Raw genomic sequence first — 51221 nt, 5'->3', positions numbered from 1 at the left:
CGGGGGAGAGGCGGGCGGGCCGCTCGGCCGCTCGGGAGACCGCGATGCCGTCGAGGACCGCGAGGAGAAGCGCGGCGTCGTCGGCGCCGAACGACGCCGCGGGATGCGCGGCGCGCAGCAGCTCCAGGACGACGTCCTCCGTGCGCGACCAGCCGGCGGTGTGGATCGCGCGGATCTCCGGATCGGTGCCGGCGCGGGCGGCGAAGGCGGTCCACACGATCGCGTCGGGGACGTCCTCGTCCGCGACGCACGCGATCTCGTCGCAGAAGACGCGCAGCCGCACCTCGGCCGAGGGTTCGGCCTCCAGGCGGCTCCGCATCCGCTCGCGGAAGCGCTCCTCGACCCGGGCCATCGCGCCGGCCAGCAGCGCCTGCTTCGTCGGGAAGTGGTGCTGGACGGCCCCCACTGAGACGCCGGCCTCGGCCGCGACGGTACGGATGCTGAGGTGCTCCGCCCCGCGGGTCGAGAGGACGGCGACGACCGCCGAGAGGATGTCGCTCCTGCTCTCGCGCCGATCCGGCATGGCGTCCCTCTCGTTCGACTGCTCGAGCAGGCTACGCTCTCGGACATGACCAATACGACCGTATTGCCGCCCCGTGCCGGAGCCGGCCGCCGCATCGCGACCTTGGACGTCGTCCGCGGTGTCGCGATCATCGGGACCCTCGGCACGAACATCTGGATCTTCTCCCACCCCTGGGGGATGCTCGGACTGCTCTCCGTCCCGGTGACGCCGGAGACCTCCTCCTCCGCCGGGACTGCGCAGCTCCTGCTGATGGCGCTGGCGCAGGGCAAGTTCCTCGCCCTCCTCTCCCTCGCCTTCGGGGTGGGCCTCGCGATCCAGCACGCGTCCGCGGTCCGGCGCGGGACGCGCTGGCCGGGCCGCTACCCCTGGCGCGCGACGCTCCTCCTCCTGGACGGCGCGGTCAACTACGTGCTGATCGCGGAGTTCGACGTCCTCATGGGATACGCCGTCACCGGAGCGGTCGTCGCCTGGCTGCTGCTCACCCGGCCGACGACGCAGCGCCGCGTGATCCTCGTCTGCGGCGCTCTGCACGTCGTCCTGATCTCGGCGCTCGTGGCGCTCGTGGCGGCGAGCCCGGACGGTGCCGGACAGGGGCCGACCGGCCGGAGCCCCTACGCGGACGCGTCGTTCCTCGGCCTCGCCCTCTTCCGGCTGCAGAACGCGGGCGTCTTCCGTGCGGAGCCGGTGCTCATCGGGCTCCTCAGCCTCGCGATGTTCCTCCTCGGCGCGCGCCTCCATCGGGCGGGGGTCCTCGCCGCCGAGGGCGCGTCACTCCGCCGTCGCCTGATGGTCCTCGGCGCCCTCGCCCTCCCCGTCGACCTCGCGCTGGGCATCGGGGGGAGCGCCGCCGGTCTGCTCGCCGAGCGCTACCTCGTCGCGCCCCTGGTCGGGCTCGGCCTGCTCGCGGCCCTCGCCGAGGCCTGCCTCCGTCGGGGCGCCGAGGGCTGGGCGGCACGCCGGGCGCAGGAGGTCGGCCGGGTCGCCCTGAGCGCCTACCTCCTGCAGAACCTGCTCGGCGGCGCCCTCTTCTACGGCTGGGGACTCGGGCTGGCGGTGACCGCCGCGCAGTGGCGCGTCCCGGTGACTGTCGGAGCGCTCCTGCTCATCGCGGCGGTCGTCGTGCTCGCGGCGCACCTGTGGCTGCGCCGGTTCGAGCTCGGTCCGGTGGAGTGGCTCTGGAAGCGAGGCGAGCGGATCGGTGTCCGCGCGCCCCGCTGACCGGAGGGGGACCTACGCGAGGAGCTCTGCGGCGCCGGTGCGCAGGGCGGCGAGGCGGGACGAGACGGCCGACCGGCGGGCGTCGGCGTCGGAGTCGTGCGACCAGGCGTCGAGGTAGAGCTTGACCTTCGGCTCCGTGCCGCTCGGGCGCGCGATGAGACGGGCACCGTCCAGGGAGAAGCGGAGCGCGTCGGTCGGGGGCAGCGCGCCGCCCTCGGCGAGCAGGTCCTCGCTCCGCTCGACGGCGAGCCCGCCGATCGCGGTCGGAGGCGTCGCGCGCAGTCCGGCCATGATCCGGCCGATCTCGGAGAGGTCGGTGACGCGGAGCGAGATCTGCTCCGATCCGAAGAGCCCGAACCGCTCGGCGAACGACTCCAGCTCGTCGTCGATCGTGCGCTCCTCGGCGGCGAGCGCGCTCGCGAGGGAGAGGAAGGCGAGCGCGGCCGAGACGCCGTCCTTGTCACGGACCGTCCCGGGGTTCACCAGGTAGCCGAGCGCCTCCTCGTAGCCGAAGACGAGGTCGGGGACGCGCGAGATCCACTTGAAGCCCGTGAGCGTCTCGGCGAAGTCGAGGCCGTAGTCGGCCGCCACGGCACCGAGGGCGGGGGAGGACACGATCGAGCAGGCGAGCGCTCCTCCGGTGCGGCCCTCGCGGCGGGCCTGCTCGGCGGCGCGCCAGCCGAGCAGCGCTCCGACCTCGTTGCCGGTGAGGCGCCGGAAGCCCTCCGGGGCGGAGGCGTCGGGCACGGCGGCGGCGAAGCGGTCGGCGTCCGGGTCGTTGGCCACGATCAGCTGCGCGCGACCGGAGCGCGCGGTCGAGAAAGCGAGGTCGAGGGCGCCCGCCTCCTCCGGGTTGGGGAACGCGACCGTGGGGAACGCCGCGTCGGGCTCGATCTGCTCGACCACGACGGCCGGCTCGTCGAATCCCGCCGCGGAGAGCACCCGGTGCGCCGTCTCCCAGCCGACCCCGTGCATCGCCGTGTAGACGATGCGCAGCGGAGCGGACTGGCGGCCGACGGCGGCCGTCGCCTCGATGTAGGCGGCGACCACGGACTCGTCCGCGAGCCGGTACTCGCCGCGCGGCAGCTCCGGAACGCGCCGGTCCCGCGCGACCGCGAGGATCCGCTCGGCGATGTCGGAGTCGACCGGCGGCACGATCTGCGAGCCCTCGTCGGCGCCGCCGAGGTACACCTTGTAGCCGTTGTCCTGCGGCGGGTTGTGGCTCGCCGTGACCATCACTCCGGCGTCGGCGCCGAGGTGGCGCACGGCGAAGGCCAGTACGGGGGTGGGCAGGAGCCGGGGGAGCAGCACCGCGTCCACGCCGGCGCCCGCCATCAGCGCGGCGGAGTCCTCGGCGAAGACGCGCGAGTTCTTCCGGCCGTCGTAGCCGATCACGACCACGGGCCGCTGGACGCCCTGCGCCAGCAGGAAGTCGGCGAGGCCGACGGCGGCCTGCGAGACCAGCACGCGGTTCATCCGGTTGGATCCCGCCGCGATGGCGCCGCGCAGGCCCGCGGTGCCGAACGCCAGGCGGGCGCCGAAGCGGTCCTCGAGCTCGGCGCGGGCGGAGGCGTCGCCCGAGTCGGAGGCGGTCAGCAGGCCGACCAGCTCCTCCCGCGTCTCCGGGTCGGGGTCCTGGGCGAGCCAGGCCTCGGCGAGCTCCCGGACGTCGGCGCTCACAGGGCGCCCGTGATCCCGGCGAGCAGGCGGGCGAGGTCGTCCTCGGCGTCGCGGCCGGCCTCGAGCACCTCCTCGTGGCTGAGGGGGGTCTTCTGGATGCCGGCGGCGAGGTTCGTGATGAGCGACATGCCCAGCACCTCCATGCCCGCCTCGCGCGCGGCGATGGCCTCGAGGGCGGTCGACATGCCGACGATGTGGCCGCCGATGATCCTCGCCATCTGCACCTCGGCCGGGCTCTCGTAGTGCGGCCCGCGGAACTGCACGTACACGCCCTCGTCCAGCTCAGGACGCGTCCCCCGGGCGAGGTCGCGCAGGCGCGAGGAGTAGAGGTCGGTGAGGTCGACGAAGGTCGCGCCCTCGAGCGGCGAGTCGGCGGTGAGGTTGATGTGGTCGCTGATCAGCACGGGGGTCCCGGGCGTCCAGTGCTCCTTGATGCCGCCCGCGCCGTTGGTGAGGATCATCACCGTCGCGCCCGTCGCGGCGGCGGTGCGGACGCTGTGCGCGACTCGGCGCACGCCGTAGCCCTCGTAGTAGTGGGTGCGGGCGCCGATGATCAGCGCGCGCCTGCCGGTGGGGAGCAGGACGGAGCGCAGGGTGCCGCCGTGCCCGTGCACGGCCGGCTTGGAGAAGCCGAGGATCTCGGTGGCCTCCACCGTCGCGGTCGTCTCGCCGATCGCGTCGGCGGCCTTGCCCCAGCCGCTGCCGAGGGTGAGGGCGATGTCGTGCTTCTCGACCCCTGTCGCCTCGGCGATCTGAGCGGCCGCGCGGGCCGCGATCTCGAAGGGATCGGCGTCGGGGGCGTCGAGCGGGTGCAGGGTCTGGTCGGACATCCTCCCACCCTACCGACGGGCTGCGCGGCGGCGGAGGGCGACTCCCGCGGCTGATCCGACACCCCGCGATTGGGCGAACACTCAGTGAGAGAGGACAATGGGAAGCATGGCTTACGAGTTCGAGCGCGCGCAGAGGATCGCTGTACTCGGAGGGGGGCCGGGCGGCTACGAAGCCGCCATCGCGGGAGCGCAGCTCGGCGCTGAGGTCACCCTGGTCGAGCGGGTCGGAGTGGGCGGCTCGGCCGTCATCACCGACGTCGTCCCGTCGAAGTCGCTCATCGCGACGGCGGAGGCCACCAACGCCATCGGCGAGGCCGCCGACCTGGGCGTGCAGTTCTTCACCCGCTCGGAGCAGAACAAGCCGGTGCGCCCGGACGTGGCGGTCAACCTGGCGACGGTGAACAAGCGCCTGCTCGGGCTCGCGCGCCAGCAGTCCGAGGACATGCGCGCGAACCTGGTGCACCACGGCGTGCGCATCGTCCAGGGGGACGGGCGCCTGGACGGCTCGAACGCCTTGATCGTCGCCACGGCGGCCGGCGGCGAGGGCATGGACTTCGACCGCATCGAGGCGGACACGATCGTGGTCTCGGTGGGCGCCAGCCCGCGCGTGCTCCCGACCGCGGCTCCCGACGGCGAGCGCATCCTCAGCTGGACCCAGCTCTACAACCTCAAGTCCGTCCCCGAGCACCTGATCGTGGTGGGCTCCGGCGTGACCGGCGCGGAGTTCGCCTCCGCCTACCGTGCGCTCGGCGCCCGCGTGACCCTCATCTCCTCCCGCGACCAGGTGCTGCCCGGCGAGGACGCCGACGCGGCCGCCGTGATCGAGAACGTCTTCAAGCGCAACGGCATGGTCGTGCTCTCGAAGTCGCGCGCCGACCGCGTCGAGCGGACCGAGAAGGGCGTGCAGGCCGTGCTCTCGGACGGACGTGTCGTCGAGGGCTCGCACTGCCTGATGGCCGTCGGCTCCGTGCCGAACACGGCGGGCATCGGCCTCGAGGACGCGGGGGTGCAGCTGACGGAGTCGGGGCACATCCGCGTCAACCGCGTCGCCCGCACCAGCGTCCCCTCGATCTACGCGGCCGGGGACTGCACCACGTTCCTCCCGCTCGCCTCCGTCGCCGCCATGCAGGGCCGCACCGGCGTGTTCCACGCCATGGGCGACGCCGTGAACCCGACCGAGGTGCGCAACGTCGCGGCGAACATCTTCACGCAGCCCGAGATCGCGACCGTCGGGTGGAGCCAGCGCGAGATCGAGGAGGGCATCGCGCAGGGCGAGATCTACAAGCTCCCGCTCGCCGCGAACCCGCGGGCGAAGATGATGGGCATCCGCGACGGCTTCGTCAAGCTGTTCGCGCGCACCGGCTCCGGCACCGTCATCGGAGGCGTCATCGTCGCTCCGAAGGCGAGCGAGCTGATCTTCCCGCTCGCCCTCGCCGTGGAGCACCGCCTGACCGTCGACCAGGTCGCGCGGGCCTTCACCGTCTACCCGAGCCTCACCGGCTCGATCTCGGACGCCGCGCGCGCCATGCACATCGTCACCTGACGCGCCACTCCGCCGGGCCGCGCGGGGTGCGGCCCTTCATCGGCAGAGCGCACGACCGGGAATCGCGTGCGAAGCGATTGACGGCAGCGCGACACGACCCGCTCGGCGGTACCCCTCACGTCGAGGAGCCGACCGCGCCGGGCCGCGCGGGGAGCGGCCCGGAACGGGCTCAGACGATCTGGAGGAGCACGTGTCCCGCGGGGACGGTCGCTCCGGCCGTCGCGTCGAGGCCCTTCACGACGCCGTCCTTGTGGGCGGTGAGCGGCTGCTCCATCTTCATCGCCTCGAGGACGACGACCAGGTCGCCGGTGACGACCGTGTCGCCCTCGGCGACGGCGACCTTGACGATGGTGGCCTGCATGGGCGAGGCGACGGAGTCGCCCGTGACGGTGCTGACGGAGGAGGAGCCGCGGCGCTTCGGGGAGGCGGCAGCGGCCCCGCGGGCGGGTCCCGAGCCGACCAGGTCGCCGGGGAGAGTGACCTCGACGCGGCGCCCGTCGACCTCGACGACCACGTTCCGGCGGGCCGCCGGCTCGTCGGTCGCTCCGGGCTCGCCGCTCCAGGCCGGGATCGTGTTCTCGAACTCGGTCTCGATCCAGCGGGTGTAGATCGTGAAGGGCGCGCCGCCCTCGGGGGCGAAGGCCGGGTCCTCGACGATCGCGCGGTGGAAGGGGAGGACGGTCGGCAGTCCGGTGACCTCGAACTCGGCGAGGGCGCGGCGCGAGCGCTCCAGCGCCTGCTCGCGGCTGTCGCCGGTGACGATCAGCTTCGCGAGGAGCGAGTCGAAGGAGCCGGAGATCACGTCGCCGGCGACGACGCCGGAGTCGACGCGGACGCCGGGTCCGCCGGGGGCCTTGAAGACGTGCACCGGGCCCGGAGCGGGGAGGAAGCCGCGGCCCGCGTCCTCGCCGTTGATGCGGAACTCGAAGGAGTGGCCGCGGGGCGCCGGGTCGTCGTAGTCGAGCACGCCGCCCTCGGCGAGGCGGAACTGCTCGCGCACGAGGTCGATGCCGGTGATCTCCTCCGACACGGGGTGCTCGACCTGGAGGCGGGTGTTCACCTCGAGGAAGGACACCGTGCCGTCCTTGCCGATCAGGAACTCGCAGGTCCCGGCGCCGAGGTAGCCGACCTCCTGCAGGATCGCCTTCGAGGCGCGGTAGAGCTCGGTGTTCTGCGCATCCGTCAGGAACGGCGCGGGCGCCTCCTCGACGAGCTTCTGGTGGCGGCGCTGGAGGGAGCAGTCGCGGGTGGAGACCACGACGACGTTGCCGTGCGCGTCGGCCAGGCACTGGGTCTCGACGTGGCGCGGCTGGTCGAGGTACTTCTCGACGAAGCACTCGCCGCGGCCGAAGGCGGCGACGGCCTCGCGCGTGGCCGAGGCGAACAGCTCCTCGACCTCGTCGCGCTCGCGGGCGACCTTGAGGCCGCGACCGCCGCCGCCGAAGGCCGCCTTGATCGCGACGGGGAGGCCGTACTGGTCCACGAACTCGAGCACCTCGGCGGCGCCGGAGACGGGGTTGAGGGTTCCCGGGGCGAGCGGCGCGCCGACCTTCTCGGCGACGTGGCGGGCCGAGACCTTGTCGCCGAGGCGCTCGATGGCCTCGGGGCCGGGGCCGATCCAGATCAGGCCGGCGTCGATGACGGCGCGGGCGAAGTCGGCGTTCTCGGCGAGGAAGCCGTAGCCGGGGTGCACGGCGTCGGCACCGGAGCGGCGCGCCACCGAGAGCAGCTTGTCGATGACGAGGTAGGTCTCGGCGCTGGTCGTCCCGCCGAGGGCGTAGGCCTCGTCGGCGAGGCGGCTGTGCACGGCGTCGCGGTCCTGGTCGGCGTAGACGGCCACGGAGGCGATCCCGCTGTCGCGGGCGGCGCGGATGACTCGGACGGCGATCTCGCCCCGGTTGGCGACGAGCACCTTCGTAATCTTCGGCATGGTCCCCAACCCTAGGGGGCGGCTCCGCCCGGCCCGGCGCGGCTCACCACAAAGAAGCGGAGGGCCTTCGTCGGTTCCTCACAAGGGCGGGACGGGCCTCAGCGGTTCCAGAGCGCGGTCCAGTCGACGCCGAGGCTCCGCACCAGAGTGCGGAGGGTCGGCACCGACATCCCGATCACCGTCGAGGGGTCGCCCTCGATCGCGGTGATGAAGCCGGCGCCGCGGCCGTCGATGGTGAAGGCGCCGGCCACCTCGAGGGGCTCGCCGGTGGCGACGTAGGCGTCGATCTCGGCGTCGTCGATGTCGTCGGCGAACGTGACGGCGGCGGAGGTGACCGCTCCGGCCTCGGCGACGATCCTCCCGCCGCGGTGGTCGACGAGCCAGTGGCCGGAGTGGAGGCGGCCGGTGCGACCGCGCTGGGCGCGCCAGCGCTCCCGGGCCCGCTCCGGCTCGTGCGGCTTGCCGTGGACGACCCCGTCGAGGACGAACGCGGAGTCGCCGCCGAGCACCAGACCGTCGATGTCCGGGCGCAGGACGGCGTGCGCCTTGGCGCGGGCGAGCAGCGAGACGGTGGCGTCCGCGTCCAGCGCCGCGCCCCGCTCCTGCTCGGCCCGGGCGACGGCCGCGGGCTCGTCCACCTCGGAGGGGACGACGACGGGCTCGATCCCGGAGGCCCGCAGCAGCGCGAGGCGCGCGGGGGAGGTGGAGGCGAGGTAGAGGCGCACGAGGGCTCCCTGCGGCCGGGCCCACGCTGTGGGATGCTCGACGGATGGCACAGACCCCGTCCCGAGCATCCGCCCGCCCCGACGGGGCCGACGACGCACTCGGGACCGAGATCGAGCTCGACATTAGCAACGTCGCCCACGGCGGCGTGTTCGTCGCCCGGCACGAGGGCCGCGTCGTCTTCGTCCCGGACGTCCTCCCCGGCGAGCGCGTGCGGGCGCGGATCAGCGAGGTCCGGCACGACAGCTTCTGGCGTGCCGAGGCGCTCGAGGTGCTCGAGGCGTCCGAGCACCGGGTGGAGCACGTCTGGCCCGAGGCCGCCCTCGACCGCCGCCCGGGGGAGCGCGTCGGCGGCGCCGAGCTCGGCCACGCCGACCTGGCCTACCAGCGCGAGCTGAAGCGCCTCGTGCTCGTCGACTCCTTCTCCCGCTTCGCCCGTCGCGAGGTCGAGGTGGAGGTCTCGCCGATCGGCGGGGACGACGCGTCCGGCGGCCTCGGCTGGCGCACGCGGAACCGCCTCCACGTCGACGACGACGGACGGGTCGGCCCCTACGCGGCACGCAGCCACCACGTCGTCACCGTGGAGTCGCTGCCCCTCGCGACCGCCGACTCCTCCCTGGCCGCACCGCTCGGCGAGCGCCTCGCTCCCGGCTCGGTGGTCGACCTCGTCGACGCGGCCGGGTCCGAGGGGGCCGCGGTGCTCGTGCACGACCCCTCCGACAAGCGCGCCCGCCGCGACCGCACGGTGGTGAGCGAGTTCGTCGCCGACCGCACCTTCCGGGTCGACCGCACCGGCTTCTGGCAGGTGCACCGCGGAGCCGCCGCCGCGCTCTTCGAGGCCGTGCAGGCCGCCGTCGACGCGGATGCGGCGGACCCGTCGGCCGCCAACCACGACCTCTACGGCGGGGTGGGCCTGCTCGCCGCGGCGCTGGCCGACCGCCTCGGCGCCGGAGTGCGCGTGACAAGCGTCGAGAGCGACTCCCGCGCCACCGAGCACGCGCTCGAGAACCTGGCCGACCAGGTCGGCGCCCGCGCGGTGACCGCCCGCGTCGACCGCTACCTCCGCGACGTCGTCGCCCAGGCCGATGCGCGCGAGCGGGCGCGGTGGCGCGCGGCGACCGTGGTCCTCGACCCGCCGCGCTCGGGCGCCGGCCGAGCGGTCACCGACGCTCTGGCGGAGCTGCGGCCGGCGCAGCTCGTCTACGTCGCCTGCGACCCGGTCGCGCTCGCCCGCGACGTGGGCGCCCTGACCGGGGCGGGCTACGAGCTGGAGCGCCTCGAGGGCTTCGACCTCTTCCCGCACACCTCCCACGTGGAGGCCGTTGCGCGACTGGTCCGCCGAGAGGACTGACCGCGGGCCCGCGTCTGCGTACCATGGGCGGGATGAAGCCCCACGTCGACGCAGCCGAGGCCCCGCGCGTGCGCGTGGCGATCGTGGACGACCACGAGTCGGTGCGCCTGGGCGTGGCCGCCGCCGTCGAGAGCGCGGGAATGCAGGTGGTCGCCGCCGCCGAGACCGTCCAGGCCCTCGAGAGCACGATCGGCGGCGCCGAGATCGAGGTGCTCGTCCTCGACCTGTCCCTGAACGACGGCTCGAGCATCACCAGCAACGTCAAGTGGGGGCAGGTGCGCGGCTCCGCCGTCCTCGTCCACAGCATCGCGGACCGCGTCGTGGCCGTGCGGGAGGCGCTCGCCGCGGGAGCGGCCGGCGTCATCCCGAAGTCCTCGCCCATGTCGACGGTCGTCGCCGCCATCCGCACGGTCGCCCGCGGCGAGGTGCTCAACAATCTGGAGTGGGCCTCGGCCATCGACGCCGACGACGACTTCGCGCGGGCCGTGCTCGGCCGTCGCGAGCGCGACGTCCTGCACCTCTACGCCTCGGGGCTGCCGCTGAAGCTGGTGGCCGATCGGCTGCAGATCTCGGTGTCGACGGCGAAGGAGTACCTCGACCGGATCCGCGACAAGTACGTCGAGATCGGCCGTCCCGCCCCGACGAAGGTCGATCTGCTGAGGCGCGCGGTGGAGGACGGCATCCTGCCGGGCATCGACCCGGACGACGGCGATGGCGGGCGCTGAGGCGCCGATCGCCCGCCGCAACGCCGGGCGCGAGCGGATCGACCGGATCATCAGCACGGTCGTGTCGTTCTTCGGCTTCGGCTTCGGTGTGCAGACCGTCCCGCCGATCCTCGCCCAGCTGCCCCTGCTGCGCCCCGAGGTGGCCTGGCCGGTGCTGGTGCTGGTCTTCGGATCGCTCACCGCCGCCGTGGTCACCGCCGTGCTGCGGCGGGGCACGCGGATCACGGCCTTCCTGGTCGCGGTCGGCGTCCTCGTCGCCCTCCTGACCTGGCCGGCCGCCGTCGCCACCGGGGGCGCGGACCGCGAGACCCCGTGGATCTGGTATCTGCTGACCATCGGCACCGCCTTCTGCACGATCGCGGCTCCCCTCCGGATCGCGATCGCGTACGTGTCGGTGACGACCGTGCTGTTCGGGCTGCTGCGCGTCCTCCCCTCCGGCGGCGGGGCGGAGCCGACCCGCGCGATCCTCGACGCCGCCTACGTGGGCATCGTCGGCTTCGTGATGCTGGTGCTGATCACCGTGCTCCGGCAGTCGGCCGACCAGATCGATCGCGCGCAGACGACGGCCATGGAGCAGTACGAGGCGGCGATGCGCCAGCACGCCGGCGAGGTGGAGCGGGTCGAGGTCGACGCCCTGGTGCACGACAACGTGCTCGCGACGCTGCTCTCCGCCGCCTCCGCCGAGTCGCCGGCCGAGCGTGCGCTGGTCTCCTCGATGGCGCAGCGCACCCTCGCCGTGCTGCTGCCCGACCACGAGCCGGAGCCGCCCGAGGGGCTGGTCCCGCTCGAGCTCCTGCAACGCCAGCTCGCCCACGCGGCGTCCACCTTCGGGACCGAGATCGCAGTCGCGACGGCCGACGGAGTGGATCCGCGCGCGACGACGCTGCCGCGCCCGGTGGCCGAGGCGCTGCTCGGCGCGGTCTGGCAGGCGCTCGCCAACAGCGTTCAGCACGCGGGTCCGAGCGGCAGCGTCCACCGCGCCGTGCACGGGCTGCTGGGCGACGGCGCGGTGGAGGTCGTGGTGGAGGACGACGGCCGCGGCTTCCGGCTCGCCGACGTCCCGCGCGAGCGGCTGGGCATCCGGCTCTCCATCCTCGAGCGGGTGCACAACGCGCGGGGATCGGCGCGGGTCGACTCGACTCCGGGCGAGGGCACCCGTGTCGTCCTCTCCTGGCGGGCGGACGCGGGAGGAGGGCCGTGATCGCCTACCCGCGCCCCCTGCTCCAGGCGCTCGGCGCCGGCTTCTCGCTGTACCACGTGGTGCTCGCCTTCTTCTCCTTCCGCATCTCCCCGGCCACGCCGGCCGACCTCGTCGCGGTCGCGCTGTACGTCGCGGCGACCGTCGTCGCCCTCTGGCCGGGAGCGACGACCCGGCTCGCCCTGCCCGTCGCGGTCGGGATGACCGCGGTCGCCGTCGCTCTGCCGCTGCTGGTCGCGCCCTCGCTCGATCCGGGTGCCTCCAACGGCTACTCCACCTGGTACATCGCCGCGGTCGGCACCCTCATGACGATCGTGTGCGCCCGCCGGCGCGCGGCCTGCGCCTGGGTCGGCGTCGGCTTCCTGATCGTGCACACCGTGTTCTGGGCCGGCCCGGCCGCGCTGGCCACTCTCGGCGTCGTCGGGGGGATCGCCTGGGTCGCGATCGCGCAGCTGCTCATCGTCGAGCTCGGGCGCGCGGGCTCCGAGGCGCGCGTGCTCGAGGCGGCCGAGCGCGCGGCCGCGTCGTGGCGGGCCGCGGAGGAGGCGCACCTCACGGAGCGCGAGGTCCGGCTGGAGCAGACCCGCGCCCTCGCCGCCGACATGCTGCTGCGCATCGCCGAGCCGGGACCGGGCCTCACCGACGAGGAGCGGCGCGAGTGCCGGCTGCTCGAGGCGGCCGTGCGCGACGAGATCCGCGGCCGGCGGCTGCTGGACGACGAGGTGCGGCGTCTCGTGCTCGACGCGCGGCGGCGGGGGGTGACCGTCTCGGTGCTCGACGACGGCGGCCTCGACCGCACCTCCGAGGGCGAGAGCCGACGGGTGCTGGGGGAGCTCGCCCAGGCTCTGAGCGGGATCCGCGAGGAGGTCGACCGCGTGGTGGTGCGCACCGCGTCGGCCGACTCGGCGTCAGCCGTCACGGTCGTGGGCCTGCGGACGGCCGGCGACGGCAGCGCGGGCGCCCTCGGCTCCGACGACGCGGGGGACGAGGTCGACGCCTGGGTCGAGATCCGGCGCGACGGCGTCGGCGGACGGGACGTCTGAGCGGCGGAGCGCGCTCGGGACGGCGCGGCCGTCCCCATGCGCAGTGACCGGTGGCGACCCGGCCCGGAGGGCGTGCGGATGTCGGATCGGTGCCGCGGGCGGGACGCTCCGGCTCTCAGCACGGCTCAGGTCTCGGCGCGCCCGAACTCTCGGAGCGGACCGATCGTCGGCGCGGCACGAGCGTGAGCAGAGCCGTCGTGAGCAGTGCCCGTCGAGCGCACGGCACGGGATGAGAAGAGCCCGTTAACGGAGTGCGGCGGGCCGTCCACTCCTCCGAAGAGGGGGCCCGGCCCGCCGTTAAACCCCGAGTGAGGGTAACAACCCGAATATTACCCTCACTCGCCCCCAACACACCCGCCTGCTTACCCTGGTCGGCGAGTGATTGGCGGTGCCCCTTCCGAAGGAGGAGCACCGTACGTCCACTAGTGTGCTCGCTCCGCCAGGAGGCGCATAGTCAGCACTTTAGGGGACTAATCGGGGGACAAATTTCACGTTCCGCGTCGCGGATCGCTCGTTCCCCGACGGGCTGCGTCTGCGAGTCCGCTCAGCCGGAGAAGGAGCGCCACGCTCCCGGTGCCGGCCGCAGCGGCCCGCGGACCGCCGCGGCGCGGTCGTTCCAGCCCCCGCTGAGCTCCTGCGGGGTCTCCGGCTCGGCCTCGGTGCGAGAGGTCAGTGCGGTGACGACGGCCGTGACGGCGGCGATCTCGGCGGCGTCGAGGCCGGGGGTGGAGATGACGACGGCGGGTGCGGAGTCGGAGGCGGTCATCCCGTGACGCTATCGCATGCCGTTCACGGCGCCGGTCGGCGGGGCATGGCTATGCTGACGCCGGATGCCGCCGGAGCGTCGTCCGTCCGTTGCGAACAGGAGCGTCCCCGCATGCCGACGTGGTTCCCGAGGAGCGGTGCCGCGGCGCTGCGCCCCCTGCGTCTGCTGGTCCGGAGGTCGCCTGCGGCCGTCTCGGTCGTCCTGGTCCTCCTGGCCGCGAGCGCGATCACGGGGACGCTCGTCGCCCCCGCGGGAGCCGAGACGACGGCCTGGTGGGCGGCGGGCCCGATGACGACCTTCGACGGCCGTCCGTGGACGGCGGTGACCGCCCTCCTGATCGCGGCGGACCCGCTGCAGCTGCTCCTGGACGTCGTGCTGGTGCTCCCGATGCTCCTCGCCGCGGAGCGCCGCCTCGGCTCGGCCCGCACCCTCCTCGCCTTCCTCGTGACCGGCGCCGTCGGGATCGTCGTCGGGTCCTCCGTGCAGTCGATCGGCGCTCTCGTCGGGGAGTGGTGGGCGGGCGACACCGTCAGCGACCACACCTTCGACCCGCTGATCGGCGCGGTCGGCGCCCTCATCGCCTCGACCGCCTTCATGGGCGCTCTGTGGCGTCGCCGGCTCCGGGTGACCGTCTTCGCCGTCGTGCTGATGTTCGTTCTCTACGCGGGCGACTCCGCCGACGCGTACCGGCTCCTCGCGGGCGGCGCGGGGCTCGTGCTCGGCGCGGTGCTCGCGCGGGGAGCGGCGGGGCTGCGTCCGCAGCGTCCGGCGCCGAGCTCGCACCGCGAGTCCCGGGGGCTGCTGGCGGCGGTCGTCGTCGTCACCGCGATCGGTCCGCTCGTCGCCGTCCTCTCGGACTCGGGTTACGGTCCGTTCTCGTTCCTCGGCCGACTGCTGCAGAGCGCCTTCACGGGGACGACGGACCTCGAGGACCCGTGCAGCCGCGCCCTCCGGCACTGCGCGCACCACGTGAAGCTGAGCCTGGTCGCCCCCGGGCCGATCCTGCTGACGTTCGTCCCGCTCCTCCTCCTGCTCGTCGCCGCCTACGGCCTGCGCTCCGGGCGCCGCCTGGGCCTGCTGCTGGCGGTCGGGGTGAACATCGCGATCGCGATCCTGGAGGTCTTCTCCCTCCAGCGCGCCGCCCGTCACCCCGAGTTCCTGTACTACGCCGAGTACCTGCTCTGGGTGGCGACGACGGTGCTGGTGCCGCTGGCCGTCGTGGCGATGCTCGTGATCGGGAGGAGGCACTTCCGCATCCGCGCGCCCCGTGCCGCTGCGAGGCTCTGGACGCGGGTCGTCGCCATCGCCTTCGTCGTGTCCCTCGGCGGCTATCTGGCGCTCTCGGCCGGCGTGCGCACGAGCTTCGAGCCGCTCCTGGGCCTCGGGAGGCTCCTCCTGGACGGGCTGCTGCGCTTCGTCCCGGTGAGCTTCCTCGGCGGCGCCGGACTGCTCGCCGTGCCGCGGGAGCCCGTTGCGCGGATCGTCTTCGAGTGGGTCGGCCCGGTGTTCTGGCTCGTGGTCGTCGTGGCGGTGGTCGCTCTGCTCCGGGCCACCGACGTGCAGCGGAACCGCGGCGACGAGGCGCGGTACCGCGTGCTCCTGTCCCTGCACGGCGCCGGCAGCCTCGGCCACCAGGGGACCTGGGAGGGCAACGCGCACTGGATCTCGGCCGACGGGACCGGCGGAGTCGCCTACCGGGTGATCGGCGGCGTGGCGATCACTCTCTCCGACCCCGCCTGCGCTCCCGAGCGGCGGAAGGATGTCGTGGCCGAGTTCGTGCGGTTCTGCGACGAGCGCAGCTGGACGCCCGTGTTCTACAGCATCCACGACGAGCTGCTCCCCGTCTTCGACCGGCTCGGCTGGTCGCGCCTCTCGGTCGGCGAGGAGACGATCATCGAGCTCTCCTCCTTCGAGCTCACCGGCAAGCGGTGGCAGAAGGTGCGCTACCCGCTCACGCGCGGCATCAAGCTGGGCATCGAGGCGCAGTGGACCAGCTGGCCCGAGCTCTCCCTCGGCATGGCCAACCAGATCGTCGACCTGTCGGAGCGCTGGGTCGCCGAGAAGGCGCTGCCCGAGATGGGCTTCACCCTCGGTGGGATCGACGAGGTCCGCGATCCCGACGTCGCCCTCCTGCTCGCGGTCGGACCGGACGGCGTGCTGCAGGGGGTGACGAGCTGGCTGCCCGTGCACCGGGAGGGGCGCGTGGTCGGCTGGACCCTCGACTTCATGCGCCGCTCCGACGACTCGATGCCCGGCATCATGGAGTTCCTCATCGCCTCCGCGGCGCTGCGCGTCAAGGAGGAGGGCGCCGAGTTCCTCTCGCTCTCGGGCGCACCGCTCGCCACCGCACCGGTCGAGGAGGGGGAGGAGCCTCCGGAGCCGACGGTCCTCTCGCGCCTGCTCGAGTTCCTCTCGCGGACGCTCGAGCCGGCCTACGGCTTCACGTCGCTGTTCCGCTTCAAGGCCAAGTTCCACCCGCGCTACGCGGGCCTCTGGATGACCTACCCCGACGCGCTGCAGCTGCCCCGGATCGGAGCCGCGCTGGGTCGCGCCTATCTGCCCGACCTCTCCGCCGCGCAGGCGCTGGCGTTCGCGCGGGTGGTCGGGGCGAAGCCGGAGGAGAAGCCGTCCGAGGCGTCCGCGGCGAAGCCGGATGCTCCGGCCGCCAGGGCAGGCGCTCCTGCGGCGAAGGCGGGTGCTCCGACTGCCGAGCCGGACGGTCCTGGGGTGAAGGCGGGTGGTCCTGCGGTGAAGGCGGGTGCTCCGGCTGCGAGGGCGGATGCCCGGGAAGCGGAGCCCGATTCCGCGACAGGGGAGCCGGGTGCTCCGGCCGCGGAGCCGGCCGCTCCCGTCGTGCGGCCCGATGCTCCCGCGGAGTCCGCTGCCCGACGGACCGGCCCCGGCTCCTCCGACTGATCGTTCCGCCCCTCCGCCCCGTGAGGAGGTGGGCGCAGCGGAACGCCGCGGCACGGACGGTCTCCCGTCTCCTGCCGCGGCGTCCGAGCGAGCCGGGTCAGAGCGGGATGTTGCCGTGCTTCTTCGCGGGCAGGTTGGCGCGCTTGGTGCGCAGCGCACGCAGCGCCTTGATGACGGAGACACGCGTCGCCGAGGGCTCGATCACGCCGTCGAGCTCGCCGCGCTCGGCCGCGAGGAACGGGCTCGCGACGTTGTAGGTGTACTCGTTCGCCAGGCGCGTCCGGACAGCTGCGACGTCCTCGCCGGCCTCCTCCGCCTTGCGGATCTCGTTGCGGTAGAGGATGTTCACCGCGCCCTGGCCGCCCATGACGGCGATCTCGGCGGTCGGCCACGCGAGGTTGATGTCGGCTCCCAGCTGCTTGGACCCCATCACGATGTACGCGCCGCCGTACGCCTTGCGCAGGATGACCGTGACCAGCGGCACGGTCGCCTCGGCGTAGGCGTAGAGCAGCTTCGCGCCGCGGCGGATGACGCCGGTCCACTCCTGGTCGGTGCCGGGCAGGTAGCCCGGGACGTCGACCAGGGTCAGGATCGGCAGCGAGAACGCGTCGCAGAAGCGGACGAAGCGGGACGCCTTCTCGCCCGCCTCGATGTTCAGCGTGCCCGCCATGGCGCTCGGCTGGTTCGCGATGATGCCGACGGAGCGGCCCTCGACGCGGCCGAAGCCGATCACGATGTTCGGCGCGAACAGCGGCTGCACCTCGAGGAAGTCGCCCTCGTCGACGATGTGCTCGATGACGGCGCGCATGTCGTACGGCTGGTTCGGGCTGTCCGGGATGACCGTGTCGAGGAAGCGGTCCGCGTCGGTCGTCTCGAGGTCGACCTCGGTCTCGAAGACGGGGACAGGCGACAGGTTGTTGTCCGGGAGGAAGGAGAGGAGCGTCCGCGCGTAGTCGAGCGCGTCGTTCTCGTCGCTCGCGAGGTAGTGCGAGACGCCCGAGATCTTGTTGTGGGTCAGCGCGCCGCCGAGCTCCTCCATGCCGACGTCCTCGCCGGTGACGGTCTTGATCACGTCGGGCCCGGTGACGAACATCTGGCTGGTCTTGTCGACCATGATCACGAAGTCGGTCAGGGCGGGGGAGTAGACCGCGCCTCCCGCGGCAGGGCCGCAGATGATCGAGATCTGGGGGATCACGCCGCTCGCCGCGGTGTTGCGGCGGAAGATCTCGCCGTACTTGCCGAGGGCGACCACGCCCTCCTGGATCCGTGCTCCGCCGGAGTCGAGGATGCCGATGATCGGGACGCCGGTCTTCAGGGCGAGGTCCATCACCTTGATGATCTTCTCGCCGGCCACCTCGCCGAGCGAGCCGCCGAAGATCGTGAAGTCCTGCGAGTACACGGCGACCTGGCGGCCGTGGATGGTGCCGGTCCCGGTGACGACGGCGTCGCCGTAGGGGCGCTTCTTCTCCATGCCGAAGGCGTGGGTGCGGTGGCGCACGAACTCGTCCAGCTCGACGAACGAGCCCGGGTCGAGGAGGGTGTCGATCCGCTCCCGTGCGGTCATCTTGCCCTTGGCGTGCTGCTTCTCGATCGCCGCCTCGCCACTGGCCGTGACGGCCTCGTGGTAGCGGTTCCTGAGGTCCGCGATCTTCCCCGCGGTCGTGTACAGATCGGGCGCGGGACGTTCGGTGTTCGCGGTCACCCGCTCACCCTACCGGCGGGGCGGACGCCTCCTCTTGTCGCACTCGCACAGGGAGGGCCGCTCCCGACGGGAGGATCCGGACAAGGGCGGGCCGTCGCGCGCGGCGCTCGGAGCGGCCTCGCGGGAGCCGCCGCTACCGTGGCGGCATGCTCCTCCCGCTCTCCTCCGCCGTCTCCCCCCGCGTCCTCGCGCTCGAGTCGGCGGGGTCGACGAACGACGAGCTCCGCGAGCGGGCGGCCGCCGACCCCGCCGCGTGGCCGCACCTCTCCGTCGTCGCCACCGGCGACCAGCGAGCCGGGCGCGGCCGGCTGGGGCGCGTCTGGCAGGCGCCCGCGGGCCGCACGCTCGCGGCCTCGACTCTGGTCGACGCCTCCGCCCTCGGCGCCGAGGCCTCCGGCTGGCTGCCGCTCGTGGCCGGCGCCGCTCTCGCCCGGGCCCTCGCACCCCTCGTCGACGGGGACGTCGCCGTCAAGTGGCCCAACGACGTCCTGATCGACGGCCGGAAGGTCGCGGGGATCCTCGCCGAGCGACTGCCGGACGGACGGGTCGTCGTCGGCACCGGCGTGAACCTGCTGCTGACGGAGGCGGAGCTGCCGGTCCCGACCGCCACCTCGCTCGCCCTCGCCGGAGCGCGGACGACGAGCGCCGACGAGGTGCTCGCCGCGTTCCTGACCGGGTTCCAGGGCCTGCTGGCTCCGCTGCTCGCCCAGGGCGACCCCGAGGCCTCCGGAGCGGCCGCCGCCGTCCGCGCCTCCTGCGGCACCCTCGGAACGCGCGTCCGGCTCGAGCTGCCCGACGGCACGCAGGAGGAGGGGACCGCCGCCGCACTCGCCCCGGACGGCTCGCTCCTGCTCGAGCAGGGCGGTGCGCTGCGCTCGTTCCCGGCCGGCGACGTCACGCACCTGCGCTCCTGATGGCCAGGACCGACCCCGCCGACCGCGAGCTGGCGCGGCTGACCCCGCGCGCCCGCCGGGCGGTCGCACCGGTCGTCGGCCTCCTCCTGCTCACCTGGACGGGCTTCTACTTCGCCGCGCAGTTCGAGCTCGCCCTGCAGCGCTGGATCATCGGGCTCGGCACCGCACTTCTGGTGCTTCTCCTCTGCGCTCCCGGGATCGCGGGCTGGGCGAGCGTGCGTTACCGCGTCACCGCCTCCGGCCTCAGCGCGCGCCGGGGCGTGGCGTCGATCCGGCGGGCCGAGGTGGTCTTCGATCGGAGGATGGAGGTCGCGGTCGAGCGCTCCCTCGGCCAGCGCCTCGCCCGGTGCGGCGACGTCCGGATCCTGCAGGCGGGAGCCGAGGTGTTCGTGCTGCGGGACCTGCCGGATCCGGAGCTCACGGCCGACCTGCTGCGGGAGGCGATCGGCGCGGCTCCCGCTCTCGAGCAGGAGTGGCCGCCGCCCGCGTGAGCGCGCCGGGCCTCGGTAGCATGGAGCCGCCCCGCGCCAGCGGGCGGAGACGGAGGAGCGCCATGCGCGTCGGCGTGATCGGGGGCGGCCAGCTCGCTCGGATGATGATCCCCGCGGCGGTGGAGCTCGGCATCGAGATCGCCGTGCTCGCCGAGAGCGAGGGCGCCCCGGCGGGGCTCGCCGCGACACGGGTCGGCGACCACCGCGACGAGGCCACCGTGCTCGCCTTCGCCGAGACCGTGGACGTGGTGACGTTCGACCACGAGCACGTTCCCCAGCCGATCCTCCGCGAGCTCGTCGCCCGCGGCGTCGCCGTGCACCCCGGCCCCGACGCCCTGCTGTTCGCCCAGGACAAGCTGATGATGCGGCGCCGCCTGACCGAGCTCGGCGTGCCCGTGCCCGAGTGGGCCGAGGTCTCCTCCGCCGAGGAGCTGGGGGCGTTCCTGGCCGAGCACGGCGGCAGCGCCGTGGTGAAGACCGCGCGCGGCGGCTACGACGGCAAGGGCGTTCGCGTGGTGCGCGGCGCCCACGAGGCGGACGACTGGTTCACCGCCCTCGCCGAGGACGGCCGGGGCGGCTCGCTCCTGGTCGAGGAGCTGGTGGGCTTCCGCCGCGAGCTCGCGCAGCTCGTCGCCCGGCGTCCCTCCGGCGAGAGCATCCTCTGGCCGGTGGTGGAGTCGGTGCAGCGCGACGGCGTCTGCGCCGAGGTGATCGCTCCGGCCCCCGCGTCCGCCGGCCGGCTCGCATCAGCCGCGGCCGAGATCGCGCAGACGATCGCCGACAGCCTCGGGGTCACCGGCGTCCTGGCCGTCGAGCTGTTCGAGACGACGGACGACCGGATCCTGGTCAACGAGCTGGCCATGCGCCCGCACAACAGCGGCCACTGGACGATGGACGGATCGACCACGTCGCAGTTCGAGCAGCACCTGCGCGCGGTCCTCGACCTGCCGCTCGGCGCGACGGGCTGCCGCGATCCGTGGACCGTGATGGTCAACGTGCTCGGCGGCCCGGTGGGGGAGTCGCTGACCGACCGCTATCCGCGGGTGCTCGCCGATCACCCGGGTGTGAAGGTGCACAACTACGGCAAGGAGCCGCGACCGGGCCGCAAGGTCGGGCACGTGAACGCCACCGGCGACGACCTCGACCTCGTGGTCTACGAGGCTCGCGCGGCGGCGGCCGTTCTCACGGACTGACCCGTACGATGGTCGCCGTGACGAGCCTGCCGACCTCCCCGACCCCTGCCGGAGCCCTCTCGTGAGCGCGGACGCGCTCGTGAACGGGCCCGCGCCGCTCGTCGGCGTCGTGATGGGGTCGGACTCGGACTGGTCCGTCATGCAGGCGGCGTCCACCGTCCTCGCCGAGTTCGGCGTGGCGCACGAGGTCCGGGTCGTCTCCGCGCACCGCACCCCGGAGGCGATGATCGCGTACGGCCGCGAGGCCCGCGGCCGCGGCCTGAAGGTCGTCATCGCCGGGGCGGGCGGAGCCGCCCACCTCCCCGGCATGCTCGCCGCCGTGACCTCGCTCCCCGTCGTCGGAGTGCCGGTCCCGCTCGCCCGACTCGACGGGCTCGACTCCCTCCTCTCGATCGTGCAGATGCCCGCGGGCGTCCCCGTCGCCACCGTCTCCATCGGCGGAGCGCGGAACGCCGGACTGCTCGCGGTGAAGATCCTCGCGACCGCGGACGACGCCCTCTCCGCAGCGCTCGACGCCTTCGCCGCCGACCTCGAGGTGCAGGTCGCCGCGAAGAACGACGCCCTGGTGGCGGGTCTGTGACGGCCGTCGCCCTGCCGCTGCGGCACCCGGACGTCGCCTCCCGCGCCTTCATGACGCGGCGGGCGTGGTGGCTGCTGATCGTCAACCTCCTGGTGCCCGGGTCCGCTCAGGTCCTGGCGGGCAACCGCCGGCTCGGGCGCCTGGGGCTCGGCTTCACCCTCGGGCTCTGGGTCGCCCTCCTGGTCGCGGTGCTCCTCTACTTCGTCTTCCCGACCGGCCTCTACACGCTCGCGACCTTCGACCTCTCGATGCTCGCGCTCCAGGCCGCGCTCGTCGTCTACGGGGTGGTCTGGGCCGTGCTGACGCTCGACACCCTCCGCCTGATCCGCGTCGTCCGGGTGCGCCCGCGGATGCGCGGCGTGCTCGCTTTCGCGACGATCGCGCTGATGGCGGTCTCGGTCGGCACCACCGCCTACGGCACCTACCTGCTCGGCGTGACCCGGGGGACGCTGTCGTCGATCTTCGGCGGCGGAGCGATCGAGCAGCCGATCGACGGCCGCTACAACGTGATGCTCCTCGGCGGCGACGCGGGGGAGGACCGCGACGGTCTGCGCCCCGACAGCATCTCGGTGGTCAGCATCGACGCGTCGAGCGGCAAGGCCTCGATCATCGGCGTCTCGCGCGAGTTCGTCGACTTCCCGTTCCCCGAGACCAGCCCGATGCACGAGCTCTACCCCGACGGCTACGACACCGACAACTGCGCCGTCGACGTCTGCAAGCTCAACTCGGTCTACACCGAGGTCGAGCTGAAGCACCCGGAGCTCTACCCCGACGCCGTCGACCACGGCAGCGAGCCCGGCATCGAGGCGATGCGCGACGCGGTCGAGGGCATCCTCGACCTGAGGATCCAGTACTACGCGCTGATCGACATGGAGGGCTTCGCCCAGCTGATCGACGCGCTCGGCGGCATCGACATCGACTACGTGGCCGACGAGCCGCTGCCCCTGGGCGGGCTGCCCGACTCCGACGGCGTGATGCAGGGCGTGAACCAGTGGATCGATCCCGGGCACTGGCACTTCAACGGCGAGCAGGCGCTCGCCTACGCCCGCTCGCGCTACACCACGAGCGACTACGACCGGATGGCGCGCCAGCGGCAGGTGCAGGAGGCGCTGCTCGCCCAGTTCGAGCCGGGCAACATCCTCGCCAAGTTCCAGGACGTCGCGTCCGCCGGGTCCCAGGTCATCAAGACGGACGTCCCGCAGGGGATGCTCGGCTACTTCGTGCAGCTGGGGCTCAAGACGAAGTCGCAGCCAGTGGATCCGATCGAGCTGGTCCCGCCGGCCGTCGACCCGGAGGACCCGGACTACGACGTCGTGCACTCGCTGGTGAGTGCCGGACTGTCGGGCGACTCCGCGCCGTAGACGGCCGGGTGCCGCACGCCTCAGAGGTCGGAGTGCAGCGCCCAGACGCGCTCCGCGGAGTCGCGCCAGCTGAAGGCGCGGGAGCGGTCGCGGCCGGCCACCGACATCCGCTCGCGCAGACCGGTGTCGGCGAGCACGCTGCTCATGGCGAGGGCGAGGCGGTCCGGGTAGTCCTTCGCGTCGACGCGCTCGACGGCGACGCCGGCGTCCGCGGCGACCTCCATCAGCGCGGGGTCGTCGGAGTGCACCACCGGCACTCCGAAGTGCATCGCCTCGAGCACGGGCAGGCCGAAGCCCTCGGCGATGCTCGGGTAGACGAAGAGGGTGGCCCGGGAGAGGACGACGGCGAGGTCGGCGTCGCTGAGGACTCCCAGGGCGCGCACGCGCGTCTCGTCGAGGCCCTGCTCGTCGGCGACGGAGGCCACGTCCAGGTCGCCCCAGCCGGTCGGGCCGACCAGGAGCAGCGGGATCGCCGGCGCGGACGCTCCTCCGAAGGCCGCGATCAGCGAGACCAGGCCCTTGCGCGGCTCCAGCGTGCCGACGCTCAGCACGTACTCCGGGGGGAGGCCCAGCGCCGTGGCGCGCTCGTCGGCGTCCTCCGGGACGACCAGGCCGGAGCCGACGGCTCCGCCGATCACGCGCAGTCGATCGCCGAAGTCCATCAGCTGGGAGAGCTGGTGGGCGACGGCGTGGGTGGGGACGACGACGGCGTCCGCGTGCTTGCGGGCGCGCTTCGCCATCGCCCGGTGCCACTTCGCGCCGTGCGGGGTGAGGGTCTCGGGATGCGTCCACGGCACCGTGTCGTGGATCGTGACGGCGATCTGCTCGCCCTCGCTCCCGTCGTGGCTGCGCAGCGGGGCGAAGAGGCTCGGGGCGTGGATCATGCCGCCGCCGGCCGGGATGGCGATCCCGTACTGCCAGGCGCGCGAGAGCTCGCGGCGCCCGAGCGGCAGCCGGTGGATGCGCGCGAGGCCGGGCAGGCGCAGGCGCAGCTCCTCCTCCTTCTCGGGCGGGTGGGCGGAGACGACGGCCTCCACCTCGCAGTCGCGGGGAGCCGTCGCGATCAGCTCGCGGGTGAGCTCCTCGGTGTAGCGGCCGATGCCGCCGGGCACGCGGGCGAGCATCTGGTCGACGACGACGCGGAGAGTGGTGGTCACGGGGTCACCGCCTCGAGGGGTGCGGCGGCGAGCGCGTCCTGCCAGGAGCGCAGCGGCGGCAGGCCCGCCCGGCTCCAGCCGTCGTGTCCGAGGACCGAGTAGGCCGGACGCGGAGCGGGGCGGACGAACGAGCCGCTGTCGGTCGGGCGCAGGCGCTCGGGATCCAGGCCCGCCTTGGCGAAGACGGCACGGGCGAAGCCGAGCCAGGTCGTCTCGCCGGAGCTGGTGCCGTGGTAGACGCCGGCCGGGGCCTCCGCGTCGACCAGCTCGATCAGGCGCGCGGCGAGGTCGGCGGTCCAGGTGGGCTGGCCGTGCTGGTCGTCGACCACGGTCAGCGTCTCGTGCGCGCCCGCCAGTCGCACCATCGTCTTAGCGAAGTTGCCGCCGTGCTCGCCGTAGAGCCAGGCCGTGCGGACGACGTACCCGCGCTCCGGGTTGGCCTCGAGCACCAGGCGCTCGCCCTCGGCCTTCGTGCGGCCGTAGGCCGAGATCGGATTCCGGGGGTGGTCCTCCGAGTACGGGGTCGTCGCGGAGCCGTCGAAGACGTAGTCGGTGGAGACCTGCACGAGTGCGGCTCCCGTCTCTGCGGTGGCGAGGGCGAGGTTGCGCGCTCCGACGGCGTTGACGCGGGACGCCTCCTCCTCGTCGGTCTCGGCGTCGTCGACGCGGGTGTACGCGGCGCAGTTCACCACGGCGTCGTGTCCCGCGACGGCGGCGCGCACGGCGTCGAGGTCGGTCACGTCGAGGTCGGAGCGGCCGAGGGCGGTGCTGGGGCGGGAGCCGAGGGCCGCGCGCAGGTCGGTGCCGAGCATGCCGGAGGCGCCCGTGAGGAGGAAGGTCACCTCCTCATCATGCCCGAGCGGTCCGTCGGCCGACGGTCGGCGCTCCGGTACGCCGCCGGGTGGCGCAGAGAGGCGTCGCGGGCCCGTGACACGCCGTCGTTACACTGGCGACCGTGCAGATCCGAGAGCTCGACATCCCCGACGTCTACGAAGTGACTCCGCGCCAGTTCCCCGACGATCGCGGGGTCTTCTACGAGTTCTACCGCTTCGACCGCCTGGCCGAGAAGGTCGGGCACCCGCTCTCGCTCCGGCAGGGCAACACCTCCGTCTCACGGCGCGGCACCGTCCGCGGCATCCACTTCGCGCAGATCCCGCCGTCGCAGGCCAAGTACGTCTCGTGCTTCTCCGGCGCGGTCCTCGACTACGTGATCGACGTGCGCGTCGGGTCGCCGACCTTCGGGCGCTGGGAGTCGATCCTGCTCGACGACGTCGACCGCCGCTCCGTCTACATCGCCGAGGGGGTCGCGCACGCCTTCGTGGCGCTGACCGAGGGCGCCGTGGTCTCGTACCTCGTGAACGCCACCTTCGACCCGGTGCGGGAGAAGGGGATCGACCCGCTCGACGAGCAGATCGGCCTGCGCTTCCCGGAGGAGGCCGGCGAGCTGCTCCTCTCGCCGAAGGACACCGACGCACCGACGCTGGCCGAGGCCGAGGCGCAGGGCCTGCTGCCGACCTGGGACGAGGCGCGGGCCTTCTACACGGAGCTCGACTCCGCGTCCTGACCGCCGATCCGGTGGGCGGGCCGCCCGGCGCCGGCCAGGCGGCCCGCCCGATCGGAGCGGATCAGCTCTTCGAGCGCAGGCGCATCAGCGCGACCCGGGCGCCCAGCCCGGCGCGGACCGCCGCGCGGATCGGCGCCTGATACCAGGCCCCGTACTTCTGCGCGAGGTAGAGGTAGGCGCTGCGGTGGTGGACCGCGAGCATCCGCGCCGAGGCCAGGCGGGTGGAGTGCCCGCCGAGGTGGGAGACGACCGCGTCGGCGAGGTAGACGTTGGTCCAGCCGCGCTGTCCGAGCGAGTCGCCCAGCTGGACGTCCTCGAAGTACATGAAGTAGCGGTCGTCGAACCCGCCGATCTCCTCGAAGGCCGTGCGGCGCACCATCACGCAGGCGCCGGAGAGCCAGCCCGCCTCCATCCGGCCGTGGCGGAGGGTCTCGACCGCGCGCGAGCGCCGGTAGGTCGCCGACCACGGGTTGCCGGGCCAGACGTGGGCGAAGACGGCGTGCCCGACGCCCGTGCCGAGCGAGGGCAGAGCGCGGGCGGAGGGGTAGATCGTGCCGTCGGAGTCGAGGATCCGCGGCCCGATCGAGCCGATCCGGTCGTCCGCCGTCGCGGCGGCGTAGAGGGCGTCGATCGAGCCGGGGAGGAAGACCGTGTCCGGGTTGGTCACCAGGATCCACTCGACCTCGGGCCCGAGGCGGTCGACCGCGTAGTTGACGGCCCGGCCGTAGCCGAGGTTCTGCCCGGTCTCGTGGAACTCGACCTGCGGCAGGCGCTCGACGACGCTGCGGACGGAGTCGTCCGTGGTCAGGTTGTCGACCACCAGGATGCGCACGTCGTGCTCCGTCGCCTCCGGCACGGACTCGAGGCACGCGCGGAGGACCTCACCCGAGAAGTGGGTGACGACGACGACCGCGATGGGCAACGTCGAGCGGGCGATGGGAGCCTCCGGGTGGTGCGGCGTCGACGGGAGGAGTGCCCCGTCGGAAGAACTCGACGAGGCTAGCACGCGGCTCGAGCGGGGCCCGGGAGCCTGCGGCCCTCAGCGGACGATGTCGACGGGCTCGGTGCTGACGGCCACGGCGGCGGGGGAGACCGTCTCGATCGCGGGCAGCGCATCGTGCGCCGGACGGCGGAAGACGACGAACTTGTACATGCAGAAGTTCCACACCAGTCCCACGAGGACGGCGACGGCCTTGGCGATGTTGATCGCGAGGAAGGCGTTCTCGCCGGAGCTGGGGAGGAAGAGCAGCGAGTTGCCGAAGCGGGTGTCGAAGAAGACCTCGAAGCCGTAGATGATCGCCGACTGCAGGACCAGCGAGCTGAACCCGGTGACGAGGAAGAACTTCGCGAACGTGGCGACCGAGACCCTGCCCGGGTGGCGGAAGACGAAGAAGTGGTTCAGCGCGTACGAGATCGTGATGCCGACCAGGACGGAGAAGACGTTGGCGACGAGGGTCGGCAGACCGAGCAGGAGCACGAGCGTGTTGAGGATGAGGAAGTCGATCGCCGTGTTGGTGCAGCCCGCGATGAGGAAGCGGACCTTCTGCGATTCGAGGAGTCTCTTCATCTGCGGCGCTCTTTCCCGTCCCCCTCTGGCGTCGATGCCCGACCGTCGGGCTCCGACGGGCGTCCATCGGGGCAGGCGAACAAGGGGTGAACCGCCGTGCACTGTCGTCCATCGTAACCGCGGACCCCTGCCGGGCGGTCGAACAGCCGGTGCCATGTTCCTGAGAGAGTGCGCGGACGGGGCGGCGGGCCGCGGGCGCGCTCGGAGGCTCGCGAGCACCGCCTCGTTATACTCGCAGGGCTCTCACCGGTCAGCCGGTGCACCGGAAGAACGGATCCTCCCCGCCTCATGCGCTCCCTCGCCGTCGTCGTCCCCACCTACAACGAAGTCGCGAACATCGCGACGGCGCTGCCGCGGGTCGCGCTCGCGGCGTCCCGCAACCCCGACTTCCACGTGACCGTCGCCGTCATCGACGACAGCTCCCCCGACGGCACCGCGGACCGCGCGCGCGAGCTCGCGGCCGAGCTCGGGTCCGACACCTTCGAGGTCCTCGTGCTCTCGCGCGAGAAGAAGGAGGGGCTCGGCGCGGCGTACATCTGGGCCTTCCAGCACCTCCTCGCGGCCGAGCGCCGCTACGACTACCTGCTGCAGATGGACGCCGACCTCTCGCACGACCCGGACTACATCGACGCCTTCCTCCGCGAGGTTCGCGCGGGCGCCGACTTCGTGGTCGCCTCCCGCTACATCGCGGGCGGGGGCACTCCCGACTGGACGCTCGATCGCAAGCTGCTGAGCGGTGGCGGCAACCTCTACACGCGCCTCTTCCTCGGCTCGAAGATCACCGACTGGACCGGCGGCTTCAACCTCTTCAGCGCGGACCTCCTGCGCACCCTCCACCTCGAGACGATCCGCGCAGCCGGCTACGGCTTCCAGATCGTGCTCAAGTACCGGGCGCTGCGCCGGGCCCGCGGAGTGAAGGAGATCCCGATCGTCTTCCTCGACCGCACGGTCGGCAACTCCAAGATCCCGAGCGACACCCTCCTGAAGAACCTCCTGCTCGTCCTGGCCATCCGGTTCGGCGGGAAGCACCGGTGACGGCGGGTCCGACGGGATCCCCTCGGACCCGGAGGGCCCTCCTCGAGCTCGCCGCCCTCGCCGTCGTCGTCAGCGGGACCCTGCTCGTGCTCGGATTCATGGTCGGCACGCCGTGGCGGCCGCTGCTCTTCCGCGACGGCGACTCGCTGGCGCTGCCGCTGATCCTGCAGTCCTTCGCCGAGGGCCGCCCGGCGGCGTGGGTGATGACGAGCCAGCTCTTCCTCTTCCCCGAGCTCCCCGTCTTCGGCGTCGCGTGGCTGCTGACCGGTGGCGATCCCGCGGCGGCGCTCGCGGTCAACGCCGTGCTCAACGTCGTCCTCCTCTACGGCGTGCTCCGGATACTCGCGCGACGGCTCGTCGCGGACCGGCACCGCCGGCTGCGGCCCGCGGCCGCGCTCGCCGGCATCGCCGTGCTGCTGGTGCTCTGCCTGACGGAGGGCCGCGCGCTCAACAACGAGGGGGCCCTGGCGACCACCTTCCTCCTCACGACCTACTACTACGGCGCGGTGCTCACAGGCCTCGCCGGGCTCGCCGTCGCTCTGGGCGCACTGCGCGAGCGCCGTCCGGCCGCGCGTCCGCTGCTCCTGGTCGGGGCGGCCGTCGCCGCGACGACCCTCTCCGATCCGCTCCTCCTGGTGCAGTTCGTCGGCCCCCTGCTGGTGGTCCTCGTCGTGCTGCTGGTGCTCGCTCTCGCTGCTCCCCGAGCGGTGCTGATCGTCGCGGGCACGGTCCTCGGGGCCGCCGCGCTCGGAGCCGCGCTGCGGGTCCCGCTCGGCTTCCTGATCGGGACCGACGCCGGCGGGTACCTCCGGCTGCCGCTCGCCGGGACGGCCCTGGACGACCTGATCGTGCAGTTCCTGGTGCTGAAGGCGCCGCTGATCGGCAAGCTCGAGGTGGCGCTGCTGGGTCTGCTGCTGCTGGCGGCCCTCGCCGTCGTCGTGGCCGGTGCCGCCCGACTGGCGCGGGGAGCCGCCCTCGACGAGGCGGCCCGTGCGCGCTTCGCGGTGTGCGCGTTCCTGCCGGCGCAGACGGCGGTGCTCCTGGTGGTGCAGGTCTTCACCGGCAGCTCGGTCAGCCGCTACCTGATGCCGATCCCGGTGACCGCGACCGTGGTCGTGATCGCCCTGATCGGCGCCGCGGCGGCGCACCGGCGTGCTGCGGGCGCGCGGCTGGCGCCGGTCGTCCGCGTCGTCGCTCCGCTGGCCGCCGCAGGCCTCGTCGTGGCCGCCGTGCCGGCCACAACGGCGGTCGCCTCGGCGGCGGCCGAGGCGCGATCGGACCCGGACGCCGACTGCCTGGAGCGCTGGATCGACGGCCGCGAGCTCGCGGGCGTCGGCTCGTTCTGGTCCACGCGGCCGCTGGACCTCTACGGGCCGGCCTCGCTGCACGTCCAGCAGGTCAACTTCGACTTCACGGTGCAGCTGTGGATGAACAACCTGAGCGACTACCGCGACCGGCAGTACAGCTTCGTCCTGGCCGACCGCTCGCCCGACTGGGCGGGGCTCGCGCGCGGGACGCTCGGCGCTCCCTCCGATATCGTCGCCTGCGGGGGGTTCGACATCTACGACTACGCGGGCACCGACGGCGAGACCGAGCTGAACCGGATCGTCCAGACCAGCGTGGAGGAGCAGCGCCGTGAGCGCGGCTACTGACGTGCGCGGCCCGCGGACGGCGAGTCGGCGGCGCCGGACGCTCGTCGAGCTCGGATGGGCCCTCGTCGCCGCCCTCGTCTCGGTCGTTGCCGCCGTGCTCGCGCTCGGGATCGGGCCGCAGGACCTGACAGCCCGCTGGACCGTGGGCGGCGACGACCAGATCCTGCACTACACGCTCTTCACCAGCGCCACGCAGGCGTTCCCGTTCGACGGCAACGCGGCGCTCGGCTTCCCCGACGGGTTCAACGCCTTCTTCAGCGCGCAGTTCGACGTCGCCTCCGCCCTCGCCGTGTCGGTCCTGGCCCTCTTGGTGCGCGACGGGACGACGCTCCTGAACGTCTTCTACCTGGGCACGTTCGCGACGGTCGCCGTCACCGGCTACGTGTTCTTCCGCGCTCTCCGCACGCGGCCCTGGGTCGCGGCGTTCTCCGCGGTCCTGCTGTCGCTGCTGCCGTACCACTTCCTCCGGATCGGATTCGGCCACGCGTTCCTCGCCAACTACTGGGCGATCCCGCTCCTGGGCGTGATGGTGCTGATGGTCGCCGGACCGCGCACCGATCCTCTCCGAGCCTGGTCCGAGCGGGGCGCGACGCGGAGGAGCCGCGTACTGCGCTCCGTCGTCCCGGGAGTCGTGCTCGGGCTCCTGGTGGCGAGCACGGGCGGCTACTACTACGTCTTCGCGGTCCTGGTCCTCGGAGCGACCTGGGCGGTGAGCACGGCCGCCGGGCTCCTCTCCCGCGAGCGGCTGCGCGTGCTCGCGGTCTCGTCGGTGCCGATCCTCGCGCTCGGCGTGTTCGTCGGGCTCTCGCTGCTGCTGCTCTCGCTCGACTTCGGGGAGCGCTACAGCCCGTACTTCACGTCGCGGACCGTGGGGGAGTCGGAGGCCTACGCCGGCAAGCTGGTGCTGCTGGGCCTGCCCTGGTCGGGGACCGGGCTGCCGCAGGGGTACGGCCTGCTGAACACCTACGCGGGCCAGTCCGGCGTGGCGCCGACGACGGAGCCGCCCGGGTTCTCGATCCTCGCCAGCGTCGCGCTCCTGATCACGCTCGTTGCGCTCCCGATCACCGCGCTCGGCGGCGGACGGGCGCTCCGTGCGACCGCGGTCGGCCGGTTCTTCTCGGACGCCCGCGTGCGCGTCCTCGCCGTGGCGACGCTGGCCGCGCTCCTCTTCTACACGGTGACGGGCCTGGGCGTCGTGGTCTCGCTGGTGGCGGGGCCGACGATCCGCGCGTGGGCGCGGATGTCGATCGTCATCGCGGTCCTCGTCCTCGGCGTGCTCGCGCTTCTGCTCGATCGGGTCACGGCCCGTGGCGGTGTCCGGATCCTCGTGGCGGCGCTCCTCGCCGCCGTCGCCGTGGTCGATCAGCTGGCCGGAGTATCGGCCGCGGTGCCGATCGCTCCCACCGACGACTCCGAGATGCGCTCGTTCGTGTCGGAGGCCGACGCGCAGCTGGACGACGGCTGCGGTGTGGTGGAGCTCCCCCTGAAGAGCTTCCCCGACAGCGGGCGGATCGGAGCGCTCTCCGACTACGACGAGGCGCTGCCCTACCTCGCGACCGAGGAGGGACGCCTCCGCTGGAGCTACGGGGCGGTGGAGGGCACCTACGGCTGGGACGTCTGGGGCGACGTCGACGACTCCGCGGAGTTCGCCGACGCCGTGGCGGGCAGCGGCGCCTGCGCCGTCTACGTGGACACCGCCGGCTACACCGACGACCCCGACGGCTGGCGGGCCTACGTCGAGGCGGCGACGGGGGACGTCGAGCCCGAGGTCGCCTCCGCCTCCGGGCGCTGGCTGCTGTTCACGACCCGGCGCTGATCAGCGGTCGTCGAAGGCCAGCTCGAGCAGGCGCCGGGCGGTGCGGTCCCACCCCGGGATGGGCTCCGGTGCGAGTCGCCGGGGACGGCGCAGCGCCTCTCCGATCGCGGCCGACCACCCGGTGCGGTCCGCCGGGTCGATGAAGACGGCGGCGGACTCCCGCCCGGCGAGCGCGTCGCGGAGGCCGGGGATGTCTGCCGCGAGCACCGGAGTGCCGCAGGCGACGGCCTCGAGGGCGGGCAGGCCGAAGCCCTCGTGCCAGGAGGGCATGGCGACGGCGTCGGCGCCCGTGAGCAGGGCCGGCAGATCCTCGTCGGCGACGTAGGAGGAGGCGAAGCGCACGTCGGCTCCTGCGGCGACCGCGCGGGCGACGGCGGAGTGGACGTCCTCGTTGTCCCAGCCGTCCCCGCCGACCAGGAGCAGGGTGTGGTTCTCCGGCCGCTCGGCCTGCCGGTACGCGTTCACCAGGGTGACGAGGTTCTTGCGGCGCTCGATCGATCCGACGAAGAGCAGGTAGGACCCGAGCCCGTGCTCCGCGCGGACCCGCGCCACCTCCTCCTCGCCGCGGGCATGGAAGAGGTCGGCGTCGATCGTGGTCGGCAGCACGCGGACGCGCGCCGGATCGACGCCCAGAGCGCTCTCGACCTCGGCCGCGGAGGACGGGGTGCCGGTCAGGACCAGGTCGCTGCGCCGGATCCACCGGGGCACGGACCGCGACAGCAGCTCTCGGCGCTCGCGCGGAACGAGCTCGGGCATCACAGCGAAGCAGACGTCGTGCACGAAGGTGATCGAGCGGGAGCGGGCGAGCGGCCAGCTCCGGAAGTTCGGGAAGAAGTAGGCGCCGCGGCCGAGCAGGAGGTCGATCCCCGGCGCGGGCACTCGGGTCAGTGCGCTCCACACCGGCCGGGGCAGCGGCACCGGTCGGACGCGCAGCGTACGGAAGCCGAAGCGCCCGAGCGAGCCCGCCTCACTCGCCGGGACGACGAGGAGCACCTCGACCTCTGCGGCGGTCGCGTCGGTGTCCAGCGCGTGCAGCAGGCCGAGCAGGACGCGGCCGACCCCGGTCAGGCGCGGCGCCGCGAGGGCGGTCGCGTCGACCAGGAGGCGGCGGCGCCGCGCGGTCACGGCCTGCTGAGGCGGACGGTGGAGTCGATGTCGACGACGCCGTCGTGCACGGAGGCCCGCTCGACCGTGAAGGTCGCGGCGACCGGGATCCGCATGGTCTCGCCCTGCGAGAAGGTGGCCGAGGAGGCGTGCACGGCGTAGTTGCCGGCGCCGAGGTGCAGGTCGGGGAGGGTGAACGTGACCGTCATCTCTCCGTCGACCGCGCTCAGCGGCGTGCCGATGCGCTCGGTGTTCGTCCCGAAGACGCGCTGGCCGAGGGGGGTGTCGATGCCCATGCCGATGTTCCAGTCGTCGACCGGGCGGCTGGTGCGCACCGTGACGTCGAACTCGAGGGTCTCGCCGCTGCGGACGACCGTGCCGCCGTGCTCGATCGATCCGCCGCGCAGTCGGCAGCCCAGGATCTCGATGAGCTGGGGGGCGGGCTCGTCCGCGGCCTCGGCGGCCTCGGCCTCGCGCTCCTGGCGGGCGGCCCGACGGTCCTCGAAGCTCTCGCGGAGGACCTGGAGTCCCTCGGAGGTCTCGCCGTCGAAGACGACGGTGCCCTTCTCGAGGACGATGGTGCGGTCGCAGAGCTCGCCGACCTGCTCGAGCGAGTGGGTGACCAGCACGATGGTCTTCCCCGCGCGCTGGAAGGCGCGGATGCGGTCCATGCACTTGCGCTGGAACGGCTCGTCGCCGACGGCGAGCACCTCGTCGACCAGCAGCAGGTCGGGATCGGTGTGGATCGCGATAGCGAAGGCGAGCCGCACGTACATGCCCGACGAGTAGAACTTGACCTGGGTGTCGATGAACTCGGCGATCTCGGAGAAGTCGACGATCGAGTCGAACTTGCTGTCCAGCTCGCTGCGCGAGAGTCCGAGGATCGCGCCGTTGAGGTAGACGTTCTCGCGCCCGGTGAGGTCGGGGTGGAAGCCCGCTCCGAGCTCGAGGAGCGCGGCGAGGCGTCCGCGGCGCTCCACGGTGCCGGTCGTCGGCTGGACAATGCCGCCGATGAGCTTGAGGAGCGTGCTCTTGCCCGATCCGTTCGCGCCGATGAGGCCGACGGTCGAGCCCAGTGGGATCTCGAGGTCGACGTCGCGGAGTGCCCAGAACTCGTCGCGGTGCTTGCGCCCGCGGCCGAAGTTGACGATCCGCTCCTTGAACGACTTGTCCTTGCGGATGACGAAGCGCTTGGAGGCGTTGCGCACCCGGACGACGGTCGGGGTGCCGGAGGAGGCGGGCACGGACTCCTGCTTGCTGGTGAGGGTCACGATCAGATCTCCTGGGCGAAGTTGCCCTCGAGGCGGCGGAAGATCCGGTGGCCGATCCACACGAACACCAGCCCGACGACGAGGACGATGAGAAGGCGCAGCTCCATGTCCGGCGGCCACACCTGGGGGGCGATCTCGTTGCCGTCGATGATGCTGACGCGCGAGCCGTCTCCCCAGATCGCGCGCTGGAAGGCGAGGATCGCGTTCGAGATCGGGTTGATCAGGTAGAGCTGCTCGGCCCAGCCGTGGCCCGCTCCGGTGGAGGCGGCGACGACGAAGTTCCACGCGTAGACGATGGGGGAGAGCCAGAAGAAGATCTGCAGCCCGACCTCGACGAGGAACTGGACGTCGCGGAGGTAGACGTTGAGGGCCGAGAGGGCCAGGGCCAGCGCGAGGCCGTACACGAGCACGATCGCCAGCGCGGGCACGATGTAGAGGAGCTGGACGCCGAAGATCAGCGAGCCCGTGAGGACGGCTCCCGCGATCAGGACGACGAACTGCACACCGAAGTTGAAGAGGGCCGAGCCGATGGCCGCCACCGGGAAGATCTCCCGCGGCAGGTACACCTTCTTGATCAGTCCGCCGTTGCCGAGGATCGACGTGGTGCCCGCGGTCACGATCTCGCTGAACAGGCCCCAGAGGGTGAGCCCCGAGAAGACGAAGATCGCGAAGTTCGGGACGCCGCGAGAGGCCCCGAGGATCTGGCCGATCGCCACGTAGTAGATGAGGAGCATGATCAGCGGCCGGACGAGGCTCCAGACGAAGCCCAGGCTGCTGTCCTTGTAGCGCGACTTCAGCTCGCGCCCCACGAGCAGGCGGAGCAGCTCGCGGTGCCGCAGGATCTCGGCGAGGGAGGCGACGAAGCCGCCCGAGCCGCCGCCGACGGCCGACGTGGTGCCGGCGATCTGGAACGGCTCGTCGGCGATCGCGCGCGCGCGATCCACAGCTTTGCTGGGCATGGAACTCCAAGCTCTCGGCCTCCGCCGGGCGACGGACCGCATCATTATACGTGCGGCCCACCCTGGAGCCCCCTGGCTGGCGTGCCGGTGCGCGGCGCATGGCGGGTAGTCTTGCTCCCGCTCGCCGACTGAACGACACGAACGAGGTGTTCGCCATGCCCACGCAGCCTTCCGACGTCCCCCTGGACCCGGCGCCGCAGAGCGCTGGGGACCCCGCCCCCGTCCTCGGCGGCACGGGCGAGGACGCTCCTCCCGCTCCCGACCCGAGCCTCGAATCGGCCGTCGGCGACGCCGCTCCCGCCGCCGTCCCGGCCGAGCCCGCCCGCACGTTCGGGGCTCCCATCGAGCCCCGTCTCGCCGAGCCCGAGTCCCCGGACGAGGAGCTCGCCCGCCTGCGCGCGCAGGTCGACTCCCTCCTCAACGACCCCTTCGACGAGTGGGTCGAGCGGATCCAGGTGGGCGGAGTGACCGCCTCCGGCTTCGAACGCACCCTCTCCTGGCGGGTGACGAAGCCGCTCCGCCTGGTGCGCACCTTCCAGATCCGCGTCGAGCAGCTCGGGCTGTCGGGCGCCGTCGGCCACAGCGCGCGCTTCGTGAAGCGCCGCCTGTCCGGTCGGGCGCGATGAGCGACCGGTCGCAGGTCTCGGCCGCCGGCGCGGCCGCCGCGCGCGCCCACCGCACGGAGGCGATGCTGCAACGCCTGGAGCAGATCGGCGCGCTCCTCTTCGACGAGGAGCGCCGCGCCTCGCTGCGCACCCGCGGGCCCGGCCCGTACCTCGACGAGGTGGCCCGCGAGATCCGCTCGCGCCAGGACGACGAGCTGACCTGGGTCGCGCTGGTGTCGTTCACGGCCGCGTACCCGACGAGCGAGCTGTTCGACTGGTTCCGCCGCGCCCTCGAGCTCGCCCCCGAGGAGGCGGCGCTGCGCATCTTCCTCGAGGCGGGCTCCCGCACCGCGACCGGGTTCGCCGATCTGGACGCCCGTGTCGAGGTCGTCACCGGGGCCGTCCTGATCGACGTCGACTTCCCCGCCCGCCACGGTCACAACACCGGCGTCCAGCGGGTCGTGCGCCAGACCGTGTCCCGCTGGGATGCCGAGCACGAGATCGTCCCGGTCGCCTGGGTCCACGGATCGATGTCCTTCCGGCGCCTGAGCGCGATCGAGCACGAGCGCGTCGTCGACTGGTCCTCCGCCGGGCGGCGCGACTGGGAGCATGGCGATCCGGAGCGCATCGAGTTCGTCGTGCCCTACCGCAGCGTCGTCGTCATCCCCTCGGTGCCCGACTACAACCAGTGCGGGCCGCTCGCGGCCCTCGCCGAGTACTCCGGCAACGAGGTCGTCGTCCTCGGCCACGACGCCATCCCCGTCGTCAGCGCCGACACGGTGCCGCCGGAGGAGACGGTGCGCTTCGTCAACTTCCTCTCCGTGGTCAAGCACGCCGAGCGCGTCGCCACGGTGAGCGCCGCGGCCGCGCTGGAGTTCGAGGGCTTCGTGCGAGCGCTCCCCGCTCAGGGCCTCACCGGCCCGACCGTCGTCCCGGTCCCGCTGCCCGTGGAGCTCCCGGACGGCCTGCGCTCCGAGGGCCGGAGCGCGTCCGGCCTGCCGCTCGTGCTCTGCGTCGGCAGCCAGGAGCCCCGCAAGAACCATCTCGCGGTGCTGCACGCCGCCGAGGTCCTCTGGCGCGAGGGCCTGCGGTTCCGCGTCCGCTTCATCGGCGGGGCCAACCCGTGGGCGCACCAGGTCTTCGATCCCCGCGTGCGCGAGCTGGTCGCCGCCGGGCGCCCGGTCGAGGTGCTCCGCGGAGCCGACGACGACGTCCTGATCGCGAGCTACCGGGAGGCGCTGTTCCTGGCGTTCCCGTCGCTGCACGAGGGGTACGGCCTGCCGGTCGCCGAGGCGCTGTCGATCGGGCTGCCCGTGCTGACCTCGCGCTACGGCAGCACGGCGCAGATCGCCGAGCACGGCGGATGCGTCCTGATCGACCCGGAGTCCGACGAGGAGATCACCGACGGCATGCGCCGCCTGCTGACGTCGCCGGAGCTCGTCGACGAGCTCCGCCTCGAGGCGGCAGAGCGGCCCGAGCGCACCTGGGACGACTACGCCCGGGAGCTGTGGGCCGCCCTGATCGGCCCCTCGGCCCTCATCGAGCACGAGGAGGCGCCCCGTGCGCTCTAAGCAGTACCTGGTCGACCGTCTCGCCACCCTGGTGCGCACCCTGGCCCCCACTGTGGAGCCGCTGGGCAGCGTCGACGCCCTTACCGGACAGCTGAGCGTTCTGCTGCCCGCCCCCACCGACCGCGAGGTCTGGCTGGTGCTCGCCGTCCTCCGCGGCACGCTCCCGCGCCGGGAGGACGTCGTCGACGGCCGCCGCCGGGCCCGGCTGGACGGCACCGCCGGTCTGCTCACCCACGCCGCGTCCACTATCGCCTCGAACCGGGTCTTCGCCCGCTTCCACCACCCCGAGGTCGAGGTGGTCGTCGGCGCGGTCGTCGTCGACGTGCACCACACCGCGCGCACGGGGCTGGCCACGGGCATCCAGCGCGTGGTGCGCCAGAGCCTCGTCCGTTGGACGCGCGACCACGAGATCCTGCTCGCCGGCTGGGACTCGACCCACGAGTCGCTCGTCATGCTCACCCCGGAGCAGAGCCGGAACGCCGTCTCGGGCGACGTGCCCGACGCCGCCGAGGACCGCTCCCGCGTGATCGTCCCGTGGCAGGGCACCTACCTCCTGCCCGAGCTCGCCGTGGAGGACGAGCGGACGTCGCGCGTCTCCGCCCTCGCCGAGTTCAGCGGCAACCGCACGGGCACCATCGGCTTCGACTGCGTGCCGGTCACCACCGCCGAGACGGCGAGCACGGGCATCAGCGCCGCGTTCTCGCGCACGCTCGTCGCTGTGTCGCACATGGACCGCATCGCGACCATCTCCGAGGCGGCCGCGACCGAGTACTCCGGCTGGCGCCACATGCTCGGCAGCGTCGGGATGCAGGGGCCGGACATCCGCCCGATCCTGCTGCCCTCGCAGCCGGAGAGCGTCTCGGACGAGGAGCTGGCCACCGCCGCGCGCTCGCTGGTGACCGGTGACCTCCCGCTCGTCGTCTGCGTCGGCAGCCACGAGCCGCGGAAGAACCACCTGGCGGTGCTCCAGGCCGCCGAGCTGCTCTGGCGCCGGGGCGTTCGCTTCAGCCTGGTCTTCATCGGCGGCAACGCCTGGAGCAGCGCCGAGTTCGAGTACCGACTCGAGGTCCTCGAGGGCCAGGGCCGTCCGGTCCGCTCGCTCTCCAAGATCACCGACGCGCTGCTCTGGAGCGCCTACCGCCTGGCCCGGTGCACCGTGTTCCCCTCGATCAACGAGGGCTACGGTCTCCCGATCGTGGAGTCGATCTCGGTCGGCACCCCGGTCGTGACCTCCGGATTCGGCAGCATGCACGAGGTCTCCGCCTCGGGCGGCGCGCTGTTCGTCGATCCGCACGACGACCACGACATCGCCGCGGCCCTCGAGCGGCTGCTGACCGACGACGAGCTGCACGCGCGGCTCTCGGCGGAGGCGCTCGCGATCGACGGCGGCACCTGGGACGAGTACGCCGCCCGCGTCTGGTCTTACCTCGTCGAGGGAGACGGCGTCGACGAGCGGGCCCGGGCCGAGCAGTCGGACGCGACCGCCTAGGCGTCCTCGACCCACCGCGTGCAGAAGGCCCCCGCTCCAGGAGCGGGGGCCTTCTGCACGCGGTGGGCGCGGCTCAGTCGGAGCGGCGCGCCAGCTCGAGGTCGTTCTCGACCATGCGGGCGACGATCTCCTCGAAGCCGACGGTCGGCGCCCAGCCGAGCACTTCGCGGGCCCGGGAGGCGTCCCCGCGCATCTCGGGGGCGTCCACGGGGCGCGCGAACCGCGGGTCGATCGTGACCCGCTGCTCCCAGTCGTCGATGCCGGCCGCGGTGAAGGCGGCACGGACGAAGTCGCGGACCGAGTGCGCGACTCCGGTCGCCACGACGTAGTCGCTCGCCTCCTCGGCGCGCGAGGCGCGCACGAGGGCGTCCACGTAGTCGGGAGCCCAGCCCCAGTCGCGGCGCGCGTCGAGATTGCCGAGCGAGAGCTCCGACTCGGCGCCCGTCGCGATCGCCGCGACTCCGGCGGTGATCTTGCGGGTGACGAAGCCGAGCGGCCGACGCGGCGACTCGTGGTTGTAGAGGATGCCGGACGAGGCGTGGAGCCCTCGGCCGCGGTAGACCGCGACGAGGTGGTGCGCGAACGCCTTCGCGGCTCCGTAAGGCGAGACCGGGCGGATCGGGGTCCGCTCGGTCTGCGGGTTCTCGGTCGCGGCCCCGAAGATCTCGGAGGAGGAGGCCTGGACGAAGCGGACCTCCCGGCCCGCCGACTCCTGGAGCGCCAGCGAGGCCTCCAGGAGCGCGGCGACCGCGGTGCCGGTCACCTCGGCCGTGAGCACGGGCTCCTTCCACGAGAGCGCGACGGAGGAGAGGCCGGCGAGGTGGAAGACCGTGTCCGGCTGCGCCTCCGCGACGATACGGCCGAGGCCGGAGGCGTCGCGGAGATCGCCCTCGAAGGCGCGGACGGCGGCGGGAAGAGCGGCGTCGTCGGTCCCGCGCACGAGCGCGGAGACCTCCCAGCCGTCGGCGAGCAGGCGCTCGACGAGGTAGCCCCCGTCCTGACCGCTCGCTCCGGTGACGAGAGCGGCAGGCATGACTACTTGATCAGCGCGGACTGCTCGGCGAGGTCGTTCTCGACCATCATCGCCACGAGCTCGGGGAACGAGACCTTCGGCTCCCAGCCGAGGACGTCGCGCGCCTTCGCCGGGTCGCCGATCAGCAGGTCCACCTCGGCGGGACGCATGAACGCGGGGTTCTGGGTCACGTACGGGGTCCAGTCCTCGATGCCGACGTGGTTGAAGGCGATGTCGAGGTACTCGCGGATCTCGTGGGTCTCGCCGGTCGCGACCACGTAGTCGTCGCCCTCGGGCTGCTGCAGCATGCGCCACATCGCGTCGACGTAGTCGCCGGCGAAGCCCCAGTCGCGCTTCGCGTCGAGGTTGCCGAGCTCCAGCGTCTCCTGGAGGCCGAGCTTGATGCGGGCGACCGCGAGGCTGATCTTGCGGGTGACGAACTCCGGGCCGCGGCGGGGCGACTCGTGGTTGAAGAGGATGCCGGAGGAGGCGTGCATGCCGTACGACTCGCGGTAGTTGATGGTCATGTAGTGGCCGAAGACCTTGGCCACTCCGTAGGGCGAGCGCGGCCAGAGCAGCGTCTCCTCGCTCTGCGGGACCTGCTGGACCTTGCCGAACATCTCGGAGGAGGAGGCCTGGTAGAACTTCACGCGCGACATGTCGGAGCCGGCGTAGAGGCGGGTCGCCTCGAGGATGTTGAGCACGCCCTTGCCGGTCACATCGGTGGTGAGCGACGCGTTCTCCCACGAGTAGGCGACGAACGAGATCGCACCGAGGTTGTAGACCTCGTCGGGCTGGGCGGCGGCGAGCACGCGCACCAGGCTCGACACGTCGGTCAGGTCGCCGGTGAGCAGGGTCACCTCGGGCACGGTGCGGCGGACCAGCTCGTACTTGGGGTTGTTCTGCCCGCGGACGAGCCCGAAGACCTCGTAGCCCTTCGAGAGGAGGAGCTCGGCGAGGTAGAGGCCGTCCTGGCCGGTGATTCCGGTGATCAAAGCGCGGGGCACGTGGTGGTCCAATTCGTCGGGGTCGATGACAGCGGGACACATACTACCCACGGGCACGGCCGGGCGCCGGGAGCGGTGCGGCCCGCCGGTATCCTGGCCGGGCTTCGGACCGATTGGACGCCATGCCGGAACTCCGCCCCGTCACGCTCGCCGTGCTCACCGTCGACCCGGGCGGGATGGGCGGCGGCGAGACCTACGCGCGCGCGCTCACGCGCCTCCTTGCGCCGCGGCCGGGGGAGGAGGGGCCCGCCGTGCAGGTGCTCGTCCCCGAGAACGCGCGCGGCTTCAGCGAGGGCGTGCCCGAGGTCGTGGCCGAGGGGGTCGTCAGCGGGGCGGGCCACCGCCGCCGGGCCGTGGGGATGCTCCAGGCGCTCCTGCGCACGCCGCAGCTGCGTCGGCGCCTCGGCCGGGACGCAGTGCTCTACTTCCCGTTCACGGTCCCGCTCCCGTGGCCGTCGCGGCGGCAGGGGCACGTGCAGATGCTGTTCGATCTGCAGCACCGCGACCTCCCGCACCTCTTCCCCCGCGTCGAGCGCGTCTTCCGCCGGCTCGCCTACGAGGCGACCGCTCGCCGCGCCGACGCGGTCATCACCATCAGCGCCTTCACCAAGGGGCGGATCGTCGAGCTGCTGGGCATCCCGGAGGAGCGGATCCACGTGTCGCATCTCGGCGTGGACACCCGGCGCTTCGTCGCGAATCTGAGCACACGCGAGGACTTCGTCTTCTACCCGGCGCGCGCCTGGCCGCACAAGAACCACGCCCGCCTGTTCGAGGCGGTGCGCCTGCTGCGGGAGGAGGGGCACGCCCTCCGCCTCGTGCTGACGGGAGGGGATCTGGACCGCCTCGGCCCGCTGCCGGACTTCGTCGAGTGGCGCGGCCACGTCACTCCGGAGGAGCTCGCCGACCTCTACCGCCGAGCCGCGGTGCTGGCGTTCCCGAGCCTCTACGAGGGCTTCGGCCTCCCTCCCATCGAGGCGATGGCGTCGGGATGCCCGGTCGCCGCGTCCGACGCGGGCTCGCTCCCGGAGATCTGCGGGGACGCCGCGGTCTACGTCGATCCGCTCGAGCCGCGCTCGATCGCGGACGGGATCCTCGAGGCGATCGAGCGGACAGGCGAGCTCGGCCCGCTCGGCGTCGAGCGCGCCCGGTCCTTCAGCTGGGAGCGCTGCCGGGAGGAGCACCTCGCCGTGCTCCGCCAGGTGGCGCGGCGGCGCGGGCGCTGAGGAGTCCGGTCAGTCCCGCGGGTGCAGGAGCCGGCGCCAGCTCAGTCCCTGGGCCGCGCGCATCGCGCAGAGCACCACGAGCAGCCAGCCGGCGTCGAGCAGGATCGAGCTCTCGGCCAGCGCGGTGACCATCAGCACGGCCAGCACCAGCACCGGCCAGACGTGCACGACCGCCTTGCGCTCGGAGGCGATCAGCCAGGAGCGCCAGAGCGCGAGGCCGATCAGCACGACGAAGAGGACCACCCCGACCGCGCCGACCTGCAGGGCCACGTCGAAGAGCGCGTTGAGGCTCGACGAGTGCGGGCGGCCCGAGAGGTAGTCGATGGCGGTGAAGGGGTAGAGGTCGGGCCGCCAGTAGCCCACCCAGCCCCAGCCGACGATCGGAGCGAGGTCCGTGAAGCGCCAGACCTGCTGCCAGAGCCGCAGCCGGAACTCGAACTCGCTGCCCGCGTTCAGCAGCTCGATCACCCGGTAGCGCAGGAGCCACACGGTGAGGGAGGCCGCGGCGGCGACGCCGAGCACCGCGAACTGCCGCCGACGGCGGTGGGTGCCGTCGCCGTGGCGCACCCAGCGCAGAGCGAGGGCGACGACGACGGCCACGGCGAGCACGCCCGCGCTCACGGCGGAGCGCGTGAAGAGGAGGGTGACCGCCGCGAGGGCGATCGAGGCGACGGCCGGCCCGCGGGCGACGGAGCGGGTCATCAGCTCCACCGAGAACGTCACGATCGCCAGCAGGCAGACCAGCCCGAGCTGGTTGCGCGTGCCGACGAGTCCCTGGATCGGCCCGCCGACCGCGAGCAGGCCCTCCACGCCGAGGAAGCGCAGCGGCTGGTCGATCAGCACCCCCGAGAGCACCTCCACGGCCAGCGAGGCGATCAGCACGACCCGCAGCACGTCGCCGACTGAGCGGATGATCTGGATGATGTCGCGCGTGAGGCCGATCGCGATCGCCAGGAACGCCAGGGCGAACTGGTAGACGACGCTCGAGACCGTGGCCCAGGTGTAGTCGCTCCACAGCACGCTGAGCGCGATCCAGCCGAGGAACACCAGGATGCTCGTGGGCAGCAGGCCCTCCCAGTCGAGCCGCCCGCGCCGCAGGACGAGCATGACCGCGGCGAGGGCGGTGAGCGTGGCGACGGCGGCGATGTAGCCGGGCCAGCCGATGAGCCCGCGGACCGCCGGGGCGCAGAGGACGGTGACGAGAGTGGTCTGCGCGAGGGCCGCCGCGAACTGCGGGGACGCCGTCGCGTCGGCGACGGAGGCGGGGAGCGAGGGGCGGCGGCGCCTCATCGCCTCGGGGAGGCGTCGGCGAGGGGGAGCGGGGTCGCGGCGAGGACCTCGGGCGTCTCGGTCGCCGGTCGCTTGGTCTGCACCGCGAAGAGGACGAGGAGCAGCCAGCCTCCCTCGATCAGGATCCGGCTCTCGAACAGCGACTGCGCCAGGAGGGCGACCACGATCAGCAGCGGAGCGAGGCTGACGGCCGTGTAGGGGAGGGTCGAGGTCGCGTCGCGCCGCGGGCGGTCGACCGCGCGGAACCAGGAGCGCCACAGCGTCGAGACGGCGAGCGCCGCGAAGAGGACGAGGCCGACCGCTCCCAGCTGGAGGGCGACGTCGAGCCAGGCGTCGTGGGCCTGCAGGTAGAGCACGCCCTTGCGCTCGGCGAGGGTGTCGAACGGGGCGGCCCAGGGAGCCCAGTAGCTGACCCAGCCCCAGCCGAGGACCGGACGCTGCAGCGTGAGCGCGATCACCGAGTCCCAGATGTCGAGGCGGCCCGTGGCGTCCTCGCTCTTGCCGAGCAGGCCGAGGAGGGCGCCCCAGCCCGCGGCGCCTCCGGCGACGGCCGCCACCGCCAGCCCCGCGGCGGTCAGGTAGACGGGACGCCGGCGGGACTCGCCCCTCCGGCGAGCCCAGAGCGCGAACGCGGCCGCGAGGACGACGGCGACGAGGCAGAGGAGAACGGTCGCCGAGCGGGTGAGCAGGAGGGTCGCGACGAACAGGGCGACCCAGACCGCTCCCCACCGGCGCCGGATCGAGTGGGCCGCCAGCTCGATCGCGATCACGATCAGGCCGAGTAGGGCGAGGAAGCCGAGGAGGTTGCGGTTGCCGACGATCCCCTGGACGGGCTCGCCGGTGAAGAGGGCTGCCTGCGACCAGTAGAAGGCGTCGGGCGTCGGTCCGTCGGCGGGAGGCTCGACGCCGAACGGCAGGACGGGCTGCCGCACGACGACCGCGATCACGAGCTCGAAGAGGAGCGACAGGCCGACGGAGAGGCGCAGGGCCCGTCCGAGAGCCGTGAGCAGCTCCCGGCTGCTCAGCGTGACGGCGAGGACGACGCCGCCGAGCGTCGTCGCGAGCTGCGCCGTGACTCCGATCGCGCTCGCTCCCGGATAGGCGGACCACAGCAGCGAGAGCACCGCGAGCCCGAGGAAGAGGACCAGCGACTTCGGCGTGCGGGCCCAGCGCAGGCGGGGGCGGGCGCGGACGAGCACGGCGATCGAGGCGCCCAGGAGCACCGCGACGACGACGCCCCAGCCCCACCATCCGGCGAGGTTCCGCAGCGACTGGCCGGCCAGCAGCACGGCCAGCACCGCCACCGCGAGCGCTCGGGGAGCGGCGGGGGCGGCGCGTCGGATCATGGCGACCAGTCTAGGGAGCGGGGGCGGCGCGGCGGCGTGCCGGGCGCGCCGCCGCTCGCTCCCCGGCCTGGCCGCCCCCTCGGGGAAGACGGCTTGGACGGGAGGCTCAGACGAACGCAGCGGTGCCGGTGATCGAGCGGCCGACGATCAGCGTGTTCATCTCGCGGGTGCCCTCGTAGGAGTAGAGGGCCTCCGCGTCGGCGAAGAAGCGGGCGACGCCGTAGTCGAGGACGATGCCGTTGCCGCCCATCACCTCGCGGCACCAGGCGACGGTCTCGCGCATCCGGGCCGTCGCGAAGGCCTTCGCGAGGGCGGAGTGCTCGTCGCGCTGCTCGCCGGCGTCGAGCATCTCGGACACGCGGGTCGCCAGGGCGATGCTGGCCGTGATGTTGCCGATGCTCTTGACCAGGAGGTCCTGCACCAGCTGGTGCCCGACGAGCGGCTTGCCGAACTGCACGCGCTCCTTCGCGTAGCGCAGCGCCGCGTCGTAGGCGCCGATCGCGACGCCGATGGCCTGCCAGGCGACCTCGGCGCGGGTGAGCCGGAGCACCTTCGCGGTGTCGCGGAACGAGTTCGCGCGCTGCAGGCGCAGCGACTCCGGGACGCGGACGCCCTCGAGCACGATGTCGGCGTTCTGCACCGTGCGCAGGCTCTGCTTGCGCGCGATGGCGGTGGCGCGGTAGCCCGGCGTCGAGGTGGGGACGAGGAAGCCCTTCACCTGGCCGTCCTCCGCGTCCTTCGCCCAGATCACGGTCACGTCGCTGAAGGTCGCGTTGCCGATCCAGCGCTTCTCGCCGTCGAGGATCCAGTCGTCGCCGTCCCGGCGGGCGGTGGTGCGCAGGCCCTGGGCGGAGTCGGAGCCGGAGTGCGGCTCGGTGAGCCCGAAGGCGCCGATGACCTCGCCCGAGGCGAGCTTCGGCAGCCACTCGGCGCGCTGCTCCTCGGAGCCGGCGACGCCGACCGTTCCCATCACCAGGCCGTTCTGCACGCCCACGTAGGTCGCGATGCCCGCGTCCACCCGGCCCAGCTCGAGCGCCACCCAGCCGCGGAACACGGCGGAGTTCTCGATCGCGCGGGTCTCGGGCCAGGAGAGGCCGATGACGCCGGTGGCGTGGATCGCGGGGATCAGCTGCCGCGGGAACTCCGCGCGCTCCCAGTACTCGTCGGCGATCGGCCGCACCTGCTCCTCGAGGAACGCGCGGACGCCGACCAGCAGCTCCTTCTCGGCGGGCGTGAGCGCCGCCTCGAACCCGTAGAAGTCGGCCCCCAGGGTCTCGAAGGTCGTGCTGTCCATGCTCTGTGCTCCCTCGCTCGTCGGATGCGGCACGGCGACCGCTCCGACGGCGACAGTGCTGCGACTCCCAGCGTACGAAGCGCGCCTGCGAGTGCCGCGTCCTCTGGCGGAGAGCACCAACAGGCGGGCCCTCCTCCCGGGCCCGCGTTGTGGATCCTGCTAGCGTCGCAGCGGAGCGGCCCCGGCGCGTCCGGCTGAGCGGCTCGGACCCACCCCTCGGACGGAAGGCCAGCGCTCCCGTGTTCATCCCGATCGGCAACACCCCCCGCGACTACGCCTGGGGCTCGCTCACCGGCATCTCGGAGGCCCTCGGCACCGCGCCCTCCGGCGCCCCCGAGGCCGAGCTCTGGCTCGGCGCGCACCCGGGCTCGCCCGCGCGCATCCTCGACCCCGCCTCGGTCGGCGCCGGCACGCTCGCCGAGTGGATCGGCGAGCACGCCGAGGCGGCGCTCGCCGGAGTGGAGGGGGCGGTCGATCCGGTCTCGGGCGCTCCCCGTCTGCCGTTCCTGCTCAAGATCCTCGCCGCGGGCGGGCCGCTGTCGCTCCAGGCCCACCCCTCGTCCGAGCGGGCCCGGCGCCGGTTCGTCGAGGAGGAGGAGGCCGGCATCCCGCGGGACGCCGCCGATCGCAACTACAAGGACCCGTTCCACAAGCCCGAGCTGATCTACGCGCTCAGCGAGAGCTTCGACGCGCTCTGCGGCTTCCGCGAGCCGGCGGACGCCCGGGCGCTGCTCGCCGAGCTGGCCGGGCGCGCCCCGGCGGAGGAGGCGGCCGCGATCGCGCGGTTCGCCCGGACGCTCGAGGGCGAGCCCTCGGAGGTCCTCCGCGGCGCCCTGTCGTGGCTGCTCGCCGACGGCGACCGCGCCGAGGTCGCCGCGCTGGTGTCCGCGGTCGTCGCGGCGTCCGCGGGCGACGACCGCCTCGAGACGACCACGGTCCGGGACCTGGACGAGAGCTACCCGGGCGACCCCGGCATCGTGCTCTCGCTCCTGCTCAACCGCGTCCGCCTCGCCCGCGGCGAGGTGCTCTACCTGCCCGCAGGCAACATCCACGCCTACCTCGCGGGCACGGGCGTGGAGCTGATGGCCGCCTCCGACAACGTGCTGCGCGGGGGCCTCACGCCCAAGCACATCGACGTGCCCGAGCTGGTGAGCGTGCTCGAGTTCTCGCCGCTGCCCGTGCCCTACCTCCCGGCCGAGCAGGCCGGACCGGGCGTGCGCGTCTACCGTCCGGACGTCCCCGACTTCGTGCTCGCCGTCGTGGAGCCGGAGTCGGAGACGCCGGCCCGCGTCGCCCTGCACGGACCCGCCATCGCGATCGCGACCGAGGGCTCGTTCTCGCTCGAGGGCGCCGAGGGCTCGGTCCGCGTCGAGCGCGGCGGCAGCGTGTTCGTGACCCCGTCGGAGGGCGCTCTCGCCGTCACCGGACGGGGCAGGCTCTTCGTCGCGACGGTCTGATCCCTCCAGCGATCCCGGTGCCGGCCGCTCAGGCGGCGAACGTGCGGCGGTAGGCCGCCGGCGTGGTCCGCAGGACGCGCGTGAAGTGGTGGCGCATCACCGCGGCCGTGCCGAAGCCGACCCGCGCGGCGACCGCCTCGAGGGTCAGCTCCGTCTCCTCCAGCAGCACCTGCGCCCGGAGGAGGCGCTGGCGGGTGAGCCAGGCGAGCGGAGTCGTGCCGAGGTCGGCCCGGAAGCGGCGCGCGAAGGTGCGGGGGGCCATCAGGGCCCGACGGGCCAGCGCCTCGATCGAGAGGTCCTCGTCGAGGTGCTCCAGCATCCACTCGGTGACCTCGGCCAGCGAGTCCGCGCGCGCCTCGGGAACGGGGGTCCGCAGGTACTGCGCCTGCCCGCCGTGGCGCTGCGGGGGCACGACCATCCGCCGGGCGACGACGCTCGCCGCCGTCGCGCCCAGCTCCTCGCGCACCACGTGCAGCGCCGCGTCGATGCCGGCCGCGGTGCCCGCGCTCGTCACGATGCGCCCCTCCTGCACGTAGAGGACCTCCGGGTCCACCGTGACGGAGGGGAAGCGCCGGGCGAGCTCCGCGGCGTGCATCCAGTGGGTGGTCGCGCGCCGGCCGTCGAGCAGGCCCGCCTGCGCCAGGGTGAAGGCCCCGCTGCAGACGCTGAGGATCCACGCGCCGCGCTCGTGAGCCTCGCGGAGGAGGTCGAGGACCCGCTCGTCGGCGGGCCCGCGGCCGTGGGCGGGGACGGCGATCAGGTCCGCGTCCCGGGCCGCGTCGAGACCATCGGCGATCAGCAGGTCGAATCCGAGGCTCGTCCGGACGCGGCCCGGATCGGGAGTGGCGATCCGGAAGTCGAGGGCGGGCCCTCCGTCGACGCCGCGGTCGATCCCGAACACCTCGCAGACGACCCCGAACTCGAACGGCGCGAGGCCGGGCAGGGCGAGGAGGGCGACGGAGCGGAGCACGACGGCAGGATATCGCCACCCGGCGTCATCCGGCCGATCCGCGCCGTCGATCCCCGCCGCTAGGGTGTCTTCCGGCGCGCGGAGTCGCGGGCCCGCACCGAGGAGGATCCACATGGCATGGCTGGTCACCGGGGGAGCCGGGTACATCGGGGCGCACGTGGTGCGCGCGTTCTCGGAGCAGGGCATCGACCCCGTCGTCCTCGACGACCTCTCCTCGGGGCACGCGTCGTTCGTGCCCGAGGGCGTCCCGTTCCACCAGGGCTCGATCCTCGACGAGGCCCTGCTCGACCGCGTGCTCGCCGAGCACGACATCGAGGGCGTCGTCCACGTCGCCGGGTTCAAGTACGCCGGAGTCTCGGTGCAGCGCCCCCTGCACACCTACGAGCAGAACGTCACCGGCACCATGCGCGTGCTGGCGGCGATGGAGCGCGCCGGGGTCTCCTCGATCGTCTTCTCCTCGAGCGCTGCCGTCTACGGCGCAGTCGACGTCGAGATCGTCACCGAGGACACCCCCAAGAGCCCGGAATCGCCCTACGGCGAGTCGAAGCTGATCGGCGAGTGGCTGCTCGCGGACGCGGGGCGGGCGCACGGCGTCCGGCACGCCTCCCTGCGCTACTTCAACGTCGTCGGATCCGGCTACCCGGACGTCTACGACACCAGCCCCCACAACCTCTTCCCCCTCGTCTTCGAGGCGCTGCTGGACGGCCGCACGCCCCGGATCAACGGCGACGACTACCCGACGCCGGACGGCACCTGCGTCCGCGACTACATCCACGTCGCCGACCTGGCGCTCGCGCACGTCGCCGCGGCGCGCCGCCTGGCCGCCGGCGAGCCGATCGACCCGGTCTACAACCTGGGCAGCGGATCCGGGGCCTCCGTCGGCGAGATCATGCGCGCGATCGCCGACAGCACCGGCATCGCCTTCACGCCCGAGGTCGCCCCACGGCGGCCGGGCGATCCGCCCCGCATCGTCGCCTCCGGCGCGACAGCGGCCCGCGACCTGGGCTGGGAGATGCGGCACACGGTCGCCGAGATGGTGGAGAGCGCCTGGCGCGCACGGAGCGCCGCGACCGCCTGATCGGATCTCACGTTCGCGACACGCCGGTGTGTCGTGAACCCTCCACGGCGGGTTGAGGGTTTATGGTCCGCGACTTGACCTGAGCGAATGACACCGCTGTAATTACCTAGGCAGCGGCTCCGGGAGGAGTGGCCGCCGATCATCGGTTCGCAGGCGGGGTAGGAGACGGCATGACGCTTCCGGAACAGCACTCCGGAGTCCCCGAGGACTGGTTCGTCGATCCGGTCCGTCTGGGCGTGCCCGGGGTCCGACCCGGGATCGACACCGCGACCGAGGCGCCGGGGGGCGCGCTCTCCTGGCAGGTCGACTCGCTGTGCGCGCAGACCGATCCCGAGGCCTTCTTCCCCGAGAAGGGCGGCTCGACCCGCGACGCCAAGAAGATCTGCACCTCGTGCGAGGTCCGGGCCCAGTGCCTCGAGTACGCGCTCGAGAACGACGAGCGCTTCGGCATCTGGGGCGGCCTCTCCGAGCGCGAGCGCCGGAAGCTGCGCCGCCGGGCCTAGTCCCCTCCTCGCCGCGACCCGACCGACGGGGCGGCGAGCCGCAGGCTGGCGGCGCGGCGGCATCGCTTAGGGTGGTCCGCGATGTATCCACGAGTCACCGCCGTCCTCGTCGCGCGCAACGGCGCGGCCTATCTGGAACGAACCCTCGCGGCCCTGCGGGCGCAGACCCGTCAGCCCGACGCGACGGTGTTCGTCGACGGAGGCTCGAAGGACACGACCGACGAGCTCCTCGCGTCCTGGGGTCCGACGCAGCTCGTGCAGGTCGCCGAGCACCTCCCCTTCGGCCAGGCCGTGGCCCGCGCTGTCCGCGTGATGCAGCCGCCGGCCGGAGAGGACGAGTGGCTGTGGCTGCTCGCGCAGGACTCCGCCCCCGAGCCCGGCGCCCTCGCGGCGCTGCTGGGAGCCGTCGAGGTCGCCCCCTCCGTCGCCGTCGCCGGTCCCAAGATCATGGACTGGACGCGCTCCGGCTACATCCGCAGCTACGGCGAGTCGATCACCAAGCACGGCACGACCGTCCACCTCGTCGAGGACGAGCTCGACCAGGGCCAGCACGACTCCACGCCCGACGTCCTGGCCGTCGCCGCCGGCGGCATGCTCGTGCGCCACTCCCTCTGGGAGGAGCTCGGCGGCTTCGACCCCGGCCTGCCGGTCGTCGACGACGCGCTCGACTTCTCGATCCGCACCCGGCTCGCCGGGCACCGGGTCAGCCGCGTGCCGGACGCCCGCGTCACCACCGCCCGCATCGGGCTGCAGCGCCCCGACGGCCGCCGCATCGACAGCGGCGAACGGCGCCGGGCGCGTCAGCACCGCACCGCGCAGCTGCACCGCCGGCTCGCCTACGCGCCCGTCGCGCTCCTCCTCCTGCACTGGCTCTCGCTCGTCCCGCTGGCGATCGGCCGCGCGGTCGTGCGCCTGCTGCGCAAGCAGCCCGGGCTGGTCGGAGGGGAGCTGCTGGCGGCCCTCGTCGTCGCCTTCGGGGGGACGAAGGTGCTGCGGGCCCGCACCGTTCTCCGCTCGTCGAAGAACGTGGGCTGGAAGGCCGTTGCGCCGCTGCGCATCCCGCTGGACGTGGTGCGGCAGCTGCGCTCGGTGCGCCACGACGCCGTGCGCGTGCAGGCCGGGCGGGACCGCCATCCGCTGCACTTCTTCCAGGGCGGGGGAGTGTGGGTCGTCCTCATCGCCGCGCTCGCCGGCCTGGTGGTCTACACGCCGCTCCTCGCTGCTCCCGCGCTCAGCGGCGGCGGTCTGCTGACGCTCTCGCCGACCGTCGGCGAGCTGTGGCGCAACGCGGCCTACGGCTGGCGCGACCTCGGCTCGGGGTTCATCGGCGCGGCAGACCCGTTCGCCGCTGTCCTCGCCGTGCTCGGCTCGCTGACCTTCTGGTCGCCCAGCTACTCGATGGTGCTGCTCTACCTCGTCGCGCTCCCCGCTGCCGCCCTCGGTGCCTGGCTGATGATCGCGCGGCTCACCCCGCGCGCGACCGCCCGCGCCGCCGGAGCCCTCGTCTACATCCTCGCTCCCGCCTTCTTCGCCGCGCAGGCCGACGGGCGCCCCGCCCCGCTGC

Annotated in this window: 44 protein-coding genes (1 of these 44 cut by a window edge); 24 read left to right on the top strand and 20 right to left on the bottom strand. The window is 73.2% G+C overall.

Going from position 1 to position 51221, the window contains the following annotated elements; genetic code table 11:
• Positions 1-523, bottom strand: a 523-nt coding sequence (locus tag C5C69_RS00955; RefSeq protein WP_104257100.1) for a TetR/AcrR family transcriptional regulator, incomplete at its 3' end; no start/stop codon positions are given.
• Positions 524-568: 45 nt separating this feature from the next.
• Between C5C69_RS00955 and C5C69_RS00950 the strand changes: the two genes are divergently transcribed.
• Entirely contained in the window at positions 569-1741 is a 1173-nt protein-coding gene (locus C5C69_RS00950; protein WP_104232833.1) for a DUF418 domain-containing protein, read from the top strand.
• 12 nt (positions 1742-1753) lie between these two features.
• Here C5C69_RS00950 and C5C69_RS00945 read toward each other — a convergent pair whose 3' ends face one another.
• Entirely contained in the window at positions 1754-3421 is a 1668-nt protein-coding gene (locus tag C5C69_RS00945; RefSeq protein ID WP_104232832.1) for a phospho-sugar mutase, read from the bottom strand.
• Positions 3418-4251, bottom strand: a complete 834-nt coding sequence (locus C5C69_RS00940; protein ID WP_104232831.1) for a purine-nucleoside phosphorylase — start codon at positions 4249-4251, stop codon at positions 3418-3420. Before C5C69_RS00940 ends, C5C69_RS00945 begins: the two co-directional genes overlap by 4 nt.
• A 106-nt stretch (positions 4252-4357) precedes the next feature.
• Here C5C69_RS00940 and C5C69_RS00935 point away from each other — a divergent pair, with 106 nt between their 5' ends.
• Complete coding sequence (locus C5C69_RS00935; protein ID WP_104232830.1) at positions 4358-5794, top strand: NAD(P)H-quinone dehydrogenase; 1437 nt, start codon at positions 4358-4360, stop codon at positions 5792-5794.
• Positions 5795-5963: 169 nt separating this feature from the next.
• Here C5C69_RS00935 and C5C69_RS00930 read toward each other — a convergent pair whose 3' ends face one another.
• Both C5C69_RS00930 and C5C69_RS00925 read right to left on the bottom strand, forming a co-directional pair.
• A complete protein-coding gene (locus C5C69_RS00930; protein ID WP_104223170.1) occupies positions 5964-7724 on the bottom strand; it encodes a biotin carboxylase N-terminal domain-containing protein in 1761 nt (586 codons plus the stop codon).
• A 98-nt stretch (positions 7725-7822) separates the two neighbouring features.
• The gene (locus tag C5C69_RS00925) at positions 7823-8449 is read right to left on the bottom strand and encodes a nucleoside triphosphate pyrophosphatase (RefSeq protein WP_181027094.1); all 627 of its coding nucleotides are present in this window, start codon (positions 8447-8449) and stop codon (positions 7823-7825) included.
• 44 nt (positions 8450-8493) lie between these two features.
• On the opposite strand from C5C69_RS00925, the gene C5C69_RS00920 reads away from it, so the two are divergent.
• Genes C5C69_RS00920 through C5C69_RS00905 form a run of 4 tightly spaced genes read left to right on the top strand, consistent with a single transcriptional unit; the run spans position 8494 to position 12764 of the window.
• Positions 8494-9798, top strand: a complete 1305-nt coding sequence (locus C5C69_RS00920) for a class I SAM-dependent RNA methyltransferase (RefSeq protein ID WP_146080877.1) — start codon at positions 8494-8496, stop codon at positions 9796-9798.
• A 23-nt stretch (positions 9799-9821) separates the two neighbouring features.
• Positions 9822-10523 (top strand): response regulator transcription factor, encoded by a 702-nt coding sequence (locus tag C5C69_RS00915; protein WP_104232829.1) that lies wholly within the window; start codon positions 9822-9824, stop codon positions 10521-10523.
• Positions 10510-11724 carry a sensor histidine kinase gene (locus C5C69_RS00910; protein WP_104232828.1) on the top strand — a complete coding sequence of 405 codons (1215 nt, stop codon included), beginning with the start codon at positions 10510-10512 and terminating at the stop codon, positions 11722-11724. The genes C5C69_RS00915 and C5C69_RS00910 overlap by 14 nt, the downstream gene beginning before the upstream one ends.
• The gene (locus tag C5C69_RS00905; protein WP_104225461.1) at positions 11721-12764 is read left to right on the top strand and encodes a hypothetical protein; all 1044 of its coding nucleotides are present in this window, start codon (positions 11721-11723) and stop codon (positions 12762-12764) included. The genes C5C69_RS00910 and C5C69_RS00905 overlap by 4 nt, the downstream gene beginning before the upstream one ends.
• 544 nt (positions 12765-13308) lie before the next feature.
• On the opposite strand, the gene C5C69_RS00900 is transcribed toward C5C69_RS00905, so the two are convergent.
• On the bottom strand, positions 13309-13530 hold the full coding sequence (locus C5C69_RS00900) for an acyl-CoA carboxylase subunit epsilon (RefSeq protein WP_104223166.1): 222 nt from the start codon (positions 13528-13530) through the stop codon (positions 13309-13311).
• 111 nt (positions 13531-13641) lie between these two features.
• Between C5C69_RS00900 and C5C69_RS00895 the strand changes: the two genes are divergently transcribed.
• Positions 13642-16446 (top strand): DUF2156 domain-containing protein, encoded by a 2805-nt coding sequence (locus C5C69_RS00895; protein WP_181067741.1) that lies wholly within the window; start codon positions 13642-13644, stop codon positions 16444-16446.
• A gap of 97 nt (positions 16447-16543) precedes the next feature.
• Here C5C69_RS00895 and C5C69_RS00890 read toward each other — a convergent pair whose 3' ends face one another.
• Entirely contained in the window at positions 16544-18148 is a 1605-nt protein-coding gene (locus tag C5C69_RS00890; RefSeq protein ID WP_104223164.1) for an acyl-CoA carboxylase subunit beta, read from the bottom strand.
• Positions 18149-18294: 146 nt separating this feature from the next.
• Here C5C69_RS00890 and C5C69_RS00885 point away from each other — a divergent pair, with 146 nt between their 5' ends.
• The 5 genes from C5C69_RS00885 (at position 18295) to C5C69_RS00865 (ending at position 22687) form a co-directional block, all read left to right on the top strand.
• Positions 18295-19062 (top strand): biotin--[acetyl-CoA-carboxylase] ligase, encoded by a 768-nt coding sequence (locus C5C69_RS00885; RefSeq protein ID WP_104232825.1) that lies wholly within the window; start codon positions 18295-18297, stop codon positions 19060-19062.
• A complete protein-coding gene (locus tag C5C69_RS00880; RefSeq protein ID WP_104232824.1) occupies positions 19062-19553 on the top strand; it encodes a PH domain-containing protein in 492 nt (163 codons plus the stop codon). The genes C5C69_RS00885 and C5C69_RS00880 overlap by 1 nt, the downstream gene beginning before the upstream one ends.
• Positions 19554-19615: 62 nt before the next feature.
• Positions 19616-20746, top strand: a complete 1131-nt coding sequence (locus C5C69_RS00875; RefSeq protein ID WP_104232823.1) for a 5-(carboxyamino)imidazole ribonucleotide synthase — start codon at positions 19616-19618, stop codon at positions 20744-20746.
• A gap of 112 nt (positions 20747-20858) precedes the next feature.
• Positions 20859-21326: a 5-(carboxyamino)imidazole ribonucleotide mutase gene (gene purE / locus C5C69_RS00870; protein WP_104225651.1), complete on the top strand. Its 468-nt coding sequence runs from the start codon at positions 20859-20861 to the stop codon at positions 21324-21326.
• Complete coding sequence (locus tag C5C69_RS00865) at positions 21323-22687, top strand: LCP family protein (RefSeq protein WP_258067470.1); 1365 nt, start codon at positions 21323-21325, stop codon at positions 22685-22687. Before purE ends, C5C69_RS00865 begins: the two co-directional genes overlap by 4 nt.
• A 20-nt stretch (positions 22688-22707) precedes the next feature.
• Here the strand turns inward: C5C69_RS00865 and C5C69_RS00860 are convergent, their stop codons facing one another.
• Positions 22708-23844 (bottom strand): glycosyltransferase family 1 protein, encoded by a 1137-nt coding sequence (locus tag C5C69_RS00860; RefSeq protein WP_258067469.1) that lies wholly within the window; start codon positions 23842-23844, stop codon positions 22708-22710.
• Positions 23841-24686 carry a dTDP-4-dehydrorhamnose reductase gene (gene rfbD / locus C5C69_RS00855; protein WP_104232822.1) on the bottom strand — a complete coding sequence of 282 codons (846 nt, stop codon included), beginning with the start codon at positions 24684-24686 and terminating at the stop codon, positions 23841-23843. Before rfbD ends, C5C69_RS00860 begins: the two co-directional genes overlap by 4 nt.
• 113 nt (positions 24687-24799) lie before the next feature.
• On the opposite strand from rfbD, the gene C5C69_RS00850 reads away from it, so the two are divergent.
• Positions 24800-25408: a dTDP-4-dehydrorhamnose 3,5-epimerase family protein gene (locus tag C5C69_RS00850; RefSeq protein WP_104232821.1), complete on the top strand. Its 609-nt coding sequence runs from the start codon at positions 24800-24802 to the stop codon at positions 25406-25408.
• Between the two features lie 61 nt (positions 25409-25469).
• Here C5C69_RS00850 and C5C69_RS00845 read toward each other — a convergent pair whose 3' ends face one another.
• Both C5C69_RS00845 and C5C69_RS00840 read right to left on the bottom strand, forming a co-directional pair.
• Entirely contained in the window at positions 25470-26330 is an 861-nt protein-coding gene (locus tag C5C69_RS00845; RefSeq protein ID WP_258065203.1) for a glycosyltransferase family 2 protein, read from the bottom strand.
• 117 nt (positions 26331-26447) lie between these two features.
• Positions 26448-26975 (bottom strand): GtrA family protein, encoded by a 528-nt coding sequence (locus C5C69_RS00840; protein ID WP_104223158.1) that lies wholly within the window; start codon positions 26973-26975, stop codon positions 26448-26450.
• Between the two features lie 288 nt (positions 26976-27263).
• Here C5C69_RS00840 and C5C69_RS00835 point away from each other — a divergent pair, with 288 nt between their 5' ends.
• The 3 genes from C5C69_RS00835 to C5C69_RS00825 are packed head-to-tail and all read left to right on the top strand — an operon-like array spanning position 27264 to position 31478.
• Positions 27264-28010 (top strand): polyprenol monophosphomannose synthase, encoded by a 747-nt coding sequence (locus C5C69_RS00835; RefSeq protein WP_104223157.1) that lies wholly within the window; start codon positions 27264-27266, stop codon positions 28008-28010.
• Positions 28007-29662, top strand: coding sequence for a hypothetical protein (locus tag C5C69_RS00830; RefSeq protein WP_104232820.1), 1656 nt, complete (start codon positions 28007-28009; stop codon positions 29660-29662). The genes C5C69_RS00835 and C5C69_RS00830 overlap by 4 nt, the downstream gene beginning before the upstream one ends.
• Positions 29646-31478: a hypothetical protein gene (locus C5C69_RS00825; RefSeq protein WP_146080876.1), complete on the top strand. Its 1833-nt coding sequence runs from the start codon at positions 29646-29648 to the stop codon at positions 31476-31478. Before C5C69_RS00830 ends, C5C69_RS00825 begins: the two co-directional genes overlap by 17 nt.
• On the opposite strand, the gene C5C69_RS00820 is transcribed toward C5C69_RS00825, so the two are convergent.
• The 3 genes from C5C69_RS00820 to C5C69_RS00810 are packed head-to-tail and all read right to left on the bottom strand — an operon-like array spanning position 31479 to position 34812.
• On the bottom strand, positions 31479-32603 hold the full coding sequence (locus tag C5C69_RS00820) for a glycosyltransferase family 1 protein (protein ID WP_104232818.1): 1125 nt from the start codon (positions 32601-32603) through the stop codon (positions 31479-31481). It abuts the gene before it with no gap.
• Entirely contained in the window at positions 32600-33853 is a 1254-nt protein-coding gene (locus tag C5C69_RS00815; protein WP_244229465.1) for an ABC transporter ATP-binding protein, read from the bottom strand. Before C5C69_RS00815 ends, C5C69_RS00820 begins: the two co-directional genes overlap by 4 nt.
• A gap of 2 nt (positions 33854-33855) precedes the next feature.
• Positions 33856-34812, bottom strand: a complete 957-nt coding sequence (locus C5C69_RS00810) for an ABC transporter permease (protein ID WP_104223153.1) — start codon at positions 34810-34812, stop codon at positions 33856-33858.
• A gap of 155 nt (positions 34813-34967) precedes the next feature.
• Between C5C69_RS00810 and C5C69_RS00805 the strand changes: the two genes are divergently transcribed.
• Genes C5C69_RS00805 through C5C69_RS00795 form a run of 3 tightly spaced genes read left to right on the top strand, consistent with a single transcriptional unit; the run spans position 34968 to position 38477 of the window.
• Positions 34968-35438 carry a hypothetical protein gene (locus tag C5C69_RS00805; RefSeq protein ID WP_104257099.1) on the top strand — a complete coding sequence of 157 codons (471 nt, stop codon included), beginning with the start codon at positions 34968-34970 and terminating at the stop codon, positions 35436-35438.
• Positions 35435-36988: a glycosyltransferase gene (locus tag C5C69_RS00800; RefSeq protein ID WP_104232816.1), complete on the top strand. Its 1554-nt coding sequence runs from the start codon at positions 35435-35437 to the stop codon at positions 36986-36988. Before C5C69_RS00805 ends, C5C69_RS00800 begins: the two co-directional genes overlap by 4 nt.
• Positions 36978-38477, top strand: a complete 1500-nt coding sequence (locus C5C69_RS00795; protein ID WP_104232815.1) for a glycosyltransferase family 1 protein — start codon at positions 36978-36980, stop codon at positions 38475-38477. The genes C5C69_RS00800 and C5C69_RS00795 overlap by 11 nt, the downstream gene beginning before the upstream one ends.
• Before the next feature lie 73 nt (positions 38478-38550).
• On the opposite strand, the gene C5C69_RS00790 is transcribed toward C5C69_RS00795, so the two are convergent.
• Together C5C69_RS00790 and C5C69_RS00785 are read right to left on the bottom strand one after the other, a co-directional pair.
• Positions 38551-39510 carry a GDP-mannose 4,6-dehydratase gene (locus tag C5C69_RS00790; RefSeq protein WP_104232814.1) on the bottom strand — a complete coding sequence of 320 codons (960 nt, stop codon included), beginning with the start codon at positions 39508-39510 and terminating at the stop codon, positions 38551-38553.
• A 2-nt stretch (positions 39511-39512) separates the two neighbouring features.
• On the bottom strand, positions 39513-40496 hold the full coding sequence (locus tag C5C69_RS00785; RefSeq protein ID WP_104275317.1) for a GDP-mannose 4,6-dehydratase: 984 nt from the start codon (positions 40494-40496) through the stop codon (positions 39513-39515).
• Between the two features lie 122 nt (positions 40497-40618).
• On the opposite strand from C5C69_RS00785, the gene C5C69_RS00780 reads away from it, so the two are divergent.
• Entirely contained in the window at positions 40619-41719 is a 1101-nt protein-coding gene (locus C5C69_RS00780; RefSeq protein ID WP_104232812.1) for a glycosyltransferase family 1 protein, read from the top strand.
• A 9-nt stretch (positions 41720-41728) separates the two neighbouring features.
• Here C5C69_RS00780 and C5C69_RS00775 read toward each other — a convergent pair whose 3' ends face one another.
• The 3 genes from C5C69_RS00775 to C5C69_RS00765 form a co-directional block, all read right to left on the bottom strand.
• Positions 41729-43009 (bottom strand): O-antigen ligase, encoded by a 1281-nt coding sequence (locus tag C5C69_RS00775; RefSeq protein WP_104232811.1) that lies wholly within the window; start codon positions 43007-43009, stop codon positions 41729-41731.
• Positions 43006-44355 (bottom strand): O-antigen ligase, encoded by a 1350-nt coding sequence (locus C5C69_RS00770; protein ID WP_104232810.1) that lies wholly within the window; start codon positions 44353-44355, stop codon positions 43006-43008. Before C5C69_RS00770 ends, C5C69_RS00775 begins: the two co-directional genes overlap by 4 nt.
• A 106-nt stretch (positions 44356-44461) precedes the next feature.
• Positions 44462-45649 (bottom strand): acyl-CoA dehydrogenase family protein, encoded by a 1188-nt coding sequence (locus C5C69_RS00765; RefSeq protein WP_104232809.1) that lies wholly within the window; start codon positions 45647-45649, stop codon positions 44462-44464.
• Between the two features lie 239 nt (positions 45650-45888).
• On the opposite strand from C5C69_RS00765, the gene manA reads away from it, so the two are divergent.
• A complete protein-coding gene (manA, locus tag C5C69_RS00760) occupies positions 45889-47106 on the top strand; it encodes a mannose-6-phosphate isomerase, class I (protein ID WP_104232808.1) in 1218 nt (405 codons plus the stop codon).
• 28 nt (positions 47107-47134) lie between these two features.
• Here the strand turns inward: manA and C5C69_RS00755 are convergent, their stop codons facing one another.
• Entirely contained in the window at positions 47135-48076 is a 942-nt protein-coding gene (locus C5C69_RS00755; protein WP_104232807.1) for a GlxA family transcriptional regulator, read from the bottom strand.
• 112 nt (positions 48077-48188) lie between these two features.
• Between C5C69_RS00755 and galE the strand changes: the two genes are divergently transcribed.
• The 3 genes from galE to C5C69_RS00740 form a co-directional block, all read left to right on the top strand.
• Positions 48189-49154 (top strand): UDP-glucose 4-epimerase GalE, encoded by a 966-nt coding sequence (galE, locus tag C5C69_RS00750; protein WP_104232806.1) that lies wholly within the window; start codon positions 48189-48191, stop codon positions 49152-49154.
• Between the two features lie 170 nt (positions 49155-49324).
• Positions 49325-49657 carry a WhiB family transcriptional regulator gene (locus tag C5C69_RS00745; RefSeq protein ID WP_104224145.1) on the top strand — a complete coding sequence of 111 codons (333 nt, stop codon included), beginning with the start codon at positions 49325-49327 and terminating at the stop codon, positions 49655-49657.
• A gap of 81 nt (positions 49658-49738) precedes the next feature.
• Positions 49739-51221: the 5' portion of a glycosyltransferase family 2 protein gene (locus tag C5C69_RS00740; protein ID WP_104232805.1), read on the top strand. It continues 1385 nt past the right edge of the window; 1483 of the gene's 2868 nt are visible here — the first part of the coding sequence; it begins with the start codon at positions 49739-49741; the stop codon falls past the right edge of the window.

The sequence above is a fragment of the Rathayibacter sp. AY1C7 genome, from assembly GCF_002931865.1.
Classification (GTDB): domain Bacteria; phylum Actinomycetota; class Actinomycetes; order Actinomycetales; family Microbacteriaceae; genus Rathayibacter.
This window is presented reverse-complemented; position numbering and strand designations above follow the sequence as displayed.

What these genes read in the sequence shown, in the direction of transcription:
- C5C69_RS00745 (WP_104224145.1), top strand. Translation starts at nt 49,325, where the DNA reads ATGACGCTTCCGGAACAGCACTCCGGAGTCCCCGAGGACTGGTTCGTC.
- C5C69_RS00810 (WP_104223153.1), bottom strand. Translation starts at nt 34,812, where the DNA reads ATGCCCAGCAAAGCTGTGGATCGCGCGCGCGCGATCGCCGACGAGCCG.
- C5C69_RS00885 (WP_104232825.1), top strand. Translation starts at nt 18,295, where the DNA reads ATGCTCCTCCCGCTCTCCTCCGCCGTCTCCCCCCGCGTCCTCGCGCTC.
- C5C69_RS00940 (WP_104232831.1), bottom strand. Translation starts at nt 4,251, where the DNA reads ATGTCCGACCAGACCCTGCACCCGCTCGACGCCCCCGACGCCGATCCC.
- C5C69_RS00920 (WP_146080877.1), top strand. Translation starts at nt 8,494, where the DNA reads ATGGCACAGACCCCGTCCCGAGCATCCGCCCGCCCCGACGGGGCCGAC.
- C5C69_RS00895 (WP_181067741.1), top strand. Translation starts at nt 13,642, where the DNA reads ATGCCGACGTGGTTCCCGAGGAGCGGTGCCGCGGCGCTGCGCCCCCTG.
- C5C69_RS00950 (WP_104232833.1), top strand. Translation starts at nt 569, where the DNA reads ATGACCAATACGACCGTATTGCCGCCCCGTGCCGGAGCCGGCCGCCGC.
- C5C69_RS00775 (WP_104232811.1), bottom strand. Translation starts at nt 43,009, where the DNA reads ATGAGGCGCCGCCGCCCCTCGCTCCCCGCCTCCGTCGCCGACGCGACG.
- C5C69_RS00880 (WP_104232824.1), top strand. Translation starts at nt 19,062, where the DNA reads ATGGCCAGGACCGACCCCGCCGACCGCGAGCTGGCGCGGCTGACCCCG.
- C5C69_RS00800 (WP_104232816.1), top strand. Translation starts at nt 35,435, where the DNA reads ATGAGCGACCGGTCGCAGGTCTCGGCCGCCGGCGCGGCCGCCGCGCGC.
- C5C69_RS00935 (WP_104232830.1), top strand. Translation starts at nt 4,358, where the DNA reads ATGGCTTACGAGTTCGAGCGCGCGCAGAGGATCGCTGTACTCGGAGGG.
- purE (WP_104225651.1), top strand. Translation starts at nt 20,859, where the DNA reads ATGGGGTCGGACTCGGACTGGTCCGTCATGCAGGCGGCGTCCACCGTC.
- C5C69_RS00910 (WP_104232828.1), top strand. Translation starts at nt 10,510, where the DNA reads ATGGCGGGCGCTGAGGCGCCGATCGCCCGCCGCAACGCCGGGCGCGAG.
- C5C69_RS00875 (WP_104232823.1), top strand. Translation starts at nt 19,616, where the DNA reads ATGCGCGTCGGCGTGATCGGGGGCGGCCAGCTCGCTCGGATGATGATC.
- C5C69_RS00835 (WP_104223157.1), top strand. Translation starts at nt 27,264, where the DNA reads ATGCGCTCCCTCGCCGTCGTCGTCCCCACCTACAACGAAGTCGCGAAC.
- C5C69_RS00900 (WP_104223166.1), bottom strand. Translation starts at nt 13,530, where the DNA reads ATGACCGCCTCCGACTCCGCACCCGCCGTCGTCATCTCCACCCCCGGC.
- galE (WP_104232806.1), top strand. Translation starts at nt 48,189, where the DNA reads ATGGCATGGCTGGTCACCGGGGGAGCCGGGTACATCGGGGCGCACGTG.
- C5C69_RS00840 (WP_104223158.1), bottom strand. Translation starts at nt 26,975, where the DNA reads ATGAAGAGACTCCTCGAATCGCAGAAGGTCCGCTTCCTCATCGCGGGC.
- C5C69_RS00930 (WP_104223170.1), bottom strand. Translation starts at nt 7,724, where the DNA reads ATGCCGAAGATTACGAAGGTGCTCGTCGCCAACCGGGGCGAGATCGCC.
- C5C69_RS00765 (WP_104232809.1), bottom strand. Translation starts at nt 45,649, where the DNA reads ATGGACAGCACGACCTTCGAGACCCTGGGGGCCGACTTCTACGGGTTC.
- C5C69_RS00805 (WP_104257099.1), top strand. Translation starts at nt 34,968, where the DNA reads ATGCCCACGCAGCCTTCCGACGTCCCCCTGGACCCGGCGCCGCAGAGC.
- C5C69_RS00770 (WP_104232810.1), bottom strand. Translation starts at nt 44,355, where the DNA reads ATGATCCGACGCGCCGCCCCCGCCGCTCCCCGAGCGCTCGCGGTGGCG.
- C5C69_RS00915 (WP_104232829.1), top strand. Translation starts at nt 9,822, where the DNA reads ATGGGCGGGATGAAGCCCCACGTCGACGCAGCCGAGGCCCCGCGCGTG.
- C5C69_RS00780 (WP_104232812.1), top strand. Translation starts at nt 40,619, where the DNA reads ATGCCGGAACTCCGCCCCGTCACGCTCGCCGTGCTCACCGTCGACCCG.
- C5C69_RS00790 (WP_104232814.1), bottom strand. Translation starts at nt 39,510, where the DNA reads ATGCCTGCCGCTCTCGTCACCGGAGCGAGCGGTCAGGACGGGGGCTAC.